The sequence below is a fragment of the Roseomonas sp. CECT 9278 genome (assembly GCF_918698155.1).
Taxonomy (GTDB): Bacteria; Pseudomonadota; Alphaproteobacteria; order Acetobacterales; family Acetobacteraceae; genus Neoroseomonas.
In genome coordinates, this window is the sequence record NZ_CAKKLX010000011.1 from 1 (window position 1) to 56090 (window position 56090).

Here is a 56090-nt window from a genome sequence, read left to right on the forward strand (position 1 = left end):
CCGCCGCACCGGAGCCCGCCGGGGCGGCGCGCGCCCCGGCCGGGCCGCGCCCCGCCCCCGCCGCCCATGGCCGCGTCATCCCGGACCTGCCCCTGCCGGCGGCCGCGGCGCGCGTCTATCGCGGGGAGCTCGCCGTCGCGGTCGACCATCTGATCGTCGGCGGCACGGATTGGCGGCAGGTGCGCGGCACGCTGGCGATGGCCGACGGCACGGCGCGGCTGCGCGGCTTCTCGGCGGTCACGCCGGGCGGGCCGGTGCGCGGGGAGGCGACGCTGAACGCCGCCGCCGATCCGCCGCGCGTCGCGCTGTCCCTGCGCAGCGAGGGGCGCGGGCTGGACCTGTCGGCGCTGCGCCGGGCGCGCGGCGAGGCCACCGGGATCGAGGGGCGCGCCGAGATCATCCTGAACTTCACCGGGCAGGGCGCGACCACGCGCGCCGTCGCGGCGACGCTGTCGGGGGAACTCGGCCTCGCCGTCGTGGAGGGCCGGCTGGCGCATGAGGGGCTGCTGCGGCTCGGGCCGGACCTGGTGCGGCTGCTGATGCCGGGCGCGCCGCGCGAAGGGCTGGCGCTGCGCTGCCTGGCGCTGCGCATGTCGGCCGAGGCCGGCATGGCGCGCAGCCAGGCGCTGCTGGTCGAGACCTCGGCCGGCAAGATCGACGGCGTGCTGGCGGTGAACCTGCGGACCGAGGCGCTGGCCGCGCGGCTGCTGCCCGACGTCACGCTGCTCGGCATCCGGGTGCGCGCGCCGGTGGGCATCGGCGGCACGCTGGCCACGCCGCGCGTGGGCGTGGAGCCCGGCCGCGCGCTGGGCCAGGTGATCGAGGACACGGTGGCGAACCGGCTGTGGCGCGACCCGACGGTGGAGTGGCTGCGCGGGCAGGTGGGCGGCGGCGCGCCGGCGGGGGATTGCGCGACGCAGCTGCGCCTCGCGCGGATGGGCGCCGACGGGCCGGTGCCGGCGGCCGAACGCTTCGTGCCCGGCGTGCCGCGCGAATTGCAGGGCACCACGCAGGAGGTGCTGCGGGGCTTGGGCGGCATCGGCGGGGCGCTCGGCGGCGCGGTGGGCGGGCTGCTGGGCGGTGGGCGGCGATGAAGCGGTTCTGGGACCACGCCGTCGCGGTGCGCCGGCCCGAGGGCGGCCACGCCGTGCTGCTCGACGGCAAGCCGCTGCGGCTGCCGGGCGGCGCGCCGCTGGCCACGCCATCCGCCCCGCTGGCCGAGGCGATCGCCGCCGAATGGGATGCCGCCGGCGGGCGGAAGGGCGGCGAGATGTCGATGGAGGCGGTGCCGCTGACCCGCCTGCTGGGCAGCGCGCAGGACCGCGTGGCGGCCAATCCCGGCGCCATGGTCGAGGGCTTGGTCAAATACGGCGAGACCGACCTGCTGTGCTACCGCGCCAGCGATCCCGCGCTGGCGGCCGAGCAGGCGCGGGACTGGCAGCCGCTGCTGGAGTGGGCGGCGGCGACGCATGGCGCGCCGCTTTCGGTGACCGAGGGGCTGATGCCGGTGGCCCAGCCGGCCGGGAGCCTGGCGGCCCTGCGCACCGCGGTCGCCGCGCATGGGGCCGAGGAACTCGCGGCGCTGGGCGTCGCGGTGCCGGCGCTGGGCAGCCTGGTGCTGGGGCTGGCGCTGTCGGCCGGTCGGGTCACGGCGGAGCGCGCCCATGCGCTGTCGGTGCTGGACGAGACGTTCCAGGAACGCCGCTGGGGCGAGGATTCCGAGGCCGCGATCCGCCGCGCGCGCGGTGCGGCGGATGTGGCGCTGGCGGGGCGGTTCCTGGCGTTGGTGCGGGCGTGAGGGCCCGCCACGTGGTGATCCGCGGCCGCGTGCAGGGCGTGGGCTATCGCGACTGGATGGTGCGGGAGGCGACGCGCCTGGGCGTGCAGGGCTGGGTCCGCAACCGCCCGGATGGCGCGGTCGAGGCGCTGGTGGATGGCGAGGAGGCCGCGGTGCAGGCGCTGCTGTCGGCCTGCCGGCGCGGGCCGCTGCTGGCGCGGGTCGACGACATCACGGAGGATTTCGCGGAAGCGCCGGAGGGGCCGGGCTTCACGCGGCGGTAGCTGCGGTCAGCCGCCGAACACCACCCGGTGCATCACCCGCCCCGGCGTCAGAGTCAGCGCGCCGGTGATCAACAGCGCGCCGAGATACAGCCCCAGCATCGTCGCGCGATGCCGCCGCACATGGCCACGCCGCGCCGCCAACACCGCCAGCGGCAGCAGCACCGCCACCAGCGCCACCAGGCCATGGATCCAGGACCACCGCCCCGCCCCGGCGCGCCCGGTGATGCCCAGCGCCGAGGCGGCCGTCACGCCCATCAGCACCACCCAGGCCCAGCCCAGCGCGCGGTGGCGCGGGTCGCCCTTGGGCAGCAGGAATTGCGCGGCGCCGAGCGGGATCGCCGCCATCGCGGTCGCGGCGTGCAGCCGCACCACCAGGGGCGCGGCAAGGAGCGGGTCGAGCGTCACGCCGCGACCCTATCGACGCCGCAGCGCGAATGCCAATGGCGGAATCGCGCGACGGCTTGACGGCGCCTGCCGCCGTGCGACAGGACATGGAAACGCCGGAAGGAAATGCCCATGACGCAGCGTCGCCGCGCCCTGCTCGCCGCCGCCGCCCTGCCTGTCGCCGCGCCGGCCCGCGCCCAGGCGCGCCAGGTCCGCATCGTGGTGCCCTTCGCCGCCGGCGGCGCCGTCGATTCCGCCGCGCGCGTGATCCTGCCGCGCAACGGCGTCCGTCCGGCGGCGGCGCTCGCGGCCGGGAAACGCGCCGGCGGGTCGGTCGGCGGGGCAGAGGCCATGCGCGCCGCCGATATCCGCATCGAATGAGGCCGCCCCCGGCGCCGCCGGGCGCCGCGCCACGCAAGGTGGCCGCCCGGTCATCCTACTCCGCCGCGACCGGCCCCGCCGCGGTCGCGGCAGGCCAGGACGACGGGACGCCGCCGGCGCTGCCGCCCGGCCAGCCGGAACGCCCTGCGGCGACCGCCGGCATCGGCCACCTGCCGGTGGTTGCCATGGCGCTGGCGGCGCTGGCGGGGCTGATGGTGGCGGGCGGCGCCGGCACGCTGCATGGCGGGCAGGTCGGCCTGCGGGAAGCGCGCCTGGTGCCGGCCATGCTGGGTTTCGTCGCGCTGCTGCTGCTGCGCGACAGGCTGCGCGGCTTCGGCCCGGCCGCCGGCTGGGTGGTGCTGGGGGCCGCGGCCGCGGCGGCGCTGGGCGTCGTGAGCGACGGCTTCGGCCGCTATGGCTGGCTGCCGGGCGTCGGCCCCACCACGGCCGAGCGCGACAACGAGGTGGTCTGGTGCTTCACCGTGGCACTGGTGGCCTGGCACCGCGCGGCCTGGCGCTGGGCGGGGCCCTTGCTGGCCGGCTGCGTGGCGACCACGCGCATCGGCGGCTACGGCCAGGTGCTGGTGCCGCTGGTCGACGAACCGGGGCTGTACGATGCGGTGGTGCTGGCGCTCAGCCTGGCGTCGGGCTTCGCGGCGGGGCTGCTGGTGGTGCTGGCGGTGGGGTGGGTGATCTTCGTGCTGTGCCGCGTGCCGGGGCGCCGCGTGGCGCCCGGACGGATGCTGGCGGTGCTGGCGGTGGCGGCCGGGATCGGGCACATGCTGCTGCCGTGACCATGCAGCATGAGCAACCCCGTGGCGGCCGGGCCCGGCGGCTGATCGCCCTGGGTGCCGCGCTGGCGGCGCTGGCCGGCGGCGCGGCGGCGCAGGAGGATATCCGCGCCGTGCTGGGCCAGCCGGTGCTGGCGCTGGCGCAGCGCGCCGAACTGACCACCGGCCTGCGCTTCAACAGCGGCGGGCATCGCGGCCCGCTGGCGGCGCGGTTGCGCGACCCCGGCCCGCCGGTGGCGCTGGCCGATGGCCGCTGGCTGTTCGGCTTCGGCTGCATGGCGCAGGGTTGCCGGGATGGCGGCGCCTTCCTGGCCTATGACACCCAGGACGAGCGGATGTTCCTGCTGCTGACCGACAACGGCGCGGTGCGGCTGTCCGTGCCGCCCGATCCGCGCGCCTGGCCCGAGGCGCTGCGCCCCGGGCTGCGGGACTTCGTGCCCGCGCTGGCGGAGGCGATGGGCCCGCGGCCCTGACGGGGCGGGCCGGACGGTCTGCCACCGCATCAATCTCTGGTTCATCCCCTGGCATGCATTGTCCCGCCGCTCAAAAGGTCCTTGGGGGGACGCATGCCGCCTGCCGCCACCGCCGATGTCGACGCGCATTTCGATGCGGCCGTGGCATCGCTGCGCAGCTTCGGCCTGCCGCCGACGCCGCAGAACTACGCCATCTGGTACGAATACCATGCCGGGCGGAACGACGCGCTGCGCCGCGCGCTGACCGTGGCGCTGACCAATCGCCGCAGCATCGACAGCCACATGATGGCGGAACTCCATGACCTGTTCTTCGCCGACACCGTCGAACGTCGCGTCGCGCGCGAAGCGCGCGCGACCCTGCGCGAGGCCGCCGGGCGCATCCTGGAGGCCGGGGTCGATGCCGAACGCTATGGCGAGACACTGAGCGAGGCCGCCGTCACCATCGACGGCGACAGCAGCGGCCTGGCGGCGATGATCGCCCGCCTGGCCGAGGAGACCACCGCGCTGTCCGCCCGGTCGGCGGAACTGGGCCAGGCGCTGCGGCAGTCGGGCGACCGCATCGCCGACCTCGAGAAGAAGCTGGCCGCGGCGCACGACGCCGCGCTGACCGATTCGCTGACCGCCCTGCCGAACCGCCGCGCCTTCGACGCGATGGTGCGCGAGCATGCCGGCCTGGCGATGAACACCGGGGAGGCGCTGTCGCTGCTGATGGTCGACATCGACCACTTCAAGCAGGTGAACGACGCCTGGGGCCATGCGGTGGGCGACGCGGTGCTGCGCCTGGTGGCCGCGACGCTCGACCAGCAGCGCCCGCCCACGGCGCGGGTGGCGCGCTATGGCGGGGAGGAATTCGCCATGCTGCTGCCCGCCACCCCCCTGCACGAGGCTGCGGGCCATGCGGAGCGGCTGCGCGGCACGCTGGCGGCGCGGCGGATCAGCCTGCGCGCCAATGCGGCCCCGATCGGCAGCGTGACCGTGTCGGTCGGCGCGGCGCGCTACGAACCGGCGGAGCCGATCAGCGTGTGGATCGAGCGCGCCGACGCCGCGCTGTACCGCGCCAAGCGCGAGGGACGGAACCGCGTGGTGGTGCTGGACGGCGCGGCCGCCGCTACAGGTTGATCCCGCGCGCGGCCAGCGCCTTCAGGAAGTTCGGCTCGGGGTTGGGCAGCGGCGGCAGGTCCCACGACCCGGTGCCGATCGGGCGGATATCGCGGTCCACCGGAACCTCGACCAGATAGGGGCAGTTGGCCTTGATCGCGGTCTGGATGGCGTCCTCCACCTCGCCGGCATGGGTCACGCGGTGGGACGGCACGCCGTAGGACTTCGCCATCATCGCGAAGTCGGGGCTGTAGAGCTCGCCGCTGCGCTGGACCTCGAAGGCGGTGGCCAGTTCGCGGCCGCCGAACATGCCGTGCTGGATGTCGCGGATCGAACAGAAGCCGTTGTTGTTCCACACCACCCAGACGACCGGGATGTCGTATTCGACGGCGGTGGCCAGCGCATGTGGCGTCATCAGGAAGGATCCGTCGCCCACGACCGCGACGCAGGGGCGGTCGGGTGCTGCCAGCTTTGCACCCAGGATGCCGGAGGTCGCGAAGCCCATCGCCGCGAAGCCCCAGGAATGGATCAGGTGGCGCGGGCGCAGCGTGTCCATCAGCTGGATGATCCAGTTGTGGTGCACGCCGACATCCGAGGCGACGACGGCGTTCTCCGGAATGGCACGCGAGAGCGCGCGCATCAGGCGTTCCGGGCGCAGCGGCATCTGGTCGGATTGCGCGAGGCCGTCCTGGTATTCGCGCCAGACGGTGCGGCCGCGGTCCAGGCGTTCGATCCAGGGCGCGATGCTGCGTCCTGCGTTCAGCCGCGGGCGTGCCGCCTCGGTCAGGAATTCCAGGCTGGCTTTCGCATCGCCCAGGATGCCGTATTCGGCCGGGTAGTTGCGGCCGATCTCGCTGGGGTCGATGTCGATCTGGATCAGGCGGGATGGTGGGATCGACAGCGTATAGCCATCGAGCCAGGCGGAGGTCGCGCGGTCGTCGAACGAAAAGCCGATGGCGAGGATGACATCGGCGTTGCGCGTCGCGTCGTTCGCCGCATAGGCGCCGTTGCGCCCGGTGGCGCCGAAGGCGAGCGCATGGCGGTCCGGGATCGCGCCCTTGCCGTTCGGGCTGGTGACGACAGGAATGCCGGTCAGTTCCGCGAAGGCCAGCAGCGTATCGCAGGCATGGCCGATGATGACCCCCTGCCCCGCGATGATGACCGGCTGCTTCGCGCCCAGCAGCAGGTCGAGCGCCGCGGAGAGCTCCGCCGGATTGCCCGGCGCGCCGTTGATCATGCGGCTCGGCGCATCCGACGGCGCGTAGGCCGTTTCCTCCACGAAGACATTCAGCGGCACATCCAGGTTCACCGGCCCTGGCCGCCCGGCGGTCAGCTGGTCCCAGGCCTGCGTGATCGCGAGCGGCACCATGTCGGCGCGCGTCGGCTGGTAGGACCGCTTCACATAGGGGCGCACCACCGAGGGGAAATCGCCCTGGAAATGCCGCCCCGTCTCCTGGAACGGCCCGCGGTTGAATTGCTGCGTCGGCACATTGCCGGTGATGGCCAGGAAGGCGCTGCTGTCCATCATCGCCGCCGCCAGTGCCACTACCATGTTCGCCGAACCAGGCCCGCAGGAGGTGAAGGTCGCGACAGGTTCCCCGCGCACCTTGTAGTAGGCATCCGCCATGTGCCCGGCGGTCTGCTCGTGGTGTGTGGAGACCGTGCGGATGCGGTTCTGCGCCTTGAAGGCCGCATCCATGAAGCCGGTGATGCCGTGCCCGCACAGGCCGAACAGGTAGGGCACCTTCCGCCGCACCAGGTGGTCCACGATGATGTCGGCGCCGTTCATCAGCGCCGCCTTGCTGCTGCCGTCCATGGTCGTCTTCCTGTGTTTCAGGCGGCCGCCACGGAGGGGCTGCCGAGCATGCGGGAGATGCGCGCGGCCGATGCCTTCACGCGCGGGATCAGCGCGGCGATGCGATCGGGATCCATGCGCGAGGCGGGCGCGGAAATCGCCACCGCCGCGGTCGGGCGTCCCGACCGGTCGGTGATGGGTGCCGAGAGGCAGCGCAGGCCGATCTCGATTTCCTCGGCATCGCGCGCGAAGCCGTCGAGGCGCACGCGGTGCAGCGCCTCGCGCAACGCACCGGCCTGGGTGATGGTGTTCGCCGTGAAACGCGGCAGGCCGTGCTGGGCGACGATGGCATCGACCTCGGCATCCGGCAGGTAGGCCATCAGCACCTTGCCCAGTGCGCTGGCATGGGCCGGGCTGCGCTTGCCGACCGCGGAGTGCATCCGCACCGCATGGGTGCCGTCCACGATCTGCACGGTGACGACCACGCCTTCGTGCAGGATGCCGACATGCACCGTCTCGCCGGTGGATTCCGCGAGATCCTGCAGGGGCGGCAGGGCCTGCCAGCGGAGCTGTTCGTTGCGCATCGCCGCCGCGCCCAGGGCTTGCAGGCGCAGCCCGAGCGCGTAGCGGCCCGTCGCTGCGTCCTTCACCAGGTAGCCGAAGCCTTCGAGCGTGTGCAGCACGCGGAACACCGTCGCCTTGTTCTGCGACAGGTGGGCCGCGAGGTCCGACAAGCTCCAGCTATCGCGTTCGGCGAAGCAGTCCAGCACCTCGAGCCCGCGATGCAGGGAGGCGAGCAGATAGGGGTCCTTCCCGCCGCGCGGGGGGGGATCGTCGGGCATCGGGCCTCCTGGCTTCTCGCCGCGTGAGCAGATCGCGGGGCGAAACGCATTCGGGTGCATTCTACACTTGACGGTCCATTCTGAAAAGCGTTTCGCTGGGCGCAACAGAAACGATCCGATCGGGAGGATAACGACATGAACCGCCTTCTCGCCGCCGCGGCGGCCTTGCTGCTGGCCTGCGCGGCGCTACCCGCCCGCGCGCAGGACTTCCCGGCACGGCAGATCACGATGATCGTCGTCTTCGCCCCCGGCGGCGCCACCGACGTGCTGGCGCGCATCGTCGCGGAACACATGACGCGCACGCTGGGCCGGCCGGTGGTGGTGGAGAATATCTCCGGCGCCGGCGGCACGATCGGCGGTGCTCGGGGCGCGCAGGCGGCGCCCGACGGCTACACGCTGACGGTCGGCAGCCTTGGCAGCCATTCGGCCGCGCCGTCGATCTATCGCTCGATCGCCTATGATCCGCGGGAACTGCAGCCGATCGGGCTGATCGCAGGCACACCGCTGTTCTTCGTGGTGCGCAACGGGCACCCGGCGCGCACGCTGCAGGATTTCCTGGCGATGGCGCGGGCCAATCCCGGCAGCGTCACCAACGGGCATGCCGGGATCGGGTCCACCAACCACCTGGCCTGCGCGCTGTTCCAGCACCTCGCGCGCGTCGAGTTGAACAACATCCCGTATCGCGGCGAAGGCCCCGCGCTGAACGACGTGGTGGCGCAGACGGTCGACAGCGCCTGCCTGCTGGCACCCGCCGCGGTGCCGCAGATCGCCGCCGGCACGATGCGGGGCCTGCTGACGGGTGCCGCCACGCGCAACCCGAATGCGCCGGGCGTGCCTTCGGCACCGGAAGCCGGCTTGCCGGACTACATCTTCCAGGGCTGGAACGCGGTATTCGCGCCGCGCGGCACGCCGGCACCGGTGGTGGCGCGGCTGGACCAGGCGCTGCGTGCAGCGCTGGCCGACCCCGTCATCATCCAGCGCATCCAGGCGCTGGGGTCGATCCCCGCGGCGCCCGAGGCGCAAGGGCCCGACGCGCTGGCGCGGTTGGTGCGCGCCGAAGTGGATCGCTGGGCGACCGTGGTGCGCGCGGCGGGCATTCAGCCGCAGTGACCGCTACATGGCGAGGTCGCTCGCCAGGTGGAACAGGCAATCCCCGCGCTTGGTGCGCGCGGGGATGCGCTTGCACATGACGATGCCGGCGGCCCTGAAGGCGATCTCGACCGGCGGCAGCCAGGGTGTCTCGGGGATGTGGATGCGCGCGGCCGGCGTGCCGGGCGTGACCGTGTCGCCGAGTTCGACCAGCGGTTCGAAGACGCCGTTCTCCGGCGCATAGACATACATCTCAGGACCGCGCACATCGAGGAAGCGTGTCGGCGCAGGCGGTTCGACGTGGTGTTCGCCACCCAGAATGCCCAGATGCGCGAGCAGGTTCCGCAACCCGCGCTCCGCGATGGCGAGGCCCGAGGCATTCACCGCACCCGCGCCGCCAAGCTCCGTGCCGAGCGAAATGCGCCCGCGCCGGTCCGCCCCGCTGCCGAGCGTCTGGTCCCCGCCCTGCCCCTGCGCGCCGCCCTGGATGTAGGTGTAGGGCGCGCCGAAGGCACGCAGCGCGGCGAGCTGCTTCTGGTACAGCGCCGGATCGGCCGACTGCTTCGCCAGCGCCGTCGGGATGTAGTTCAGCGACGAGCCGCCCGAATGCAGGTCGATCACCAGCTCCGCCAGCGGGATGAGTTCGCTGTCGATGTAATGCGCGATCTGCCGCGTGACCGTGCCGTCCGGGTCACCGGGGAAGATGCGGTTCATGTTGAGGTCGTCGATCGGCGAGACGCGACGCCCCGCCAGCGCCGCCGGGTAGTTCGCCATCGGCATCATGATGACGCGGCCGCGGATCTTCTCGGGCGTCAGCCACTTGATCAGGTTGGTGAGCGCCACCTGGCCTTCGTATTCGTCGCCATGATTGCCCGAGGTGAACAGCGCAGTCGGGCCCTCGCCGTTCTTCACCACCACGATCGGGATCGGCAGGAAGCCGTAGGCGCTGTCATGCGTCGAATGGAACAGGCGAATGAAGCCGGTCTGCTTGCCGTCCTTCCCGAAATCGACTTCGGGGATCAGGCGCGACTTGCGGGGTTCGGACATGGCGATCCTCAGGAACTGATCAGGTGGCAGGCGACCTGGTGGCCGGGCGCGGGTTCGACCAGCGGCGGCGCGCGTTCCCGGCAAACCGGCATGACGTGCGGGCAGCGCGTGTGGAAGCGGCAGCCAGCGGGCGGGTTGAGCGCGGAGGGAATGTCGCCGGCGATGCGCTGGCGCTTGCCGCGCGACCGCTGCGCCGGGTGCTGCGCCGGCACCGCGGCGATCAGCGCCTGGGTATAGGGATGCAGCGGCGCGGCGTAGATCGTGCGCTTGTCCGCGACCTCGACCACCTTGCCGAGATACATCACCGCCACGCGGTCGGAGATGTGGCGCACCACCGACAGGTCATGCGCGATGAACAGGTAGGTCAGGCCCATCTCGCGCTGCAGGTCCTGCAGCAGGTTGACGATCTGCGCCTGCACCGAGACGTCGAGCGCGGAGACCGCCTCGTCGCAGACGATCAGGCGCGGATGCAGCACCAGCGCGCGCGCTATGCCGATGCGCTGGCGCTGGCCGCCGGAGAATTCATGCGGGAAGCGATCCAGCGCGCGCGCAGGCAGGCCGACCTTCTCGAGCATCTGCGTGACCTTGCGGCGCGTGTCGGCACCTTGCTTCGCACCGTGGATCAGCAGCGGCTCGGCAATGATGTCCTCGACCGACATGCGCGGGTTGAGCGCGCCGTAGGGGTCCTGGAAGATGATCTGCATCGACCGGCGATGCGCGCGCATCTCCATCCGCTTCAGCGCGGTGATGTTGGTGCCGTCGAAGGTGATGCGCCCGGCGGTCGGTTCGATCAGCCGGATCAGCAGGCGGCCGAGGGTGGATTTCCCGCAGCCGGATTCGCCGACCAGGCCAAGCGTCTCGCCAGCGTTGATGATCAACGCCACGTCATCGACCGCGCGCAACAGCAGCGGCTTGCGCAGGCCGAAGAACCCGCCGCCGCCGACCTCGAAGGCCTTGGACAGGTTGGTGGCGCTGACCAGCGGGGCGGTCATGCCGGCGCCAGTTCCTTAGCGCGGAAGCAGGCGGCGGTATGGCCGGGTTCCAACAATTCGAGAGGCGGAACCGCCGCGGCGCAGGCCGGCTGCGCGTTCTGGCAGCGCGGGCCGAAGGCGCAGCCCGGCGGGCGGCGCGCCGGGTCGGGCAGCGTGCCGGGAATGGCGACCAGGCGCGCGCGGTCCTCGGTGAGGGACGGCACGCATTCCAGCAGCCCGCGCGTATAGGGATGCAACGGCCGGTCGAAGATGGTGGCGACCGGCGCTTCCTCGATGACGCGCCCGGCATACATGACCAGCACGCGGTCGGCGGTCTCGGCGATCACGCCCATGTTGTGCGTGATGATGATGATGGCCATGCCGAATTCGTCGCGCAGGTCCATGAGCAGGTCGAGGATCTGCGCCTGGATGGTGACATCCAGCGCCGTTGTCGGTTCGTCCGCGATCAGCAGCTTCGGGTTGCAGGCGAGCGCCATGGCGATCATCACACGCTGGCGCTGGCCGCCCGACATCTGATGCGGGTAGTCGTCCAGCCGCCGCGCGGCGGACGGAATGCCGACCTTGTCCAGCATGGTGATGGCGCGCTTGCGGAGGTCCGCCTGCGACAGGCGTTCATGCGCGGCGATGGTCTCCATGATCTGGTCGCCGATCGAGAAGACCGGGTTCAGCGAGGTCATCGGCTCCTGGAAGATCATGGCGATCCCCGGGCCGCGGATGCGCTGCATGTCGCGTTCGGCCATGCGCGTCAGCTTCTGGCCGTTGAAAGTGACTTCGCCCGCCGCAATTCGCGCCGGCGGGCGCGGCAGCAGGTCCATGATGGTCAGCGCGGTGACCGACTTGCCCGAGCCTGACTCGCCGACGATGCCGAGGATCTCGCCTTCCTTCAGCGAGAAGGACACGTCCTCGACGGCGTTGATCTCGCCGCGACCGGTCATGAAGGCGGTGGTGAGGCCGCGGACGTCGAGCAGCGTCACTGTTGTATCCTGAGCCGTGGGTCGAGCACGTCGCGCAGCCCGTCACCGAGCAGGTTCAGCCCCATCACCGTGATCATCAGCGCCACGCCGGGGATGGTGATGATCCAGGGCGCCTCGCGCATGAAGTCGCGGCCCTCGGCCATGATATTGCCCCAGGTCGGCGTGGGCGGCACGGCACCGACGCCGAGGAAGGACAGCGTGGCCTCGCTCAGCACCGCATAGGCGAACAGGAACGACAACTGCACGATCATCGGCGCCATGGCGTTGGGCAGGATGTGGTGGCGCAGGATACGCCAATGGCCCGCGCCGGCGGCGACGGCGGCCTGCACGTATTCCATCTCCCGCAGCACGATGACCGACGACCGCACGATGCGCGCGGTGCGCGGGATGTAGACGATGGAAAGCGCGAGGATGACGTTGAGCGTCGACGGCCCCAGCACCGAGGTCACGGCGATGGCGAGCAGGATCGCCGGGAAGGCCATCAGCGCGTCATTCACCCGCATCAGCGCGTTGTCGAGCCGCTTGAAGTAGCCCGCCGCCGCGCCGATCAGCGTGCCGAAGACCGCGTTCAGCGCGACGACCGAGGCGCCGATGATCATCGACAGTTGCGCCCCCCAGACCACGCGCGACCACAGCGACCGGCCGAAATTGTCGGTGCCGAACAGCCAATTGCTGTCGGGCGGCAGGAACTTGTTGCGCATCGACAGCCGCTGCGGATCGACGGCCGTGATCCAGGGCGCGGCCGCGGCGATGACAGCGATGATGCCGAACAGCACCAGCCCCGTGACGAACAGACGATGGCGGAGCAACCGCCGCAGCGTCGCGCGCGCGGGGTGCTCGCGGGTCTCGGCGATGTCTTCCGCGTCACTCATGACGCACCCGCGGGTCGAGCACGGCATAGAGCGTATCCACCGTGATGTTCACCAGCACCAGGAAGGTGGTCACCAGCAGCAGCCCGCCCTGCACCATCGGGTAGTCGCGGTTCAGCACCGCCTGGGTCAGCAGTTGGCCCATGCCGGGAATGGAGAACAGCGCCTCGGTCACCACGGCGCCGGACAGCAGCAGTGAGACAATGATGCCGACCACGGTGACGATGGGGATCAGCGCATTGGCCAGCGCGTGCTTCAGGATCACGCGCCGCTGCGGCAGGCCCTTGGCCTTGGCGGTGCGGATATAGTCCTGGCGCAGCACCTCCAGCATGGAGGACCGCGTGATGCGCGCGAGCAGCCCCGCCTGCAACAGCGCCAGCGAGAAGGCCGGCATGGTCATGCTGGCGAACCAGCCCGACGGGCTCTCGCGGAAGGCGACATAGCCGCCGGAGGGCAGCCAACCCAGATGCACCGCAAACAGGATGATCATCAGCAGGCCGAGGAAGAAGTTCGGCACGCTGATCCCGATCATGGCGAACATCATCGCCGCCTGGTCGATCCAGGTGTTCTGCTTCAGCGCCGCGATGATGCCGCTGGCGATGCCGATCAGCAGCGTGAAGACCAGCGCATAGAGCGACAAGGCGATGGTGACAGGCAAGCGCTCCATTGTGGCGGCAAACACGCCCTTGCCCAGCAGCAGCGACCGCCCGAGGTCACCGCGCGCCAGCCCCTCGTAGTAGTGCACCAGCTGCATCCAGATCGGCTCATCGAGGCCGAGGTCGCGGCGCAGTTGTTCGATCTGCGCCGGCGTGGCCGCGATGCCGGCGATGGCGGCAGCGGGGTCGCCCGGGATCAGCCGCATCAGCCCGAAGGTGATCAGGCTGACGATCAGCAGGACCGGCAGCGCGGAGAAGAGCCGCCGGACGAGAACGCCGAACACGCTAGCGCGTGATCCAGACGTTGGAGAAGCGCGGGATGCGGAAAGGCACGTAGCCCTGCACATTCGACCGCACCGCCTGCACCTTGGTCAGCGACCCGAAGGGATAGGCATAGGCGCGTTCCAGAACCAGGCGCTGCATGTCGGCAAACGCCTGCTGCCGCGCCGCCGGGTCACGCTCGTTGTTCATGCGGTTCCAGGCGGCGAGCACATCCGGGTCGTCCTTGTCGTCCCGCGGGCGGTAATTCGCACCCGGCGCGACCAGGAACTGCATCGTCGCCAGCGCACCCAGCGCCGGCTGCGTGCCCCAGCCCGAATGGAAGAAATGCCACTCGTCGCTGTTCACCCGCTGCGACATCTGCACCGAGGTCGGCCAATCCACGACGCGCAGATTGGCGTTGATGCCGATGGCGCGCAGCTGCTGCTGCATGACCAGCGCCGCGTTGTACATCGGCGGATAGTCGCGGTTGGTCAGGATGATGATGGGCTCGTTGCGATAACCGGATTCGCGCAGCAGCGTGCGCGCGCGCGCAGGGTCGTTGATGTTGTAGGTCTCGCGCCCCGCATCGGTGAAGGACGGCTGGTTCGGGTACTGGAAGCCGACGTTCAGGCGGTAATTGCCGTCCGTCGCCGCATCCATGATGTCTTCCATGCCGAGCGCGGCCTGCACGGCGCGGCGGAAGGCCAGGTTGGCGGTCGGCCCATGCGCGGTATTGGGCAGCGCGATCTGGATCCACCAGTTCTGCAGCGGCAGGATGGTGATGGCGCTGTTGCGGCGCAGCGTGTCGAGCGAGCGCGTCGGCACGTCCTCCACCGCCTGCAGCGCGCCCGTCTCCAGCCCGGCCACGCGCGCGCTGGCTTCCGTCACGATGCGGAAGGTCACGGTGTCCACGCAGGCCACGCGATAACCGCCGAAGCCGGTGCGCTGCTCGAAGGCGGTGTTAGGGCTGTAGGCGTCGAAACGGCCGAGCCGCGCATGGCTACCGGGCACGAATTCCAGCAGGCGGAAGGGGCCGGTACCGACGGCGCGCAGCTGCTGCCGGTCGTCGTTCTCGTGCTCGGACGGGATCACCACGATCGGCACGGAGAAGGAGGACAGCGCCTCGATGAAGGTCGGCTGCACCTGCTTCATGCGGATGACGAAGGTGCGCGGGTCGGGCGTGTCCCAGCCCGCCACGTTGTCGAGCGTGCTGCGCTGCAACCCGATGCGGTTGTAGCGGTTGAAGGACGCCGCGACATCGGCCGAGGTCAGCGGCTTGCCGTTGTGGAAGGTCACTCCCTGCCGCAGGCGAAAGGTGTAGGTCAGGCCGTCGCCCGATTCCTCCATGCTCTCCGCGAGTTCGAGGATGGGACGGTTGTTCTCGTCCCGCGTCATCAGCGATTCGTACATGTTCATCGCGATGTTGCGGGTCGAGATGGTGCTGGACGTCATCTGGTCCAGCGAGTTCACGTTGGCTTCCTGCCCGAACACGATGTCGCCGCCGCGCGACGGGCAGGTGAAGGGCGCGGCCATGGCGGGCAGCGCGACAGTCGCGGCGAAGGTGGACGCTAGCATCAGGCGCTTCATGGGCGTGGTCTCCCGGAAAGGCGTGGCGTCAGTCCAGGCCAAAGCCTCGCGCGCGGGCGGGGGCGCGTCAACACGCCTTCACGGGGCAGCGAAGCGGCGCAGCACATTCTCCATGATGCGGCTGACATCGCCCTGGAAGGCGCCGTCCTGCCACAGGCTGCCGCACCAGGTGATCGATCCGGTGGTAAAGACGGCGCCGCCGCCGGGTGTGTCGAAGTACACGACCTCGGCGCGCTTCAGCGCATCCGCCTTCTCGCCGCTGATGGTGGTGATATGGGAGAGCAGTTCCTCCGGCACGGTCACGAAGGAGGCCGGCGGGTCCTCCGATCGCGCCAGGATCGCCGTGCCGCCCGGCGTGCCGAGCGCGGGGTCGGCGCGGTCGAGCTCGAAGCCCGCGGCGCCGCCGCCGGACAGGCCATAGCCGCCGAAGATCTCGCCCGTCACGCCCCCGAAGATCCAGGCGTGGCGCGGGTCGCGCGCGGCGGGCAGCAGGCGATAATGCGTGCCCTCGAACAACCCCTGCCCCGAGAAGCCGACGCCCGCCAGCATCTGCGGCGGGCGCCGGTTGCGCCGCCACAGCCCGCCATAGGCGCCATCGGTCTGGTGCCAGTACTCGCCCGGTTCCGCCGCCCAGGCACGAATGCCGCCTTCCGACCGACGCAGCTCCATCACGCCCGGCAGCGTCTGCGTCACCGCGATGCGCCAATAGAAGCCGTTGCCACCGAGGTACATCAGCCGCCCGCGCCCGCGCGTATAGGCGGCCAGCGCATCGAGCGTCTGCAGCGTGTGGTACTCGGGATGCGAACCCGTCATCACCACCCGGTAGTTGTCCAGCAGCGCGACGCCTTCTTCGTGCAGGTCCTCGTCGGTGATGACGTCGAAGGCGATGCCCTTCGCCTCCAGCCAGGCGAGGATGTGCGTATCCGCCGGGTAGTGCCGCAGCCCGGAACCGCGCGCGTCGTTGAAGGTGAGGTAGCCCGGCCGCATCGTCAGGATCGGTCGCAGCCGCGAGGAGAAACCGATGCCGCTGCCATCCGGATGCTTGTTGTAGGTCGATCGCCCATAGATCGGGTAGTCGTCGGCATTGTGCGGATAGGCGCCCCAGGCCGCGACGCGCGCGCGATACGCCGCATCCGCATTGCCGCGCGCGTGGTTGGCGTAGGCCTGGTAGGTGAAGGTGGACGCCAGGAACGCGACCGGCGCGCTCGCCGTGCCGCGTGGCGGCAGCACATAGAGCGGCACCCGGTCCTCGCCGCCCTCGCATTTCAGGTGCAGCGCATAGGCGCCGCTGCGCAGATCCGCCGGCACCTCGAAGAAGAAGGTCGTGTGCCAGCCGCAATCGCCCAGGTCGTCGGCGTGGAAGTGGATGGCGGCGTAGTCCTCGGGCGCATGGCGCCAGCACATCTCGCGCCCCGACCAGCGGGCGCCCACCACGGCGCGCGTCGGGACATTCACCAGATGGCCGTCGCAGCCCTGCGGGCCGATGTCGAGGATGCGCTGGGTCGGGATGTCGCGCGCGAAATCCCAACGCGCGACCAGGTCGGCGTCGTCGTCGGTCCAGGATTCGCTGAAGCGCGCGTGCAGCGCCGGCGCCTCGGTCTTGCCCGTCAGGTGACCGCCGGCGGGCCGCGCGCCATTGGCCGCTATGGTGATGCGTCCGCTGCCATCGGGCAGGCGCAACCCGGCGATCATCCCGCGCACCACCGTGGCCGTGCCATCCAGCGGCTGCAGTCCCACCACCACGCATCCCGTCGCCGGATCGCCGCTGGTCCAGACGCGATGCCACTGCCGCAGCGCAGGAAGCCGGCCCGTAGCGACGACGATGCTGCCCGCCTCGCCGGTGAAGCTGGCCGCGAGGCCATCGGGACCGCATGACAGGGTAACGGTCGCGCCATCCTGCGTCTCCGCCAGCACGGTCGCGCCATCAGGGGGCTGCGCCGCGAGCCACACCAACGCCGACCAGGTGCAGGGCCCGCTGTCGCGGCGCGGCGCGCGCGGCACCACGGCGCAGGAGCCCGCATGGATCGGCTGGTGCTTCGCTTCGAAGGTGATGTCGAAGCGATGCGACAGGTCCTCGAAGCGCAGGCCCGGGCCGTGCGGGTTCGGATCGCCGCAGATCACGCGCACCAGGCGCGCCCGCGCGGTGCCGCCGTCGCGCATGCTGGCCTTGACGGCGAAACGTTCGCCCGGCCGGCGGGAGAACCGGTCGAGATACGCGGTGATCGGCAGTTCGGCGATCGGCGGCGACATGGCGATGCTCCTGCGGCAATCGCGGAGCCTCGGCCGTGGCGCCGGCGGCCGTCAATCCGCCGGTGGCGGGTCCGCGCGGATCGTGCCAGCCTTCATGTTGACCGATCAGCGAGGACAGCCATGGCGAACCTGGTCCAGACCCTCACCGACAGCCGCGCCGACGACCGCGAATGGGCGCTGCGCTGCGACATGGCGGCGGTGTTCCGCATCGGCGCGCGGCTCGGCTGGAACGAGCATATCGGCAACCACAATTCGCTGATGCTGCCGGACAGTGCCGAGCCGCTGTTCCTGATCAACCCGCGCGGCTACCTGTTCCAGGAACTGCGGGCGAGCGACCTGATCGTCTGCGACCTGGAGGGCCGCGTGGTGCGCGGCAAGGGAGAACTCCGCAAGGTCGCCTTCCACATCCATTGCCGCATCCACCTCGCGAACCCCGCCGCGGCCTGCGTGGTGCACGTCCATCCGCGCTGGCTGACGGCGCTGTCGATGCTGGAGGATGTCGAGTTCCCGCTGTCGCATCACAACTCGCTGCTGCTGAACGACCGCACGGTCTATGACGCTTCCGGCGACGCGCCGGTGCATTCGAACGACGAAGGCGACCGCATCGCGCGGCTGATGGGCGACAGGACCATCATGGTGATGCGTGGCCATGGCGTGACGGTGGTCGGCCCCACCGTGCACGACGCCTTCGACGAGACCTACATGGCCGAGCGCACCACCATGTACCAGATGACCGCGATGCAGACCGGGCGGAAGCTGCACGCGCTGCCGGATTCCGCGCGCCGCCATCATGCCGGGCCATGGGGGGAGAAGCTCGATGCGCGCCTGCACCTCGATGCCTGGCGCCGCGTGCTGGATCGCGAGGAAGCCGACTACGCGACGTAGCCGCTACAGCCCGAACAGCGCGCGGCCGGGGATGGCGTCGATCAGGCTGCGCGTATAGGCGCTTCGCGGATCGGCGAAGACAGCGCCGATCGGTCCGGCTTCCTCGACCACGCCGTTGCGCATCACCGCGACCTCGTCACACAGCTGCGCCGCCACGCGCAGGTCATGCGTGATGAACAGGATCGACAGGCCAAGCCGCGCCTGCAATTCCCGCAGCAGCGCCAGCACCTGCGCCTGCACGCTGACATCCAGCGCGCTGACAGGTTCATCGGCCACCAGCACCTGCGGCTTCATCGCCAGCGCACGCGCGATGCCGATGCGCTGGCGTTGCCCGCCGGAGAACTCATGCGGGTAGCGATCCACCGCATCGGGATCGAGGCCGACCAGCGCGAACAGGTCACGCGCCTCCCGCTGTGCCGCGACCGCCGGCGTGCCGGCCGCGATCGGCCCCTGCGCCACCTGCGCCCCGGCGCGCCGGCGGGGGTTCAATGACGCGTAGGGGTCCTGGAACACCATCTGCACAAGGCGTGCGGCATCGCGGCGGCGCTTGGGCAAGGGCGCGCCGCCGATCACCACCTGCCCGCCATCGTTGCCCAGCAGGCCCACCACGCAGCGTGCGAGCGTGGATTTGCCCGACCCGCTCTCCCCCACCACCGCCAGCGTGCTGCCACGCTTCAGCGTGACGGACACATCGTCCAGCGCGCGCACCGGCTTGCGGCGACGGAACAGCCCGCGCGAGACATAGGTCTTGGTCAGGCCGCGCACCTGCAATACCTCGTCGGACGACAGCGCGCGCGCCGTCGGCGCGTGCAGCCCCGGCACGGAGGCGAGCAGCGCCTTCGTGTAGTCGTGCCGCGGGTTGGTCAGCACCTCGCGCGCCGTGCCTTCCTCGACCACGCGGCCCAGGCGCATCACGGCGACGCGGTCGGCGATCTCCGCCACCACGCCGAAGTCATGCGTGATGAACATCACCGCCGTGCCGTGGCGGCGCTGGAGGTCCTTGATCAGCGCCAGCACCTGCGCCTGCGTCGTCACGTCCAGCGCGGTGGTAGGCTCGTCGCAGACCAGAACCTCGGGTTCGAGCGCGAGTGCCATGGCGATCATCACGCGCTGGCGCTGACCGCCGGAGAGCTCATGCGGGAAGGCACGCAGCGCGCCCTCGGGGTCGGGCAGGTTCACTTCGCGCAGCGCGGCCAGCGCCCGGCGCTCGGCCTCGCGCGCATCGAGGTTCATGTGGACTCGCCACATCTCGCCGATCTGCGCGCCCACGCTCATCAGCGGGTTCAGCGCGGTCATGGGTTCCTGGAACACCATCGCGATGCGGCGGCCGCGGATGGCGCGCCAGGCCTCGGGGGACTGTGCGCGGAGGTCCTCGCCCGACAAAGCCATGCGGCCGGCGGCGATGGACAGGCCCGGCGCCAGCAGCCCCATCACCGCCGATGCGGTGACCGACTTGCCCGACCCGCTCTCGCCCACAACGCACAGGATTTCTCCGGCCGCGACGGAGAGCGACACATCCTCGATGGCGTTGTCGCGATCGGCGCCACGCGGCAGGCGGATGGTCAGGCCCTCGACGACCAGGCGGCTCATCGCCCGCTCGCCAGGCGCGGGTTCAGCGCGTCGTTCAGCCCCTGCCCCACCAGAGAGACGCCGAGGATGGTCAGCAGGATCGCGACACCCGGGATGGCGGAGACGTACCATTCGGTGCGCAGCACGGATCGCCCCAAGCCGATCAGGTTGCCCCAGGAGGGCACGTTCGGGTCCGACAACTGCAGGAAGGCCAGCGCCGATTCCAGAAGAATCGCCACCGCCATCACGACCGAGGCATAGACGATCACCGGCGGCAGTGCATTCGGCAGCACCTCGCGCAGGATCAGGTGCGCATCGCCCAGCCCCTGCACGCGGCAGGCCTGCACGAAATCCCGCGTGCGCAGCGTAAGGAACTCGGCGCGCGTCAGCCGCGCGACCGGCGGCCAGGACACCAGGCCGATCGCGACCGTCACCGTGCCCATGGTGCTGCCGAACACCGCGACCAGTACCAGCAGGAGCAGGAAGTTGGGCAGGGTCTGGAAGGCCTCGGTCACGCGCATCAGCAGCGTGTCGACGATGCCGCCATAGAAGCCCGCCACCGCGCCGATGGCGATGCCGATCACCACCGCGATCGACGTGGCCACCACGCCGATCAGAAGCGATATCCGCGCGCCATGAAATAGCTGCGCCGCGATGTCGCGCCCCGACGGATCGGTGCCCAACGGAAAGCGCGGATTGGCGCCGGGCCATTGCAGCGGCCGTCCCGCCAGGCCCAGCGGATCGGCGGGATAGAACCACGACGCACCCAGGCCCATCACCAGTACCGCCAGCAGGATGACCGTGCCGATCAACGCCGCCTGGCTGCGCAGATACGCCTTGGCCGCGCGCATCAGGACCCGGACGCAATGCGCGGATCGAGCCGCGCATAGAGGATGTCCACGACGAAGTTGATGCTGATGACCAGCAGCGCCGAGACAAACACGATGCCGAGCAACGTGTTCAGGTCCCGCTGCACCACGGATTCATACGCGAGCCGCCCCAGGCCCGGCAGGGAGAATACGCTCTCCACCACCACCGATCCGCCCAGCATTGTACCGGCCTGCAAGCCGATCAGCGTGACCATCGGCAGCATCGCGTTGCGCAGCACATGCCGCGCCACCACGCGCGTCTCGGACAGCCCCTTGGCGCGCGCCGTCCGCACGAAATCCAGCGACAGCACTTCCAGCATCGAGGCCCGCATGATGCGCAGGTAGATCGCCAGAAAGATCAGCCCCAGCGTCAGCGTCGGCAGCACCAGGTGCCGTGCCGTGTCCAGCACCGCCGCGATGCCGGTGTAGGATTGCGTGATGTCGCCGAAACCGCCCGCCGGCAGCCATTGCAGGTACACGCTGGACACCACGATCGCCATCAGCCCGAACCAGAAGGATGGCGTCGCGTAGAAGATCAGCCCGAGCGTCGAGATCAGCGTATCCGGCCAGCGGTTCACGCGCCGTGCCGCCACCACCCCCAGCACCAGCCCGAAGAAGAAGGCGAAGGACAGCGCCGAGATCATCAGCAGGATGGTCGGCGGCAGCCTCTCCAGGATCACGGTGGCGACCGGCTTGCCATAGATGGCCGAAAAGCCGAGGTCGAGCGTCAGCAGCCGCAGCATGTAGCGCCCGAGCTGCGCCGCGATGCCAACGTCCAGCCCGTAGAAGCGGCGCAGTTCCTCGGCAAGCGCGGCGTCGCCGCCGCCCATCTGCGCCATCAGCGCATCGACCGTGTCGCCGGGTGCCAGTTGCAGCAGCAGGAACATCCCCGCCAGGATCAGCAGCAGCGTCGGCAGCGATGCCGCGAGCCGCCGCAGCGCGAGGCCAAGGACCCTCAAGACGCCAGCCAGGTATCGTGCCAGGAGGACGACGCCCAGCGCGGATTGTTCCCCGCATTGCGGATGCGCCGGTTGAACACCGAGACGAAGATCTGCTCGATCGGCATCCACAGCGGCAGCTCGGTCTGCACCGACCGCACGAAGTCGGCGTAGAGCGCCTTCCGCTTCTCCGGATCGACCTCGGTCGCCGCGTTGTCGATGATCCCGTCGATGGTGGGATCGGTCCAGCCCCACTGATTGGTCCAGGGTGCGCCGCGCGGGCTGCCCGAACGGTACCACACCGTCGTGCTCACCGCCGGGTCGGAACGGTACTGGTGCCAGCCCGATGCCAGGTCGAAGTTCCAGTCATTGTAGACCGTGCGCAGGAAGCCCGCGGCATCGAGGCGCACGACTTCCACGCGGATGCCGACCTGGCTCAGCGACTGCTGGATGAAGGTTGCCCACAACGCGATGTCTTCGCCCCACGGCGCAGGGTTCAGCCGCAGGTTGAAACGCACGCCGCCGGCGCCGCGGCGATGCCCGGCCTCGTCCAACAGGCGGTTCGCCAGCGCCACGTCGAAGCCGTATTGCGGCATGCCCGCGCCCGGATAGTAATCCGTGGACACGCTCGGGATCGGCCCCGTGCCCGGCTTCGCGAAGGGGCCGAGGAAGTTCTCGATGAAGAACGGCACGTTCAGCGAATGCGCGATCGCCTTCCGCACGCGAATGTCGGCCAGGATTGGATTGCGGAAGTTGAACTCCAGCGTGTTGGTGCGGACATTGCCTTCATTGCCGCGCGTCGTGCTCTCGAAACGCGGGTCTCGCCCGAGCCGCTGCATGTCGGCGATCGACAGCGCCGAATACGGACTGAACAGCAACTGCCCGGATTCCATCTGCGCCGCCGCCGCCGCGCGATCCCCCACCACGCGCCACACGATGCGATCCAAATACGGCATGTTGTTGCGCCAGTAATTGGGATTGCGCTCGGCGATGATGTGCTGGCCGCGTTCGTACTGCACGAACTTGAAAGGCCCGGTGCCGATCGGCGCGGTGTTGGCCGGGTTCTGCCGGATGTCGCCGGTCTCGAACACATGCTTGGGCGAGATGTACCCGAGGTCCGGCATGGCACGCAGCAGCAGCCCCTGCGGCATCGGGCGGGAATACCGGAACACTGCGGTATGCGCGTCGGGCGTCTCCACCGCTTCCAGGAACTGCTGCAGCGTGGTGCCGTAGTTGAGGATCTTCTTCCACATCTCCATCGCGGTGAACTGCACGTCGGCGGAGGTGAAGGGCTTGCCGTCATGCCAGGTCACGCCGCGGCGCAGGCGGAAGGTATGCGTCAGCCCGTCCGGCGCGCTCTCCCAGCTCTCGGCCAGCACGCCCACCGGATTTCCCTGCGCGTCCAGGTCCAGCAGCGCCTCCTGGATCTTGCCACCCACGATGTAGACGCCGGTCGAGGCCTGCAGCGACGGGTTCAGGATCCGTTGCTCGGTGGCGAAATGCACCGTCAACACGCCGCCGCGCCGCGGCGTCTCCTGCGCCATGGCGGTCGCGGGGATCATCGTGGCGGCGCCGAGCAGGAAGGTCTCGCGGCGGGTCGGTCCGGTCATGGGTGCGTTCTCCTGTCGCGGGATCAGTTGGCTTCGAAGATCACGGCGACGCCCGTGGCGAAGCCCGGCGCGCGCGGCGTTGCGGTGCCGAGCACCATCGCCGCACCGCCCTCGCGCGGCAGCACGGCCGCGTCGCACTGCGCCAGGCGCGCGATCACATCGCGCGGCGCGAAGGCCACCGCGCCGCGGGTGGGCGCGGTCGCGACCACATGGAAATGGCCATCCTGCACCGCCGCCGCGTCGATCGCCGCGGCCAGGGCAGCCGCGCTGCCGGCAGGATCGTCGGTCGCGACCAGCACGCGCCGGATGCGCGTCGCGCCATTGGCGTGCGCCTGCAGGGACGGCACCCACACCGCATCGCGCGTGTGGTGCTGGCAGGCGAAGATGCCGAGGCCACCCACGCGCGCGGCCACCGGCCAGCGGAACACGCTGAAGCGCGCCTCCGCCTCATTGCCATCGGGCAGCGGCACCGGCCGGCTGAAATGCACCGGCCCCACCGCATCGACGCCCCGCGCGCGCAGCGCGTCCGCGCCCACGCCAGCATCCGTCGTGGTGAAGGCCGCGCGATCCAGCCCTTCGCGCGCATCCACGAAATCGCGCAGCGCCTGGTTGTGCGGCGTCGGCGTCACCACGCCGAGCAGTTCGAGGTAATCCTCCCCGAACATCATCGTGTAGTTGGCGCTGCCGATATGCGCGCTGTGCAGCCCGCGCGGCGAAAGCGTGAAGCCCAGCGCCGCCCACTGAGCCGCCGCGGCATCAAGGTCGCGCACGGCAACGACAAGGTGATCGAGCCCGGTCAAGGTCGGCAGCATGCCCGTCTCCCAGTTTGGCAGGGATACTAGGCATTCCCCGTGATGCGCCGCAACACGCGCGGGTTCAATGCAGCTTGACGCGCGGTTCCGTCCGCCGCGTCAGTGTGCGCGCCAGGGATGACAGCGCGGTCTTGACGGTGCCGTGCAGCGCGCGCTCGTGCATCTTGTACAAGGACCGGTACATCAGCCGCGCGAACAGCCCCTCGACCCACATGCTGCGCCCCGCCAGGAAGCCCATCAGGCTGCCCACAGTGGAGTATTCGCCGAGCGACACCAGCGATCCGAAATCCCGGTAGACGAAGGGCTTCAAGGGTTCGCCCGCGAGCCGACGGCGGATCTGCGCGAGCATGTGCGATGCCTGCTGGTGCGCCGCCTGCGCGCGCGGTGGCACCGGGCGATCGCTGCCCGGCATCACGCACCAGGCGCAATCGCCGATCGCGAAGATGTCCGCATCGCGCGTGGTCTGCAGCGTCGGCAGCACGACCAGCTGGTTGCTGCGGCTGGTCTCAAGGCCCGCCAGGTCGCGCAGCACCTCCGGCCCCTTCACCCCGGCGGCCCAGACGACCAGCTGGCTGTCGATGACGCGCCCGTCCTTCAGCTCGACGCCGTGCGCCGTCACGCGGGTGACCGGCACGCCGGTGCTGACCGTGACGCCGAGCCCCTCCAGCAGCCCCTTCGCCGCTTCCGAGATGCGTTCCGGCAGCCCCGGCAGGATGCGCGGCGCCGCTTCCACCAGGGTGATGCGGATGTCCTTCTCGGCATCGATGCGGTCGAGCCCGTAGGCAACCACCGCGCGCGCCGTGTGGTGCAGCTCCGCCGCCAGCTCCGTGCCCGTCGCGCCGGCGCCGATGATCACCACATGCAATTGCCCCGGCTGCACCGGCCCCTCCTGCGCGTGCGCGCGGATGCAGGCATTGACCAGGCGGCGATTGAAGCGCACGGCCTGCTGCGGCGTCTCCAGCGCGATTGCGTGGTCGCGCACGCCGGGCGTGCCGAAGTCGTTCGTCGTGCTGCCGATGGCCACCACCAGCGTGTCGTAGGGCAGCGCGCTGCCCTGCGTGATGGCGCGGCCTTCGTCATCCTGCGTCGGGCCAAGCATCACTGTCTTCGCCGCGCGGTCCAGCCCGACCATCTCCCCGTAGCGGTAGCGGAAATGATGCCAATGCGCCTGCGCCAGGTAGTCGAGCTCGTGCTCGTCCACATCCATGCTGCCGGCCGCGACCTCGTGCAGCAGCGGCTTCCACAGGTGCCCGCGGTCGCGATCGACCAGCGTGACGACCGCCTGGCCGCGCTTGCCCAGGCTGTCGCCCAGCCGCGTCGCGAGTTCGAGCCCGGCCGCGCCGCCACCGACGACGACGATGCGATGCGGCGCTGCGCCGTGGGGGATGTCGGGCATGGCGGGGCTCCTGCTGCGGGCAGCATGCTGGTCCCGCCGCGCCGCCACAAGCGCGGTGTGCGGGCTCCTATCCCAGGAACGACCCGCCATTCACATGGATGGTCTGACCGGTCACGTAGCCGCCCTCCGGCCCCGCCAGCATCCGCACCACCGCGGCGATCTCGTCGATGGTCGCCTTGCGGCGCATCGGGATGCCCTGCTCGCGCCCCAGCCCCTGCGGCATGGCGCCGGCGCTGGCACCGCGGGCGGTGTCGACCGCGCCGGGGGCGACGCAATTCGCGCGGATGCCCTGCGGCGCGAATTCCACCGCGATGGCGCGCATCAGCCCTTCGAGACCCGCCTTCGACGCCGAGACATGCGCGCGGTTCGGCGTGCCCACATGCGTCGAGATCCCCGACAGCGCGACGATCGACCCGCCGCCGCGCGCCACCATCCCCGGCAGCACGGCGCGCGACAGGATGAAGGCGCCATCCAGCGCGACCGACAGGATCTCCCGCCATTCGGCCAGCGACATCTCGAGGAACGGCGTCTGCCGCCGCAGACCGGCATTGCACACCAGGATGTCCACCGGGCCGCTCTGTGCCACCAGCCGCGCCACCGCATCGGGGTCGGACACATCGGCCAGCACCGCCTCGGCGCTGCCGCCGGCGGCGCGGATCTCCGCCGCCACGGCTTCGATCGCGGCGGCGTCGGAGCGGCCATTGACCACCACCTTCGCGCCGTCGCGCGCCAGGCTCAGCGCAATCGCGCGCCCGATATTCTTCCCCGCGCCGGTGACCAGCGCGACCTTGCCTGCAAGCATGTCCAACCCTCGATCCGCTTCAAGCCGCGCCGATACCACGCGCTCCGCCGCGCCCCCAGGGGGTCAGTGGAAGTAGCGGCCGGCGTCGATCACCACGGTCTGGCCGGTCATGGTCTCGGTGCGGCACATGGTGACCACCATCTCGGCGCAATCATCCTTGTCCGCCGCCTTCTTCAGCAGCGATGTCGCGGCGGACCGCTCGACCTGCTCCGGCCGCAGGTTCGCCGTGGCGCGCGTGCCTTCCAGCAGCCCGGGCGCGACGCAGTTCACCAGCGTCGCCGGCGCCAGCGCCACCGCCATGCACTTGGTCAGGTGGATCAGCCCCGCCTTCGACACGGCATAGGCGATCGACGATCCCGTCGGCCCCAGCCCCGCCACCGAGGCGATGTTCACGATCCGCCCGCGTCCCTGCGCCTTCATCACCGGCGCCACCGCCTTGGTCAGGCGCATCGGGCCGGTCAGGTTCACCGCCATGATCTTCTCCCACACCTCCTCGGTCAGGCTGTCGAGGTCCGGGAAGGGGATCGCCTTGTTGTAGGCGGCGTCGTTCACCAGGATATCCAGCCGCCCGAAGCGCGCCGTCACATCCGCCACCAGCTTCGTCACCGCCGCGCCATCGGTGATGTCGCAGCCGAAGGCGGCGGCCTGCACCTGGTGGCGGTCGGCGATCTCGCGCGCCACGCCCTCGGCCTGGTCGCGGCTCTGCGCGTACATCACCGCCAGGTTCACGCCCTCGCGCGCCAGCGCATGGCAGATCCGCTGGCCGAGCCCGCCATTGCCGCCGGTCACCAGCGCGACCGCACCCTTGAGTTCCATGCGCTTCCTCCGCTTGTGCGCGCACAGTGGAGCGCGGAACCGGCCCGGGGCAACCCACCCCTCGACCGCGCGCGCCGCACGGGCTATGCGCCCGCCCATGATCCGCCTTGATTCCATCAGCAAGCAGAACGGCCAGCAATTGCTGTTCATCGAGGCCTCGGCCGCCCTCCAGAGGGGCGAGAAGACCGGCCTGGTCGGCCCCAATGGCGCCGGCAAGACCACGCTGTTCCGCATGATCACCGGCCAGGAACCCCCGGATGAGGGCCTGGTCATCATGGAACGCGGCGTCACGATCGGCTTCTTCAGCCAGGATGTCGGCGAAATGGCCGGCCGCTCCGCGGTGGCCGAGGTGATGGACGGCGCCGGCGATGTCAGCACCGTCGCCGCCGAACTGCGTAGCCTCGAAGCCGCCATGGCCGACCCCGACCAGGCCGACGACCTCGACGCCATCATCGAGCGCTTCGGCGAGGTGCAGGCCCGCTTCGACGACCTCGGCGGCTATGCGCTGGAGGGCCGCGCGCGGGAGGTGCTGGACGGCCTGGGCTTCAGCCAGGAGATGATGGACGGCGATGTCGGCAAACTGTCCGGCGGCTGGAAGATGCGCGTGGCCCTCGCCCGCATCCTGCTGATGCGCCCCGACGTGATGCTGCTCGACGAACCGAGCAACCACCTCGACCTCGAAAGCCTGATCTGGCTCGAACAGTTCCTGGCCGGCTACGAGGGCGCGTTGCTGATGACCTCGCACGACCGCGAATTCATGAACCGCGTCGTCAACCGCATCATCGAGATCGATGGCGGCAGCCTCACCACCTATGCTGGCGACTACGCCTTCTACGAACAGCAGCGCGCACTGATGGAGAAGCAGCAGCAGGCGCAGTTCGAACGCCAGCAGGCGATGCTGGCCAAGGAGATCAAGTTCATCGAGCGCTTCAAGGCGCGCGCCTCCCACGCGGCCCAGGTGCAGTCGCGCGTCAAGAAGCTCGACAAGATCGACCGCGTCGAACCCCCGCGCCGCCGCCAGACCGTGGCCTTCGACTTCCTGCCCGCGCCGCGGTCGGGCGACGACGTGGTGAACCTGCGCCGCGTCCACAAGCGCTACGGCCAACGCGTGATCTATGACGGCTTCGACCTGCTGGTGCGCCGGCGCGAACGCTGCTGTGTGCTCGGCATGAACGGCGCCGGCAAGTCCACGCTGCTTAAGCTGGTGGCCGGTGCGACCACGCCGGATGACGGCACCGTCTCGCTCGGCGCCAGCGTGAAGATGGGCTATTTCGCGCAGCACGCGTTGGAACTCATCGACGGCGACCACACCGTGTTCGAGGCGCTGGAACACGCCTTCCCGCGCGCCGGCCAGGGGTCACTGCGCGCCCTCGCCGGCTGCTTCGGCTTCCCCGGCGACGATGTGGAAAAGCGCTGCCGCGTGCTCTCGGGCGGCGAGAAGGCACGCCTGGTCATGGCGCAGATGCTGTTCGACCCGCCGAACTTCCTGGTGCTCGACGAACCGACCAACCACCTGGACATGGCGACCAAGGAAATGCTGATCGCCGCGCTGGCGCAGTACGAAGGCACCATGCTCTTCGTCTCGCACGACCGGCACTTCCTGGCGGCGCTGTCGAACCGCGTGCTGGAGATCACGCCCGAGGGCGTGCACCAGTATGATGGCGGCTACAGCGAATACGTCGCGCGCACCGGCCACGAGGCCCCGGGCCTACGCAGCTGATCCGTCGCCCGCCGCCACCGCCACCAGCCCGCTGACCACCACCAGCGTTGCCACCGGCCACAGCCACAGCCACCAGCCCAGGCCCAGCATCGCGAAGCCCTGCGCGATCATGCGGCCCCAGCTGCCGGCCTCCGGGTCGCCCAGGCCGACGAAGGCGAGCGCCGCCTCGGCCAGCACCGCGCCGCCGAAGACGATGCCCGCGCCGGCCAGCAGCGGCGCCGCCAGGCAGGGCAGCAGGTGCCGCCGCGCGACCTGCCAGGGCGTCGCGCCCAGCGCCCAGGCCGCGCGCAGGAATTCCCGCGCGAGCAGCGCCTGCGTCTCGGCACGCAGGATGCGCGCGACCATGGGCCAGCGCGTGAACCCCAGCACCAGCGCCAGGTGCCAGCCCGATCCGCCGAACAGCGCTGCGACCAGCACCGCCGCCAGCAGCGCCGGCAGGCTCGACACGATTTCGGCCAGGCGCATCAGCGCCTGGTCCAGCAGCGGCGGGCCGATGCCCGCGGCCAGCCCGGCCGCCAGGCCCAGCAGCAGCGCCAGCACGGTCGCCACCGCGGCCACCAGCAGCGACCCGCGCCCCGCCTGCAGGATCGCCGCCAGCATGTCGCGCCCCAGGTCATCGGTCCCGAGCGGATGCGCGATCGACGGCGGCTGCAGCGCCGCATGCCCCGGCAACGCGCCGGCCGGCCCGAACACCAGGCAGGCCCCGTAGAAAGCCACCAGCACCGCCGCCGCCGCGCCGCGCGCCGTCATCGCGCGCGCAGCCGCGGGTCGGCCAGCCCCGCCGCCAGGTCGGCCGCCAGGTTCGCCATCCACGCGATGGCGCAGGCCACCACCACGGCGCCGATCACCACCGGATGGTCGCGCGCCAGCGCCGCCGTCACCGCCAGGCGGCCGAGCCCCGGCAGCGCAAAGGCCACCTCGATCACCAGCGCCCCGCCCAGCAACGCGCCGACGCGCATGGCAGTCAGGTTGGCCACCGGCAGCAGCGCATTCGGCAAGGCATGGCGCCAGCGCGCGCCACGGCGCGACCGGCCGCGCGCCATGGCGGCGGTGACATAGGGCAGTGCAAGCTGCCCGGCCACGCCGGCCCGCACCAGCAGCGCGACGAAACAAAGCTGGTGCAGCGCCAGCGCCATCACCGGCAGCACCAGGTGGCGGGTCCGCTCCAGCAGCAGCGCGACACCGCCCGCGGCCGGGTCGCGCGCATCCGCGATCCCCTGCACCGGCAGCACGCTCAGCCCCAGTGCGAAGACCAGCACCAGCCCCTGCGCGACGACGTAGCCCGGCACCGCATGCAGCGCGGCGAACAGCGCGACCGGCCAGCGCGCCGCGCGCGCCGCCACGACGGTGCCGCACACGATGCCCACCAGCGCCGCCAGCGCCGCCGCCGAAACGCTCAGCGCCAGCGTCAGCGGCAGCCTTTCGCGGATCAACGCCGCCACCGGCTGCTGCTCGCGCCACGACATGCCGAGGTCGCCGCGCAGCAGGCGCCCCATCCAGGCGAGCCAGGCCTGGTGCCAGGGGCGATCGATGCCGTGGCGCGCGGCGATCTCCTCGACCTGGCCCGGTGCGACGCTGTCGCCGGCGAGCGCGACCACCGGCCCGCCCGGCGCGTTCCAGGCCAGCACGAAGGCCAGGCTGGCTGCCACGAGCACGGCGAGCACGCCGAAGCCCGCGCGCAGCACCAGCGGACCCGCGAGGCGCCACGCCCGGCGCATCATCGGCGCGAACCGCCGCGGCAGCGGGGCGCGGTCCGGGAGATGCCGCGTGCCAGGACGCGGGGATCGACGCCGCCGCCGCGCGCCGCGGCGCACCACCCCGCAGCCACGCCGTTGCCTTTGCCCACGCCATCGCTCCCGCGCGTCCCGGCGATGCCCCGGCGCAGATCCCGACGAGAGTCGTTGCAGCGATCCACGGCTCGCGGAGGCGGGTCTACCGGCTGCGCCAGGCGCGCTCGGCCACCTGCCCCGTCCAGGGTGCGAAATCGGCGAAGCTGTCGCGCCAGGCGGCGGTGAAGTCGGTCTCGACCAGCCACAGATACGGCAGGTCGCGCGCCAGGATCGCCTGTGCCGCGCGATAGGCGTCGCCGCGCGCGGCATCCTCCGGCAACGACGCCGCGCGGTCGAACAGCGCATCGACTTCGGCATTGCGATACCCGGCGGCGTTCGAGAATGGCACCGGCCCGATCGCCGCCGAATGCACCATGCGGCGCACGCCGATCTCGGGATCCGTCCCGTTGCAATAGGAGATCAGCGCCAGGTCGAAGTCGCGCCGCGCGAAGACCGCCTGCGCCAGCGCCGCCGGGTCCAACATGCGCACGCGCAACGCGATGCCGAGGGGGGCGAGCTGCTGGCGCAGCATCTCGGACCAGCGGGCGAAGGCCGGGAAGTGCAGGATGTCGAGGCTCGCGCGCAGCCCGTCAGGCCCGCGCCGCAGTCCCGCCGCATCGAGCCGCCGGTTCGCCTCCGCCGCATCCGGCGCCCAGGCCGCGAGCGCCCCCGCCCGGTGCGCCCAGGCGATGCCCGAGGCGATCGGTGCATCCGCCACGCGGCCCTGCCCGAAGGCGACCTGGTCGACCATCCGCTGCCGGTCGATGCCGAGCGCCAGCGCCTCGCGCAGCGCGATGTTGCCCGGCAGCGCGCGGTCGAGGTTGAAGCCCAGCGTCATCACGCAATTGGACCCGCCGGCGGCGGCGCGCGTCTCGGTCAGTGTCACGCCGCGCCCGCGCAGCCGCGCCGCATCGGGCGGCGCGACACGGGCCAGCATGTCGACCTCGTTCGCCAGCAGCGCGTTCACCTGCGTGTTGGCGTCCGGGATGATGCGGAACACCAGGCGGTCGAGCCGCGGCAGGCCGGGGCGGAAGTAGTCCGGGTTGCGCAGCAGCACCACCTGGTCGTCGCGGCGGTGGCTGTCGAAGCGGAAGGGTCCGGTGCCGACCGGGCGCAGGTTGGCCGGGTTGGTCGCGGGATCGGTGCCGGCGAACAGATGCGCGGGCAGGATCGGCGCCTCCGTGACGTCGAGCTGCCGCAGCAGCGCGGGATGCGGGCGGTGCAGGCGGAAGGTGACGCCGAGCGCGCCATCCGTGTCGATCCCGGCGATGGCGGGCGCGAGCCCGGCGCGGGCGCGCGCATGGAAGCGCAGCAGGATGTGCTCGAAGCCGACCTTCACGTCCTCGGCGGTGAAGAGGTGGCCGTCATGCCAGCGAACGCCGGTGCGCAGGCGGAAGGCAACCGACAGGCCGTCGGGCGCGACGGTCCAGGACTCTGCCAGGTCGGGCTGCGGCATGCCGGCCTCGTCCAGCGCGACCAGGCCGTTGAACAGCGATGCGGCGACGGCGTGCAGCGGGCCTGCGGTGGAGATGGCGGGGTTCAGGTGGCCCGGGTCGCCGGCCACCGCGATCACCGCCGCGCCGCCGCGCGGCTGGGCGGCGGCGGGGGCAGCGAGCAGGGCGACGACCAGCAGGACCGCGAGGCGGCGAGGTGACATGGGGGGGGGCTCCGGCGGATCGTGGCGAGGCTATCGTCGTGTATGACGAATGCCAATGATCTGCATACGCCGTGCCAGGCGCCGCGACGTGGCGTAGAGCAGATCGCCGCGGAGGGCGCCATGCAACGACTGACCATCAGCCTGGATGACGAGACGGCCGAGGGGCTCGATGCCTTCATGGCCGGGCGCGGCTACGCCAACCGGTCCGAGGCGATGCGCGACCTGCTGCGCGGCGCGTTGCGCGATGCCGGCGCGGCGGAGGCGCCGGCGGGCCCCTGCATGGCCGTGGTGTCCTACGTCTACGATCATCACGAGCGCGACCTGGGGCGGCGCCTGATGCGCGTGCAGCATGACCATCACGCGCTGGGCGTCGCGACGCTGCACACGCATCTGGACCACGACAATTGCCTGGAGGTGGTGGTGCTGCGGGGCACGGCGGACAGCGTGCGCGGCTTCGCGCAGGCGCTGGTCAGCGAGCGCGGCGTGCGGCTGGGGGGAATGAACCTGCTGCCGCTGCCGCCGGGCGCGGGCGAAGCGCCCGCGGCGGGGCATGGGCAGGCTGCGCGCAAAGCGGGCACGCGGCGCGGGCGAAAGCACGCCGCATAGCGGCACGGACGGGGACACGGCCCCCCGGCATCCGCGCCCTGGTGTTCCGGCCGCGCCCGCGCCCAGGCACGGCGAAGCGCGCCGCGTCCGGCCGTGCCAGCGCCGCGCGGAACGTCCGGAGACGCGTCCAGAAGTTGGTCGTGACATGACGCGCCATCCGTCGTGGCGCCGCGCCCGGAATGGCGTCACCCCCATCCGATGGCCGTGGCCGGACAGGCCCTCCCGCCCAACGATCGAAGGCTTCGCACCGCCCCCGCCACGTCCGCGCGGCTACCGGTCGATGAGCGTCCGCCAGGCCACGATCCGCGCTGCCGCGTCCTGGCGAGTCCTACGCCGCCACCGGCGCCTGCAGCGCGACGATCGATTCCGTCAGGCGCTCGAGCGACAGCTCGGCCTCGACCGCGCCATTCTGCATGGCCGCCTTCGGCATGCCGTAGATGAGGCAACTCGCCTCGTTCTGGCCCAGCGTCCGGCTGCCCGCCTTGCGCATCTCCAGCAGGCCCTCGGCGCCGTCGCGCCCCATGCCGGTCAGGATGATGCCGAACCCGCTCGCGCCCAGCGTCGCGGCCACGGAGCGGAACAGCACGTCCACCGACGGCCGATGCCCCGATACCGGAGGACCGTCAGTCACGCGGCATTCGTAATGCGCCCCGCTGCGGCGAAGCTCCAGGTGGCGCGCGCCAGGTGCGATATAGGCATGGCCAGGCAGGACACGCCGGCCATCCGTCGCCTCGAGCACGGTGATGGCGCACTGGTCGTTGAGCCTGCGCGCGAAGGCGGTCGTGAAGCCCGGCGGCATGTGCTGGGTGATCAGCAGCGCCGGACTGGTCGGGGGCAGGCGGGTGAGCATCCGCTGCAGCGCCTCGACGCCGCCGGTGGAGGCGCCGATGGCGACGATGCGGCCCGCCGTGGAGAGCGTCGGGTCCGCCACCAGCATCGCCGGGGGCGCCGCCTGCGCGTGGCGCACCCGCGGCCTGGCCAGCGCCGCCGCCCGCACCTTCGCGACGATCTCGGCGCCGAGCGCGGCCATGCCGTCGGCGATCCCGATCAGCGGCTTCGGCACGTAGTCCACGGCGCCGAGCTCCATGGCGCGGATCGCCGCCTCCGCCCCCTTCTGCGTGAGGGTCGAGATGACGAGCACCGGCATCGGCCGCAGCGCCATCACCTTGGACAGGAAGGTGAGCCCGTCCATCCGCGGCATCTCGATGTCGAGCGTCAGCACATCGGGGTTCAGCGCGCGGATCTTCTCGCGGGCCACGATCGGGTCCGGCGCCGTGCCGACCACCGTGATGCCCGGCGCGGCCGACAGCATCTCGGTCAGGATCTGCCGGATGAGCGCTGAATCGTCGACGATGAGAACCCGGATCGACATGGCTGCGCTTCCTTGCGGCTCAGTCAGAAGAACTCGACGGTGCCGGCGACGGCTTCCCGCGGCAGGCGCATCGCATAGGCTGCCTCGCTGGCGATGATCGCCGGCGGGGGCATGGTGATGTCCTGCACGAAGGCACTGCCGCAGGCCGGTCGGTAGAGCAGTCGTCGCGCGACGCGCCCGCGCAGGTCCCGCGCGAGCACGCGCATGCCTTCCTGCGCGAAGTAGCGTTCGGCGTAGTCGGCATTGCGCTGCCCGATGGCGAAGGGGTCCGTCCCGATCGACCCGCCGCCGAAGATCTTGACCTCGAGCCGATGGCGCTCGCCGCCGCGCTTGAGGATGTCGTTCATCAGGCGCTCCATCGCCAGGTTGCCGAACCGCATCGCCGCGGATGCGCCGCTCCAGCGGCCATCGTCGCTGTGCGGAAGCATGAAGTGGTTCATGCCGCCGACCTCGTGGGCCGGATCGCGCACGCAGGCGGACACACAGGAGCCGAGGATGGTCGAGATGACCTCCTGCCGACGGCCCGTGACGTAGTATTCGCCGGGGCCGAGCTTGACCACGCTATGCCCCTGGAACGGCGCCGCGGTCCTGACCGAGGAGGCCGCGGGCATCACGCGATACGCCGGTAGATGGTCTCGCCCATGTGTTGGAACCGCTGGCTCGTGCGGTGCAGCGTCTCGGAATGCCCGACATACAGCGTGCCGTTCGGCTGCAGCATGTCCGCGAACCGGTCGACCAGCGCCCTCTGGGTGTCCTTGTCGAAGTAGATCATCACGTTGCGGCAGAAGATCACGTCGAAGGGGCCCCGCATCGGCCACGGGTCGAGCAGGTTCAGCGGCAGGAACGAGATGACGTCGCGCAGCGCCGGCAGCATCTCGATCGTGCCATCGGTCAGGCGCCGCGTGTGACGCATCCGCAGCGGCGCGGGGACGTCGTCGGCGCGGGCCGCATCGTAACGGCCCTCGGCGCCGCGGCGCACCATGGCGGTATCGATGTCGGTGGCAAGGACCCGCATGTCGAGCGTCGCCGCCTCGCCGAGCGCATCGAGCAGGACCATCGCGATCGAATAGGGTTCCTCGCCCGAGGAGCAGCCAGCGGACCAGATCCGCAACCGCTTCTGGCTGGGCGGAAGGGTGCGCAGCACGACCGACCCCAGGTGGTCGAAGTGATGCTTCTCCCTGAAGAAATGCGTGAGGTTGGTGGTGATCGCGTTGATCATCTCCACGCGCTCGGCCTTGCCCGACGGCCCATCGACCAGGGCAAGGTAGTCGGCGAAGTCCGTCAGGCCATGCGCCCGCAGCCGCCGGCGGAGCCGGCCAACGACCATGTCGCGCTTGCCGGGGCCGAGCACGATGCCGGCCGCGTTGCGCACCGTCTCGCAGATCCGGCGGAACTCCGGCTCGGCGATGGCGAGGTCCGGCAGGCCGGCCTGCATCTGCAAGCCCGACACGGCGCTCAGAACGCCTTCCAGTCGGCTTCCGTGGTGCCTGCCGGAAGGCGCTGATCGGCGGCGCGCTCAAGCGTCCTGGCGGGCGTGGGCGCAGGCGCGGCCGCGCCGGGCGTCGCGCGCGGCGCCGCGGGCGCGCCCGCGGCCGATCCACCCACCAGGACGAAGCCGGCGACCATGTCGTTCAGCGCGACCGTCTGCTCCTCCATGGCCTTCGCCGCGGCCGATGCCTCCTCCACGAGCGCGGCGTTCTGCTGCGTCATCTTGTCCATCTGGGCGACGGTCCCGGCGACCTGCTCGATCCCGCTCGACTGTTCCTGCGAGGCGGCGGAGATCTCCGCCATGATGTCCGTCACGCGCTTCACCGATGAGACGATGTCGTCCATCGTCGCGCCGGCGGTGTCGACCAGGCGGGATCCGACATCGACCTTCTGGACGCTGTCGGAGATCAGCGCCTTGATCTCCTTGGCGGCATTGGCGCTGCGCTGCGCCAGGTTGCGGACCTCGGCCGCGACCACGGCGAAGCCGCGGCCCTGCTCGCCGGCGCGGGCCGCTTCCACGGCGGCATTGAGCGCAAGGATGTTGGTCTGGAAAGCGATCTCGTCGATCACGCCGATGATGTCGCTGATCTTGCGGCTGGCCTCGTTGATCGACTGCATGGTCTGGACAACCTCGCTCACGACCATCCCGCCGCGGGTCGCGGTCTCGGAGGCCGAGACAGCCAGCTTGTTCGCCTGCTGGGCGTTGTCGGCGTTCTGGCGCACCGTCCCCGACAGTTCCTCGATGCTCGCGGATGTCTCCTCCAGCGACGAGGCCTGTTCCTCGGTGCGCTGCGACAGGTCGCTGTTGCCCATCGCGATCTCGCGCGATGCCGTGGAGATCATGCCGCTGGCATCGGCGATGCCGCGGATCACCTCGGCCATGGTGTCGAGCATCCCATTGATGCCCGCGCAGAGGTCGCCGATCTCGCCGGTCTTGCCGTCCAGCGGGATCCGCTGCGACAGGTCGTTGGCGCGCGCCGCGGCGACCACGCTCTCGGTCTCGGCGACGGCGCGCTTGAGCGTCTCGGCCATCGCGATCTGCGCCTCGGCGGCATCCAGCATGCTGTTGATGCCGGCGCAGAGCTGCGCGACCTCGGGCGTCTTGTCGTCCACGCGGATGCGCTGCGAATGGTCGTTCACCTGGGTCGCGGCAACCACGGTGGCGGTCTCGGCGACGGTGCGCGACATCGCCTCCGCCGCGAGGACCTCGGCCGTCACGTCGGTGGCGTACTTCACGACCTTGTAGGGCTTGCCGCTGAGGTCGAAGATCGGGTTGTAGCTGGCCTGGATCCAGATGATCCGGCCATCCTTCGTCACGCGCGGGTAGCGGCTCCGGTCGAATTCACCGCGCGCGAGCCGTTCCCAGAACGCCCGGTACTCCGCGCCCTCGCAGTAGGTCTTGTCGACGAAGGTCGAGTGGTGCCGGCCCACCACCTCCTCCGCGGCATAGCCGAGCGCCGCGAGGAAGTTCGCGTTGGCACGCAGGATCCGTCCATCCAGGCTGAACTCGATGACCGCCTGGGAGCGGTCGATCGCCGCGATCTGCCCTTCGAGATCAGCCGCCGCGATGCGCTGGGCGGTGATGTCGGTGGCGAACTTCACCACGCGCCGCACGCGGCCCTGCCCATCCAGCACCGGGTTGTAGGTGGCCTGCAGCCAGATCTCGCGCCCGCCCTTGGCGATGCGCCGGTACACCCCGGCATCGAAGGTGCCACCGTTGAGCTTCGCCCAGAAGGCGCGATAGGCATCGGAACCGCGATCCGCCGGATCGAGGAACATCGAGTGATGCTGGCCGCGGATCTCGTCGATGCCATAGCCGATGACATCGAGGAAGTTCCGGTTGGCCTCCAGCACGCGCCCGTCCGGCCCGAACTCGATCATCGCCTGCGAGCGGTCGATGGCGGTGGTCCGGCCCGCCTGCAGCACCGCGTCGGTCACGTCGGCGAGGTGCGCCATGATGCAGCGCGGCGCATCGCCTTCCGCCTCGACGCAGGCCAGGGTGACGTCGAACGCCAGGTCCCGGCCGTCGCCGCCGATCACCGCGAGGCGCTCGCGGCCGCTGCCGGCGCGCACGATGCGCGCCATCATCTCGCGCGATGCGCCCGGATCGCTTGCCGCGCCGGCAAGGAGATCGACCAGCGGGCGCCCGCGCAGGCTCTCGGTCCTGGTGCCCAGCAATGCGGCCGCGCCCTGCGTGATGTCGAGGATGACGCCGGACTCGTTCAGCACCATCAGCGGCAGGGCGGATTCGAGGGCGATGAGGCGCGCCTCCATCTGCCGGACCGCGGCACGGCGGTCGCGCTGCGCGCGGCGGTCGAAGAAGCCGGCCGGCGTGGACGGCCTGTCGGTGGGGCTGATGAACATGCTCGTTCTCCGCAGCGATGTCAGGAAATCGGCAGGGACGGGGCGGTGTCGGCCTCGTCGAATGCCAGCAGGGTGTCCAGGCTGACGAGCGAGACCATCCCGCGTTCGAGCGGCACGAGCCCCGACAGCAGGCGCTCGGGTGCCGCGGCGCCGATCTCGGGGACCGGACGGATGCGCCCGGCCTCGACCGTCACGATGTCGGAGACGGCGTCGACCAGCAGGCCGGCCGTGCGCGCGCCGTTCTGGATGATCACGACGACATGCATCGCGCCCGGTTCGGTCGGCCCGAAGCCGAAGCGCGCACGCAGGTCGACGATGGGCACGATCGTGCCGCGCAGGTTGGTGACGCCCCGCATCCATGCCGCCGCATGCGGGATCGCCGTGGGCGGGGTCCAGCCGCGGATCTCGTGCACCGCCATGATGTCGATGCCGAATTCGGCATCGTCCAGCGTGCAGGTGATGTACTGCGCCGAGGCGCCCGCCGCGCCCGCGAGGGGAGCGGGCGCGTCGGCCATGGCCGCGCTTGGATGCTGCATCGCGGGTATCCTCAGTGCAGGTGAAGGTGGGCGCGCGGCGGCGCGGCGGGGATGGCGACGGCGGGCAAGGCGGCGAGGCCCGCGACATCAAGGATCAGCGCGACACGGCCATCGCCGAGGATCGTGGCGCCGCCGATCCCATCGACGCGTCGCCAGTTCGCCTCAAGGCTTTTCACGACGACCTGCTGTTGCCCGACCAGGTCGTCCACCAGGAGCCCGATCTGGCCGGAATGGTCCGTCTCGACGATGACGACGATGCCGCGCGTGTAGTCATTGACGGCCCCCGCCACGCCGAAGCGCGTATGCAGCGGCACGAGCGGGACGTAGCTGCCCCGGATCGCGATGACCTGGCCGTGGCCGACCACGTCGCGGACATCCTCGCGTCGCGGGCGCAGGCTCTCGACGATGGCTGCGATCGGCAGGATGTAGGCGTCGCGCCCCACCGACACGACCAGCCCGTCGAGCACGGCAAGCGTCAGCGGCAGGGTCAGGGTGAAGCGCGACCCATGCCCCAGGCGGGATTCGAGCCGGATCCGCCCGCCGAGCGCCTCGATGTTCCGGCGCACGACATCCATGCCGACGCCGCGGCCCGAGACCGCCGAGACCGTCTCCGCCGTCGAGAAGCCCGGCAGGAAGATCAGTTCGTCGATCTCGCTCTCGCTCAGTGTCGCCTCGGCCGATACCAGGCCGCGTTCGCGCGCGCGGGCCAGCACGCGCGCCCGGTCGATGCCGCGTCCGTCATCGGTGATCTCGATGATGATCCGCCCGCCGCGTTGTTCGGCACTGAGCTGGATGATGCCCTGGCGCGGCTTGCCGAGCGCCTCGCGCGCATCGGGCGGCTCGATCCCATGGTCGAGCGCGTTGCGCAGCAGATGCGTCAGCGGGTCGGCCAGTTGCTCGACCACCGTCTTGTCGATCTCGGTACCCTCGCCCGTGACGACCAGGCGGACATCCTTGCCCAACATCCCCGCCACTTCGCGCACCAGGCGCGGCATGCGGGAGAACACCGTGCGGACCGGCTGGGTGCGGATCGCCATGACGCCGTCCTGCAATTCACGCAGGTGCTGCGACAGGGTTTCGAGGCCACGGGTGAGGCCCGGGCACAGGTCCGGCGGCAGCGTCGCCTCGTGCTGCGCCAGCATCGCCTGGGTGATGACCAGCTCGCCCACGAGGTTCACCAGCCGGTCGATCTTGGCCACGTCGACGCGCACCGACTGCGCCAGCGGCGAAGCATTCGGCGCCGCGGCGATGTCCGGCGGGGCCGGCTCTGCCGTGGGTGTCGCCACGGGGCGCTCCGCCATCGTCGCCGCGGGCTCGGTGGCGTCGTCCAGCGCATCGATGGACAGGTCGCAATCGTCGATGACGAATTCGAACACGTCCTGCACCTGCGCGCGCGCCACGGCGGCGCGCAGCGTCACCGTCCAGGACAGATAGGCTTCCTCGGGGTCGATGCGGTTGATCCCGGGCAGGCGGGACGGGTCGGCCACGACCTCGACCGGCCCCAGCCCCGCGAGTTCGCGCAGGATATGGAGCGGCTCGTTGGCGCTCCTGAACAGCCCGGGATGCGGGCGGAATTCAATCCGCCACCCGTCGGCGATCGCCGCCGCGGCCTGGACCGGGGCCGCCTGCTCCCTGGCGATGTGGTCGATCTTCGCGGCGCTTTCGAGCGCATCGAGGATGCCGGCCTCGACCCCCGGCGTCGCCGCCACGCCGTCGCGCTCCGCCGCTAGGAGATCCGCCAGCATGTCGGTGCCGCGCAACAGCAGCGCGAGCAGGTCCGGCGCGACCGTGATCCGGTCCTCGCGAACCAGGTCAAGCAGCGTCTCCATGACATGCGCGAGCCCGACCGGCCGCGTGAAGCCGAAGGCGCCGCCGCCGCCCTTGATGGAGTGATAGGCGCGAAACAGCGCATGCACGGTATCCTCGCCGGCGCGCCCTTCCGACAGCGCCGCGAGTTCCGCATAGGCGCGTTCGAGAAGCTCCGCGGCTTCCTCGAAATAGGTCGCGCGGAGATGGTCGAGCGTAACCACCTGTCAGCCTGCCACGCGCTTGACGACGTCGATCAGCTTCGCCGGATCGAAGGGCTTCACCAGCCAGCCGGTGGCGCCGGCGCCCTTGCCCTCGGCCTTCTTCGCGGCGTCGCCCTCGGTGGTGAGCATGAGGATCGGCACCGAGCGGTAGCGGGGCTCGGCGCGCAGCTGGCGGATCAGCGTGACGCCGTCCATGTTGGGCATGTTGAGGTCGGTGATGACGACGTCCACCGGCGCCGCCTTCAGCGCCGCGAGTGCCTTCACGCCATCCTCCGCCTCGCTCACCTCGTAGCCGGCCTGGCGCAGGGTGAACGCGACCATTTCGCGCATCGTCCTGCTGTCGTCGACGGTCATTACCCGCTTGGCCATCTCAGCGCTCCAGGGGGATCAGGCCGGACAGGCCGAGTTCAGCGACAGCGGTGCACAGGGCCTCGCTGGGGGCGGTGATCCGGAACTGCGCGCCACGCCCGGCCGCGCTGGTCGCCGCGGACAGCAGAAGCTGCAGGCAGGGCGTGGCGACGCGCTCCACGGCGGCGCCATCGAATTCGATGTCGTCAAGCGCCAGCGCCTCGCGCAGCGACTGGCACAAGGCGTCGGCGGCTTCGAGATCAAGAAGGGCTGGAAGCTGCGTCCGCGATGCGGGCCCGTGGCCCGATCCTGCGATGGTCATCTCTCGTCCTCATCTGGCGACGGCCGGTCGCCCCGCTGCGCGTGCTGCCTATTGGACATGCTGCGCGCTAACGCGCCGCTACCCCGGCGCCCGGCCCTAGAAGAGCTCGACGTCGCCGGCGCTGGTCGGCAGGTCCTCAGAGTGCGATTCCTGGCCGTTCAGGCGCGCCAGGAAGTGCCTCTGGACGGATGAGAGGGTCTGCTGGTTGAGGATCTGGCGCAGAAGATCCTGGTCGATGATCTCGCGGCCGCCCATGTCGGGACATGCCGCGACGGTCTCGTCCTGCAGGGACTGGATGGCCGCGCCCAGCGTCTCGATCGCCCCGACGACATGCTGGAGGTGCTGCGTGCAGCGATCCTGGAACTGCGTCGTGGTCACCAGGCGGCCCACAAGGCCACTCACCCGGTCGCTGGCGGCCGTCGCTTCGTCCGTGATGGCGGCCAGCGCTTCGCTCTGCGCCGAGATGCCGGCAAGGACGTCGCGCAGCCGCTCGCGCGTCGCGCGCTGGTCGTCGCCGTCGGTGTCGGCCAGGCCCGCCAGGTCCGCCTGCGCCGCCTGCATGCCGGCCGCGAGTGCCGCGATCCGCTCGCGCACCAGCTTCGCCGTGCCGTCGGTGTCGTGGGCGAGGTCGCGGACTTCCTGCGCGATCACCATGAAGGTGCCGCCACCACCGGAGTCGCTGCCGCGCTGTGCCTCGATCGCGGCATTGAGCGCGACGTAGCGGGCCTGGCGGTTGATCCGTTCGATCCGTGCGACGCAGTCCTCGACGCCGCGCAGCTCGGCTTCCATGCTGGACAAGGCGCTGGTCATGCGCGCGGATCGCGCCGCGATGGCATCCAGCGCCTCGCTGGCCTGGCCGATCGCCTGGGCGACGAAGCGGGTCGCCTCGGACATCGGCACATCGGCACCCGAGACCCGGATGCTGCGGGCGATCTCGGCGGTGGCCGTGACGCGCCGGGTCTGCTCGGAGGCGGCCGTGGCGAGGTCGCGGAAGCCGGCCGACAGGTCCAGCGTGCTGCGCTCGATCAGCGTATTCGCCCCGTGCAGGTCCTCGATGGTGGCGATGAAGGCCCGGCGCTCGAGCTCGCCCAGGGCGAACCAGCGCTCCAGCAGGTCGGACAGCCCGCCGGTGTCGCGCGGCGATGCCGGCCGGAGGGGAGCCAGGGAGAGACTGTCGGGCATGGCGGACCTAACCGGGATTGCCCGCGAGAAAAGCAAGTCGAGCCGAAGGTTTGGTTAAGCGCGGCGCGGCGGGCCTCGTCCGCATGCGACCTGCCGGGGGATGCGACCGACACGCGCCGCCGTCGGCTTCCCGGCACGGACCCCGCGGGAGCGAGGTGTCGCCCCGGCTGGCATGCGCTGTCAGGTTGCCGCCCGGTTCGCCGCATCCGCGCTCAGCCCCACGAAGACCCGGACGGCCGGCAGATCGAGCGATTCCGGCAGCGCGACCGCGTAGACGCCGCCCTCGATCGGCTCACCCAGGATCGGCACCGCCCGCAGCCGCTGGTCCTGCCATGCCTCGCCATCCAGGACGACGCTGATGCCGATACCCGCCGCCACGGCCTCCCTGGCGGCCTCGCGGCTGCCGACCTCAAGGGCGATGCGACCCGACAGGCCATGCGCCGCGAAGGCCGCTTCCATCATGGCGCGCGTCATCGAACCCGGCTCCCGCAACACCAAGGGCCCCGCGGCCAGGTCCTCCAGGCTAATGCCGGCGCGTGGCGCCGAGGCCGGCACGCAGGCGATCAGGCGCTGCGTGACCAGCAGCGTGCAGGACATGCCCTCCACCGGCTTGGTCAAGGTCATGATCGCCACCTCGACCTCGCAGGCGGAGAGCGCCTCCAGCAGGCCGTTGGTATTGCCGAGCCTGGTGCGCACGCGCAGCTCGGGATGGGCCGCCATCAGGGCCGCGATGCACGGCATGGCGTGGGCCGGCGTCGAGAGGCCGATGGCGATGCTGCCGCGGCGCAGGTCGCGCGACTGGCGCATCGTCTCCTCCAGCTCATCCATCCGGCCCAGCACGAGCCGCGCGCGCGCCAGCAGGTCCTGCCCCGCATCGGTGAGCGCGAGGCGGGGGCGGCGATGCAGCAGCAGGGTGCCGCAGGCGCGCTCCAGCCCGGTGAGCGTGACTGAGACGGTTGGCTGGCTGAGGCCGAGGATCTCGGCGGCACGCGACACGCTGCCGCCTTCCACCGCGGCGGCGAAGCAGCGCAGCGCGGCCAGGCTGATCGCACCCTCCCGCCGGCCGCGGCGCGCGTCATTTGTCACGGCGAAGGCCCCGCACCGTCATCGAAGCGTCATCTCCATATCTTAGTATCAAGGCAATCAGACGATGCAATCTATAGCATAATTCTATGGAGGTGACCATGCGCGATCTTGCCCGCCGCCCCCTGCTCGGCGCCGGCGCCGCCCTGCTGGCCGCGCTCGATTCGACGCTGGCGCAGGCCCAGCAGCCAGCCCCGCGGCGCGGCGGCGCCCTGGTCTATGCGCAGCTCTCGGGCAACCGCCGTGGCGGCGATGCGACCAATTCCCGCCATCCCTACTTCATGGTCGATCTGATCACCCGCTCCGCCTACAACACGCTGGCCTGGGTGGATGAGGAGCTGAAACTCCAGCTCGAACTGGCCACGCGCATCGAGCCCGCGGATGAATCGCTGAAGGTCTGGGAAGCGACGATCCGCGAGGGCGTGCGCTTCCACGATGGCCGCGTGATGACCGCGGCCGATGTCGCGTCTTCCTTCGAACTCCACCGCCAGCGCAACTTCGCCTCCCGCCAGATCCAGCGCACCGAGGTGGTGAATCCCACCACGATCCGCTTCCACCTGGATGCCGGGAATTCCGAATTCCCCTTCGTGCTCGCCGAATATGATTGCGTCGTGATGCCGGCGAACCCGGATATCGAGCGCATCGGCCTGGAGGGCATCGGCACCGGCCCGTTCCGCATCACCGGCTCCGACCCGCAGCGCCGCATGACCTTCGAGCGCTTCGACGGCTATTGGCGCCAGGGCTTCCCCTACTTGGACCGGCTGGAGGTGGTGAACCGCGAAGGCCAGACCGAAGCCGCGCTGGCCGGCTACCGCGCGCGCCAGTTCGACGCCATGCTGAACATCGACCCGCGCCTGATCCGCCAGATGGAGCGCGAGCCGCAGACCGACCTGGTGCCCGCCGCCTCCGGCGACCAGGCAGTGATCATCCTGCCCAAGCATCCGGGATCGGCCTTCAACGATGTCCGCATCCGCCGTGCGCTGTCGGCCGCGATCGACCGCGAGGGGCTGGTGCGGATCGTCTATGGCGGCGCGCGCTGGGGCTGGGTCGGCAATGACAGCCACCTGGCCGCGGCCGACCCGATGTTCGTGGCCCCCGAACGCCCGCGCGACCTGGCTTTGGCGCGGCGCCTGCTGGCCGAGGCCGGGCATGCCGGCGGCATCACCCTGCCCACGCTGTACTACGCGCCGCAATGGCCGGAGATGGCGCGCTACTTCCAGTTCATCCAGGAGAGCGTGCGCGAGGCCGGCATCACCCTGCCGATCGAGGAACGCCCCAATGACGGCTACCTGCGCTTCCGCCAGGGCGACCCCGACGTCACCAAGGGCAATTGGCACCGCTTCGCCTATACCGCCGTCGGCCCGCGCAACCCGGGCATCAGCCTGTTCCGCATGCGCCCGGCGAACAACGAGAGCGGCTATTGGTCCGGCCCCGCCGCCGACCGCTACATGGCGCTCTATGCCCGCGCGATGCTGACGCCCGACGCCGCGGCGCGCCGCGCGATCTATGCGGACATGCAGGCGATCCTGCGCGAGGAGGTGCCCGCGCTGCTGCCCGCCGGGCGCAACAACGTGCTGATCAAGCGCAACACCGTGCAGAACCTGAAGAACCATCCGCAGCACTGGTCGGTGCGCTGGGATGACGTCTGGCGCTCGGCCTGAGGAGCAGCACGACATGACCATCACCCGCCGCACCGCGCTTGCCGCGGCCGCCGCCAGCCCGTTGCTCGGCATCGATGCCGTGGCGCAGCCCAGCACGCCGGTACGCGGCGGCACGCTGAACATCGCGCAGTGCTCGGCCAATCGCCGTTCGGCCAGCCCGCAGAATGCGCGCCACCCCTACTTCCTGGTCGATGCCACCACGCGCCTGCCCTATGGCTGCCTGGTGTGGGTCAACCGCGCGCTCCAGCTGGAGCCGGAACTCGCCGAACGCTGGGGCCCGGCGGACGAGAGCATGGCGGTGTGGGACATCACGCTGCGCGATGGCCTGCTGTTCCATGACGGCACGCCGGTGACGGCGCGCGACGTGGTCGCGAGCTTCGAGTTCCACCGCACCCGCTCCCCCTTCGCCCGCCAGATCGAGCGGATCGAGGCGGTGGACCGCCTGACCGCGCGCTTCTTCCTCGATGCCGGCAATGCCGAATTCCCCTTCGTGTTGGGCGAATACGACAGCGTCATCATGCCCGCGGCGCCGCCGGAGACGATCGGCCTGTCGGGCATCGGCTGCGGCCCCTATCGCATCGTCTCGACCGACCCGAACCGGTCCATCGTGTATGAGCGCTTCGACCGCTACTGGCGCGCGGGACTGCCGCTGCTGGACCGCATCACGCTGCACAACCGCGAAGGCCAGCAGGACAGCGCCATCGCCGGGCTGCGCTCGGGCCAGTTCGACGTGGTGATGACCATCGACCCGACCGCGGCGCGGCAGATCGGGCGCGACCAGGATTACGTCGTCGAGACCGGCGGCGGCGGCTACCACTACGTGGTGCAGTTGCCGCAGCATCCGGGCTCGCCCTTCCTGGACAAGCGCGTGCGCCAGGCGTTGGCCTATGCGGTGGACCGCGAGGCGATCGTGCGGCTGGTCTATGGCGCGCAGAATGGCTGGGTCGGCAATGACAGCCACCTGGTCGCGGCGGACCCGAACTTCCTGCCGCGTCCGGCGCTGCCCCGCGCCCAGGCGGTGGCCCGCGCCCGTGCCCTGCTGGCGGAAGCCGGCCACCCCAACGGCATCAACCTCGGCACCCTGTACTGGAGCCCGCAGACCCCCGAGGCCGGCCGCTACTTCCAGGTCCTGCAGGAGACGGTGCGTGAAGCCGGCATCACCATCGCGCTCGACCAGCGCCCGAATGACGGCTACGTCCAGTTCCGCACCGGCGACAACGACTTCGCGCAGGGCCGGTTCCACCGCTTCGCCATGACCGCGGTCGGCCCGCGCAACCCGGGCATCAGCCTGTTCCGCATGCGCGGCGCCAATGTCGAATCCGGCCATTGGCGTGGCCCCGAGCAGGACCGCTACATGGCGCTGTACCGCCAGGCGATGGCGACGCGCGAGGACGCCGCCCGGCGCGCCATGTTCCACGACATGCAGCGCATCCTGCACGAGGAAGTGCCCGCGCTGCTGCCCGCCGGCGCCATGACCTTCGCCGTGCGCCGGCGCAACGTGCAGGGCTTCGCCTTCCATCCGCAGATCTGGTCGGTGCGCTTCGACGAGGTGTGGCGCAGTTGATCGTGCTGGTCCTGCGGCGCGGCGCGCTGTCGCTCGTCACGCTGTTCCTGCTCGCGACCTTCGTCTTCTTCGCCACCGAGGTGCTGCCGGGCGATGCACTGGACGTGTCGCTCTCGGCCGACGAGATGGCGATGATGCCGCCCGAGGTGCTGGCGCGGCGCCGCGCCGAGCTTGGGCTCGATCGGCCGGTGCTGGAACGCTATCTCGGCTTTCTGGGCGGGCTGCTGAACGGCGATCTGGGGCGGACCATCATCACCCGCGCGCCGGTGGCCGATATCGTGGCGATGCCGCTGCGCAACTCCATCGCACTGGCGGGCGTGACGCTGCTGCTGGCGCTGCCGGTGGCGCTTGCCATCGCGATGGCCGCGGCGCAGGCCAAGGGGCGGGCGCTGGACAATGCGGTTTCGGGTGCTGCGATCATTGGCTACTCGATTCCAGAATTCGTCACGGGCCTGCTGCTGATCGCGGTGTTCGCGGTGTGGTGGCCGGTCTTTCCCGCCACCATTACGGCCAGCACCGATGATCCGCTCGGCGTGCTGCTGGCGGCCGCGCCGCTGGCGATCGCCACCACCATCATCGGCTCCATCGCCTATCTGGGGCGCATCCTGCGGGTCGGGCTGATCGAGGTGATGGCGGCGGATTTCGTGGAGCGGCTGCATCTCTCGGGCATTCCGCGCTGGCGGATTCTCTGGCTGCACGCGCTGCCGGCGGCGATGATCCCGGGGCTTTCGGCGGCCGCGCTCTATGCCGCGTCGCTGGTCTCGGGCGTGGTGGTGGTGGAGCTGGTCTTCGCCTATCCGGGCATCGGCGCCGAGCTGGTGCGCGCAGTGACGCGGCGCGAGGTGCATGTGGTGCAGGCCATCGCGCTGGCCGCTGCCGTCTGCGTGGTGCTGTTCAACCTGCTGGCGGACCTCGGTATCGCGGCACTCGACCCACGGACCCGGCGCGCATGACCGTGCTGCTGCGCCGCCCCGCCGCATTGCTCGGGCTTCTGCTGGTGGCGCTGCACCTGGCGGTCGCCATCGCCGCCCCCTGGATCGCGCCCTTCGCGCCGACCTCCCTGCTCGATGCACCGCTGGAGCCGCCCGGCGCCACCTATTGGCTCGGCACCGATGATCTGGGCCGCGATGCCTTCTCGCGCCTGCTCTGGGGTGGGCGGGTTGCCATGTTGGTCGCCTTCGCGGCCGGTGCGGTCGCGGTGCTGGGCGGCGCGTTGCTGGGCCTCGCCGCCGCGTACCGGCGCGGGAGCTTCGACGACGTGCTGATGCGCCTGGTCGAGATGAAGCTCGCGGTGCCGACCATCCTCTTCGTGGCCATCTTCGTCACCGGCTTCGGGCAATCCGTGCCGGTGCTGATCGTGGCGGTCGGCATCATCCAGATGATGGGCGTTGTGCGCACCACCCGCGCCGCCGGCATCGTGCTGATGGAACAGGGCTATGTGCGCGCCGCCCAGCTGAATGGCGAAGGCGGGGCCACCATCATCCTGCGCGAATTGCTGCCCAACGTGGCCGACCTGATGGCGGTGGAATTCGCGCTGCGCGCCTCCTCCGCGCTGCTGCTGGTCTCGGCGCTGTCCTTTCTCGGCCTGGGCATTTCCCCGCCCACGCCCGATTGGGGCTTGATGGTCGAGGACGGTATGGCCCTGCTGGAAAGCGAGCCCGCCCTGGTGCTGGCCCCCGCGCTGTGCATCGCGACGCTGGTGCTGGGCATCAACCTTGCGGCCGAAGGGCTTTCCGATGCGCTCGGCCTGGATGCGGCGCGAGGTGGGGGTGGCTGATCCGGTGCTCCAGGTCCGTGACCTGTCCATCGCCTGGCGCGGCGCCGATGGCCGCGCGAACCGCGTGGTGGACGGCGTGTCCTTCGACCTTGCCGCCGGTGGCACGCTGGGTATCGCCGGTGAGAGCGGCAGCGGCAAATCGACCCTGGCGCGCGCACTGCTGGGCCATTGCCGTGCCGGCAGCGCGATCACCGGCGGCAGCATCCGCCTGGATGGCGACGACCTGGCCGCGCTGTCCGAACCCGGCCTGGCGCGCCGGCGCGGCCGCGTGATGGCGATGGTGCCGCAGAACCCGCTGGCCTCGCTGACCTTCCATCTTCGCGTGGGGCGCCAGCTTGAGGAGGTGCTGCGATGGCGCGCCGGGCTGTCGGCCGACGCCGCCCGGCTTCGCGCCATCGAGCTGTTCGGCCAGATGGGCCTGCCCGACCCGGAGCGCCTGGCCCGGCGCTATCCGCACCAGCTCTCCGGCGGGCAACGCCAGCGCGTGGTGCTGGCCTGCGCCATCGCCTGCGACCCCTTGCTGCTGGTGCTGGATGAACCGACCACGGCGCTCGACAAGACCACCGAGGCGCAGGTGCTGGACCTGATCCGCCGCCTGCGCACGGCGCGCCAGGGGGCCATGGTCATCGTCACGCATGACCTGAATGTCGTGGCCGATATCTGCGACCGGGTGCTGGTGATGCAGCACGGCCGGATCGTCGAGCAGGGACCGGTCGGCCAAGTCTTCGCCACCCCGCGCGAAGCCTATACGCGCGTGCTGCTCGGCGCCGCCTTGCGCGTCGAGAACGCCAGCCGCGCCCGCCCCGCCGCGCCAGGCCTACCGCTGCTGGAGGTCACGGGGCTGGGCTTCCGCTATGCGCGGCCCTCGCTGCTGCGCCGCGCGCCGCCCGGGCCGCCCATCCTCGATGACATCGGCCTGACACTGGCGCGGGGCGAGGTGCTGGGGGTCATCGGCGAATCCGGTTCGGGCAAGACGACGCTGGGGGGCATCGTCACCGGCCTGCTCGCCGCGGATCGCGGCCGCCTGGCCTTCGACGGCACGGAGCTTACCGCGCGGCGCACGCGCGAGCAGCGCCGGCGCATCCAGATGGTGTTCCAGGACCCGCTGTCGTCGCTCAACCCGCGCCGTCGCGTGGGCGATGCGGTGATGCGCCCGCTGCGGCTGTTCCACGGGCTGGACCAGCGCGACGCCGCCCGGCGCGCGGCGCGGCTGTTCGAGGAGCTGGGGCTGGAGCCCGCGTTGCTCGCGCGCTTCCCGCGCCAGCTCTCGGGCGGCCAGCAGCAGCGCGTGGCGATCGCCCGCGCCTTCGCGGCCGAGCCCGACCTGCTGATCTGCGACGAGATCACCTCGGCGCTGGATGCCTCGGTCCAGGCACAGGTGCTGGATCACCTGGCGGCGATGCAGCGCCGGCAGGGCACGGCGATGCTGCTGATCACGCACGACCTGTCCGTGGTGTGGCGCATGGCGCGGCGGGTGGCCGTGATGCAGGGCGGGCGTATCCTGGAGACCGGCGAGACCGAGGCGATTTTCCGCAAACCCGCCAACCCCTATACCGCAGCGCTGCTGGGGGCGGCGACGCGGGCCGCCCGCGCCGGCCAGCCCGAACTCGTGGACGCGACTGGATAGAAAACGATGCCGCAAGACCCCGCCTTCGCCGCGCCCGGCCGCTTCTGGAAGGGCAACATCCACACGCATTCCAACGCCTCCGACGGCGTCCGCACGCCCGAGGAGGTCTGCACGACCTATCGCGAGGCCGGCTACGACTTCCTGGCCCTGACCGATCATTTCCTGGCGAAGTACAACTTCCCGGTGGTCGACACGCGGACCTTCCGTACGCCCGGCTTCACCACGATCCTGGGCGCCGAATTGCACGCGCCGGCGACAGCGCTGGGCGAGATGTGGCACATCCTGGCGGTGGGATTGCCCGGCGATTTCGCGCCGACGGCCGCCGGCGAGACCGGCCCGCAGCTGGCGGCGCGCGCCATCGCCGCCGGCGCTTTCGTCGCCATCCCGCATCCAGGCTGGTACGCGCTGAGCGCGGCGGATGCGAACACGCTGGAAGGCGCGCATGCGGTGGAAGTCTACAACCACACATCGCAACTGCGGACCGAGCGCGGCGATGGCGTCTATCTCGCCGACCAGCTGCTGGCCGAAGGGCGCCGCGTCACCCTCATCGCGGTGGATGATGCGCATTTCGCCTGCCCCGATGCCTTCGGCGGCTGGGTCATGGTGAAGGCCGCGGCGAATGAACCCGGCGCACTTCTGGCCGCGCTGAAGGCCGGGCAGTTCTACGCGACGCAGGGGCCGGCCATCCACGACATCACCTGGGCGGAGGATTCGGTGGAGATCACCTGCTCGCCCGCCGCCAGCATCATGGTCCTCGGGCGCGGTTCACGCGCGGCACAGTCGGTGGCGCCCTTGCAGACCCGGGCGCGCCTGCCCATCGCCGCGTTGCGCGCGGGCGGTTTCGCGCGCGTCGTCGTGGCGGATGCGCAAGGCCGCCGCGCCTGGTCGAACCCCATCCATTTCCCGAGCTGACGGAGAGCATCATGCGTGCCGCTATCGTGTCCGAGATCCAGGCCCTGCTGGAAGGCAAGGCGGAGGGCCGCTACGGCCTGACCCTCATCAACCAGCAGCAGCATGCCCTGCAGGCCGCGTGGCTTGCCGAGCAGGAGGGCCATGGCGACGCGCTGGTGACGGCCTCCCTGCTGCACGACATCGGCCACCTCGTGCACGACCTTGGCGCCAACCCCGCCGATGCCGGCATCGATGACCGGCATGAGGAGGTGGGCCATGCCTGGCTGGTCAACCATTTCGGACCGGCGGTGACCGAGCCGGTGCGCCTGCATGTCGCGGCCAAGCGATATCTCTGCGCCGTCGAGCCCGACTACTTCGCCAGGCTCTCACCCGACAGCGTGAAGAGCCTCGCGCTGCAGGGCGGCCCGATGTCGGCGGAGGAGGCCAAGGCCTTCGAGGCCCTGTCCCACAGCGCCGAGGCGGTTCAGCTGAGGCGCTATGACGAACGCGCCAAGGTGAAGGGGCTGGAGACGCCCGCCGTCGCGCACTTCATGCCCGCGGTGGCGCGCAGCCTGAAGTGATGGGGCGTGGGGGTGGGAAGCCCGGTTTGGCGGAGAGCGAGGCGCCTGTGAATCGGCGTGGAAGCAGGACCCCCTGGGAGAGGTGATCGGCGTCCAAAAGGGACCCCTCTGCTGAAGGGGTTCACGTTGGCTCTCGGTGATGTCGGGGGTCATGATTGGGATGCCGGTGGTGGAGACGATCGGGAAGATCCATCGGCTGCATGAGATCGAGGGTCTGCCGATCAAGGCGATCTGTCGCCGGCTTGGCGTGTCGCGGAAGGTGGTGCGCAAGGTCCTGCGCTCGGGTGCCACGGAGTTCCGCTACGAACGCGGCGAGCAGCCGCTTGGCGCTTGGCGCGGCGAGCTGGATCGCCTGCTGACAGAGAATTCGGGTCGGGCAAGCCGTGAACGGCTGACGCTGATGCGCGTGTTCGAGGCGCTGCGCGGCCTTGGCTATGGCGGTGGCTACGACGCGGTGCGTCGGTACGCGCGCGGCTGGCAGCGTGCTCGGGCGGCGGTGTCGGCGGCGGCCTATGTGCCGCTGAGCTTTGCGCCGGGGGAGGCGCACCAGTTCGACTGGAGCCACGAGATGGTGGTGATGGCGGGTGCGGCGATGGTGGTGAAGGTCGCGCATGTCCGCCTGTGCCACAGCCGGATGATGTTCGTGCGTGCCTATCCGCGCGAGACGCAGGAGATGGTGTTCGACGCGCACGACCGGGCGTTTGCGTTCTTTCGCGGGGCCTGCATGCGCGGGATCTGCGACACCATGAAAACCGCGGTGGAGGCGATCCTGGTCGGGCGGGATCGGACCCGCAACCGACGTCTCCTGCAGGTGTGCAGCCACCACCTGGTGGGTCCCGTGGCGTGCGCGCCCTCGTCAGGCTGGGAGAAAGGCCAGGTCGAGAACCAGGTGGGCGTGGTGCGCGAGAGGTTCTTTTCGCCGCGGCTGCGGGTGACGAATTTCGAGGAGCCGAACGCGCTGCTGCTGGAACGCTGTGTCGCCTCTACGCGCATCCAGCCGATGCCCACGAAGGCCCCACCCGCGCAGCGGCGCCATGTTCGTCTTGATCCGGGTCTCGTCGACGAGGACCAGGCCGCGCGGGTCGATCCTGCCCTGGTGGGCTTTCCAGCGGGCGCGCTTGACTGCGATGTCAGGGCGCGACTGCTCGGCGGGCAGCAGGGTTTTCTCTGAAGCTCAGCCCCTCGGCGTGCAGGAACACCCACACCGCTCGCCGGTCTGTCTTGATGCCGCGCGCCGCCAGTTCGGCCGTCAGTCCGCGTGTGGTGAACGCGCCCTCGGCAACCCGCCCGCGCAGCCACTCGGCGTGCTCGCCAACAAGGGTGCGCGGCTTGTGCCCGCCCACCCGGTCGGGCGCCGGCGAGCCCGTCTCCCGCTGGCGCTTGCGCCACTTCGGCACACAGGACGGGCTGATCCGCAACGCCGCTGCAATCTCCCGGATCGTCTCGCCTTCCTGCGCCCGCTGCACCGCGCGCTCACGCAGATCCTCAGAGTATGCGCGCATCCAGGCTGGCCTCCATCGCCCGGCCCAGAGCTCGGATCAGATCTCAGCCCGTTCCGGAATCCCGATTCCGCACAAACACAGCGTACTCTAGCCAGCTTCCGGCCGTCGGTCCGCCCAGGGACGCGCGCGTTCCAACAAGGCCCCAAGCCGCAGCACATCCGCCTCCGCGCCCCAGCGACCGACAACCTGCACCGCGGTGGGCAACCCATCCGCGCCGAGGCCGGACGGTAGCGACACCGCGGGATGGCCTGTCAGGTTGAAGGGATATTGCGGCGAGGTCCAACCCTGCCGCGTGATGCCGCAGGCCTCGCCATCGACCATCACCTGGTCGTTCGCCGCGTCGAAGGCGACGGGCAGCGCGGTGCGCGTCATGGTCGGCATCACCAGCATGTCATGGCGGTCGAACAGCGACTGCATCGCGCGGAACAGACGTGTGCGCGCGAACTGCGCGTTGCGGAAGTCGGCCAGCGAGAACTGCGCGCCGCGTTCCATGAAGGCGAGTGTGACCGGATCCATGCGGTCCTTCCATTCCGGCAGGAAGGGCGCGCAGAACACCGCGAAATTCGCCTGGTACAGCACGCGGCCTTCGTATTCGATCCAGTCGATCGGCGTGTCCACCTCCTCCACCACGGCGCCCATCGCCGCCCAGGCATCCAGTGCACTGCGCGTATTCGCCGCGACATCCGCCGCGACACGCGGATTGGCGCAGCGCGGCACATAGCCGATGCGCAGGCCCGACAGATCCTCGCCCACCAGAGACACGCAGGCCGGCCGCGCGGCGGCGCCGATGCTCCAGGGATCCAGCGGGATCGGGCCAGCCAGCACGGCATGCATCATCGCGGCATCCGTCACGGTACGCGCCAGCGGGCCGGCATAGGTGTTGTTGCCGAAGGCGTCGCGCGCCGTATCGGCCGGAACGGCGCCGAGCGTCGGCTTCAGCCCGACCAGGCCGCAGCAGGCCGCGGGTCCACGGATCGACCCCGCGCCATCGGTCCCGAGGCCGAGCGGACCGAGCCCGGCCGCCACCGCCGCCGCCGCACCGCCCGACGACCCGCCCGGCGTGCGCTCCAGGTTCCACGGATTGCGCGTGGCGCCGAAGGATGGCCCGTCGGTCAGGCCCTTCACGCCGAATTCCGGCGTCGTGGTCTTGCCGACGATGATCGCGCCCGCCGCGCGCAGTCGCGCGACCAGCACGTCGTCCCTCGTGGCCGGAGCCGATTGCGCATGGATCGCGGAACCATGCGTGGTGCGCATCCCCGCGACATCCAGCAGGTCCTTGATGTGCACCGGAACGCCGTGCAGCGGGCCGAGCGGTGCGCCCGCCATCACGGCGCGCTCGGCCGTGGCGGCGTCTGCGCGGGCCTTCTCCTCGGCGACCGTGACGAAGCAGTTCAGCCGCGGCTGGGTGCGCGCGACCGCGGCCAGGACCGCATCCACGTATTCGACCGGCGACAGGCGGCGGCGTCTGATCAGCGCGGCGGCGCGCGCGGCGGGCATGAACAGCAGGTCGTCGTCGGTGGACATCGCTCTCTCCGCTGCGCCGGCACGACGTGGCGCTTCAATCCGCATGGCAGTAGAAGCAGGCATTCAGACAGCGAGACCCGCAATGCCGCAAGACCGCGCCAACAGCATCGACGCCGCGCTGCGCGGGCGCGCCCTTCGCGTCATCCCCGGCGGGCTGTGGGGGCACCTCAACGCCGCGAACCTGCCGGAGGGCTATCCGCAATTCTTCCAGGCCGCCGAGGGCTGTCGCCTGCGCGACGCCGATGGGCGGGAATTCGTCGACCTGATGTGCGCCTGGGGCCCGATGGTGGTCGGCTATCGGCATCCGGCCGTCGAGGAGGCCGCACGCCGCCAGGCCGAGCAGGGCGACGCGATGAACGGCCCCGCGCCGGTGCTGGTCGAGCTCGCCGAAACACTGGTCGACATGATCCCGCACGCGGATTGGTGCCTGTTCGAGAAGAACGGCACGGATGCCACCACCGCCTGCGTGACCATCGCGCGCGCCGGCACCGGGCGGCGCAAGGTGCTGGTGGCGCGCGGGTCCTATCACGGCGCCGCGCCGTGGTGCACGCCGTCGCTGGCGGGCGTTACCGCCGAGGACCGCGCGCACATCCTGCACTTCGACTACAACGACGCGGCGTCCTTGCACGCAGCAGCGGAGGAAGCCAAGGGCGACCTTGCGGCGGTGATCGTCACCGCCTTTCGGCACGACATGGGTCGCGACCTGGAACTGCCCGATTCCGCTTTCGCACGGGCGGCGCGGGCGATCTGCGACGCGGCAGGTGCCGCGCTGGTGCTCGATGACGTGCGCGCCGGCTTCCGGCTGCACCTCGGCGGGTCGTGGGAGACGATCGGCGTGCGCCCGGATCTCGCTGCCTACAGCAAGGCGATCGCCAATGGGCATGCGCTGTCGGCCGTGACGGGCAACGACGCCTTCCGCGACGCGGCGACGCGCATCTACACCACGGGGTCCTTCTGGTGCGCGGCGGTGCCGATGGCGGCGGCAGTGGCGACACTGGCGGAGTTGCGACGCGTCGATGGGCCCGCGCAGATGCGCGCGATGGGCGATCGGCTGCGCGCGGGCCTGGACGCGCTTGCGGCGCGGCACGGCGTGGGCATCCGCCAGAGCGGCCCGCCGCAAATGCCGCTGCTGCTGTTCGCGGAGGACCACGACGGCCGGCTCGGCCAGGCCTTCTGCGC

Annotated in this window: 51 protein-coding genes and 3 pseudogenes (1 of these 54 running past the window's edge); 20 read left to right on the forward strand and 34 right to left on the reverse strand. The window is 70.9% G+C overall.

All coding sequences use genetic code 11. The features are described 5' to 3' along the window. The 3 genes from LQ222_RS09445 to LQ222_RS09455 form a co-directional block, all read left to right on the forward strand. The coding region (locus LQ222_RS09445; RefSeq protein WP_230166024.1) for an AsmA-like C-terminal region-containing protein at positions 1-1094 on the forward strand (1094 nt) is incomplete at its 5' end. Next, positions 1091-1798, forward strand: a complete 708-nt coding sequence (locus tag LQ222_RS09450; protein ID WP_230166025.1) for an ATP12 family chaperone protein — start codon at positions 1091-1093, stop codon at positions 1796-1798. The genes LQ222_RS09445 and LQ222_RS09450, both read left to right, overlap by 4 nt. Further along, positions 1795-2061 carry an acylphosphatase gene (locus tag LQ222_RS09455; RefSeq protein ID WP_230166026.1) on the forward strand — a complete coding sequence of 89 codons (267 nt, stop codon included), beginning with the start codon at positions 1795-1797 and terminating at the stop codon, positions 2059-2061. The genes LQ222_RS09450 and LQ222_RS09455 overlap by 4 nt, the downstream gene beginning before the upstream one ends. Before the next feature lie 6 nt (positions 2062-2067). On the opposite strand, the gene LQ222_RS09460 is transcribed toward LQ222_RS09455, so the two are convergent. Beyond that, entirely contained in the window at positions 2068-2466 is a 399-nt protein-coding gene (locus LQ222_RS09460; RefSeq protein ID WP_230166027.1) for a DUF2306 domain-containing protein, read from the reverse strand. A gap of 111 nt (positions 2467-2577) precedes the next feature. Here LQ222_RS09460 and LQ222_RS09465 point away from each other — a divergent pair, with 111 nt between their 5' ends. The 4 genes from LQ222_RS09465 to LQ222_RS09480 all read left to right on the forward strand — a co-directional run bounded on the left by LQ222_RS09465 (position 2578) and on the right by LQ222_RS09480 (position 5209). After that, positions 2578-2826 (forward strand): hypothetical protein, encoded by a 249-nt coding sequence (locus tag LQ222_RS09465; protein ID WP_230166028.1) that lies wholly within the window; start codon positions 2578-2580, stop codon positions 2824-2826. After that, positions 2823-3620, forward strand: coding sequence for a hypothetical protein (locus LQ222_RS09470; protein WP_230166029.1), 798 nt, complete (start codon positions 2823-2825; stop codon positions 3618-3620). Before LQ222_RS09465 ends, LQ222_RS09470 begins: the two co-directional genes overlap by 4 nt. Then, positions 3617-4090: a hypothetical protein gene (locus LQ222_RS09475; protein WP_230166030.1), complete on the forward strand. Its 474-nt coding sequence runs from the start codon at positions 3617-3619 to the stop codon at positions 4088-4090. Before LQ222_RS09470 ends, LQ222_RS09475 begins: the two co-directional genes overlap by 4 nt. 93 nt (positions 4091-4183) lie before the next feature. Continuing rightward, complete coding sequence (locus LQ222_RS09480; RefSeq protein WP_230166032.1) at positions 4184-5209, forward strand: diguanylate cyclase; 1026 nt, start codon at positions 4184-4186, stop codon at positions 5207-5209. Here LQ222_RS09480 and LQ222_RS09485 read toward each other — a convergent pair. Together LQ222_RS09485 and LQ222_RS09490 are read right to left on the reverse strand one after the other, a co-directional pair. After that, a complete protein-coding gene (locus LQ222_RS09485; RefSeq protein WP_230166033.1) occupies positions 5199-7004 on the reverse strand; it encodes a thiamine pyrophosphate-binding protein in 1806 nt (601 codons plus the stop codon). The genes LQ222_RS09480 and LQ222_RS09485 overlap by 11 nt on opposite strands. A 17-nt stretch (positions 7005-7021) precedes the next feature. After that, positions 7022-7825 carry an IclR family transcriptional regulator gene (locus LQ222_RS09490; protein ID WP_230166034.1) on the reverse strand — a complete coding sequence of 268 codons (804 nt, stop codon included), beginning with the start codon at positions 7823-7825 and terminating at the stop codon, positions 7022-7024. A gap of 135 nt (positions 7826-7960) precedes the next feature. Here LQ222_RS09490 and LQ222_RS09495 point away from each other — a divergent pair, with 135 nt between their 5' ends. After that, on the forward strand, positions 7961-8935 hold the full coding sequence (locus LQ222_RS09495) for a tripartite tricarboxylate transporter substrate binding protein (protein WP_230166035.1): 975 nt from the start codon (positions 7961-7963) through the stop codon (positions 8933-8935). A gap of 3 nt (positions 8936-8938) precedes the next feature. Here LQ222_RS09495 and LQ222_RS09500 read toward each other — a convergent pair whose 3' ends face one another. From LQ222_RS09500 to LQ222_RS09530, 7 genes are all read right to left on the reverse strand, one after another. Then, positions 8939-9961, reverse strand: coding sequence for a succinylglutamate desuccinylase/aspartoacylase family protein (locus LQ222_RS09500; protein ID WP_230166036.1), 1023 nt, complete (start codon positions 9959-9961; stop codon positions 8939-8941). 8 nt (positions 9962-9969) lie between these two features. Continuing rightward, the gene (locus LQ222_RS09505) at positions 9970-10953 is read right to left on the reverse strand and encodes an ABC transporter ATP-binding protein (protein ID WP_230166037.1); all 984 of its coding nucleotides are present in this window, start codon (positions 10951-10953) and stop codon (positions 9970-9972) included. Next, entirely contained in the window at positions 10950-11888 is a 939-nt protein-coding gene (locus tag LQ222_RS09510) for an ABC transporter ATP-binding protein (RefSeq protein ID WP_230166175.1), read from the reverse strand. The genes LQ222_RS09505 and LQ222_RS09510 overlap by 4 nt, the downstream gene beginning before the upstream one ends. Positions 11889-11923: 35 nt before the next feature. Further along, complete coding sequence (locus LQ222_RS09515; protein ID WP_230166038.1) at positions 11924-12799, reverse strand: ABC transporter permease; 876 nt, start codon at positions 12797-12799, stop codon at positions 11924-11926. Further along, positions 12792-13736 carry an ABC transporter permease gene (locus tag LQ222_RS09520; RefSeq protein ID WP_230166039.1) on the reverse strand — a complete coding sequence of 315 codons (945 nt, stop codon included), beginning with the start codon at positions 13734-13736 and terminating at the stop codon, positions 12792-12794. The genes LQ222_RS09515 and LQ222_RS09520 overlap by 8 nt, the downstream gene beginning before the upstream one ends. A 1-nt stretch (position 13737) precedes the next feature. Next, positions 13738-15300 (reverse strand): ABC transporter substrate-binding protein, encoded by a 1563-nt coding sequence (locus LQ222_RS09525; RefSeq protein ID WP_230166041.1) that lies wholly within the window; start codon positions 15298-15300, stop codon positions 13738-13740. A 78-nt stretch (positions 15301-15378) separates the two neighbouring features. After that, the gene (locus LQ222_RS09530) at positions 15379-17550 is read right to left on the reverse strand and encodes a N,N-dimethylformamidase beta subunit family domain-containing protein (protein WP_230166042.1); all 2172 of its coding nucleotides are present in this window, start codon (positions 17548-17550) and stop codon (positions 15379-15381) included. 120 nt (positions 17551-17670) lie between these two features. Here LQ222_RS09530 and LQ222_RS09535 point away from each other — a divergent pair, with 120 nt between their 5' ends. Beyond that, a complete protein-coding gene (locus tag LQ222_RS09535; RefSeq protein WP_230166044.1) occupies positions 17671-18435 on the forward strand; it encodes a class II aldolase/adducin family protein in 765 nt (254 codons plus the stop codon). 3 nt (positions 18436-18438) lie between these two features. Here LQ222_RS09535 and LQ222_RS09540 read toward each other — a convergent pair whose 3' ends face one another. From LQ222_RS09540 to LQ222_RS09575, 8 genes are all read right to left on the reverse strand, one after another. Further along, a complete protein-coding gene (locus LQ222_RS09540) occupies positions 18439-20025 on the reverse strand; it encodes an ABC transporter ATP-binding protein (protein WP_230166046.1) in 1587 nt (528 codons plus the stop codon). Beyond that, on the reverse strand, positions 20022-20855 hold the full coding sequence (locus LQ222_RS09545; protein WP_230166047.1) for an ABC transporter permease: 834 nt from the start codon (positions 20853-20855) through the stop codon (positions 20022-20024). Before LQ222_RS09545 ends, LQ222_RS09540 begins: the two co-directional genes overlap by 4 nt. Next, on the reverse strand, positions 20855-21832 hold the full coding sequence (locus LQ222_RS09550) for an ABC transporter permease (RefSeq protein WP_230166048.1): 978 nt from the start codon (positions 21830-21832) through the stop codon (positions 20855-20857). The genes LQ222_RS09545 and LQ222_RS09550 overlap by 1 nt, the downstream gene beginning before the upstream one ends. Next, positions 21829-23421 carry an ABC transporter substrate-binding protein gene (locus LQ222_RS09555; RefSeq protein WP_230166049.1) on the reverse strand — a complete coding sequence of 531 codons (1593 nt, stop codon included), beginning with the start codon at positions 23419-23421 and terminating at the stop codon, positions 21829-21831. Before LQ222_RS09555 ends, LQ222_RS09550 begins: the two co-directional genes overlap by 4 nt. 23 nt (positions 23422-23444) lie before the next feature. Then, positions 23445-24233 carry a VOC family protein gene (locus LQ222_RS09560; RefSeq protein ID WP_230166050.1) on the reverse strand — a complete coding sequence of 263 codons (789 nt, stop codon included), beginning with the start codon at positions 24231-24233 and terminating at the stop codon, positions 23445-23447. Between the two features lie 64 nt (positions 24234-24297). Further along, entirely contained in the window at positions 24298-25629 is a 1332-nt protein-coding gene (locus LQ222_RS09565) for an NAD(P)/FAD-dependent oxidoreductase (RefSeq protein WP_230166051.1), read from the reverse strand. A gap of 67 nt (positions 25630-25696) precedes the next feature. Continuing rightward, positions 25697-26431: an SDR family NAD(P)-dependent oxidoreductase gene (locus LQ222_RS09570; RefSeq protein ID WP_230166176.1), complete on the reverse strand. Its 735-nt coding sequence runs from the start codon at positions 26429-26431 to the stop codon at positions 25697-25699. Between the two features lie 63 nt (positions 26432-26494). Continuing rightward, a complete protein-coding gene (locus tag LQ222_RS09575) occupies positions 26495-27247 on the reverse strand; it encodes an SDR family NAD(P)-dependent oxidoreductase (RefSeq protein WP_230166052.1) in 753 nt (250 codons plus the stop codon). 97 nt (positions 27248-27344) lie between these two features. On the opposite strand from LQ222_RS09575, the gene abc-f reads away from it, so the two are divergent. Beyond that, positions 27345-28967 (forward strand): ribosomal protection-like ABC-F family protein, encoded by a 1623-nt coding sequence (gene abc-f / locus LQ222_RS09580; protein ID WP_230166053.1) that lies wholly within the window; start codon positions 27345-27347, stop codon positions 28965-28967. Here abc-f and LQ222_RS09585 read toward each other — a convergent pair. The 3 genes from LQ222_RS09585 to LQ222_RS09595 form a co-directional block, all read right to left on the reverse strand. Next, the gene (locus tag LQ222_RS09585) at positions 28956-29717 is read right to left on the reverse strand and encodes an ABC transporter permease (protein ID WP_230166054.1); all 762 of its coding nucleotides are present in this window, start codon (positions 29715-29717) and stop codon (positions 28956-28958) included. The two genes, abc-f and LQ222_RS09585, sit on opposite strands and share 12 nt — an antisense overlap. Next, the gene (locus LQ222_RS09590) at positions 29714-30688 is read right to left on the reverse strand and encodes an ABC transporter permease (RefSeq protein WP_230166055.1); all 975 of its coding nucleotides are present in this window, start codon (positions 30686-30688) and stop codon (positions 29714-29716) included. Before LQ222_RS09590 ends, LQ222_RS09585 begins: the two co-directional genes overlap by 4 nt. Before the next feature lie 211 nt (positions 30689-30899). Next, the gene (locus LQ222_RS09595; protein ID WP_230166056.1) at positions 30900-32453 is read right to left on the reverse strand and encodes an ABC transporter substrate-binding protein; all 1554 of its coding nucleotides are present in this window, start codon (positions 32451-32453) and stop codon (positions 30900-30902) included. A gap of 120 nt (positions 32454-32573) precedes the next feature. Between LQ222_RS09595 and nikR the strand changes: the two genes are divergently transcribed. Beyond that, positions 32574-33059: a nickel-responsive transcriptional regulator NikR gene (gene nikR, locus LQ222_RS09600; protein ID WP_230166057.1), complete on the forward strand. Its 486-nt coding sequence runs from the start codon at positions 32574-32576 to the stop codon at positions 33057-33059. 328 nt (positions 33060-33387) lie between these two features. Here nikR and LQ222_RS09605 read toward each other — a convergent pair whose 3' ends face one another. The 10 genes from LQ222_RS09605 to LQ222_RS09655 form a co-directional block, all read right to left on the reverse strand. Next, complete coding sequence (locus tag LQ222_RS09605) at positions 33388-34431, reverse strand: chemotaxis response regulator protein-glutamate methylesterase (protein WP_230166058.1); 1044 nt, start codon at positions 34429-34431, stop codon at positions 33388-33390. Positions 34432-34454: 23 nt separating this feature from the next. Then, positions 34455-35042 carry a hypothetical protein gene (locus LQ222_RS09610; RefSeq protein ID WP_230166059.1) on the reverse strand — a complete coding sequence of 196 codons (588 nt, stop codon included), beginning with the start codon at positions 35040-35042 and terminating at the stop codon, positions 34455-34457. Further along, positions 35042-35881, reverse strand: a complete 840-nt coding sequence (locus LQ222_RS09615) for a protein-glutamate O-methyltransferase CheR (RefSeq protein ID WP_230166060.1) — start codon at positions 35879-35881, stop codon at positions 35042-35044. The genes LQ222_RS09610 and LQ222_RS09615 overlap by 1 nt, the downstream gene beginning before the upstream one ends. A gap of 5 nt (positions 35882-35886) precedes the next feature. After that, on the reverse strand, positions 35887-38283 hold the full coding sequence (locus LQ222_RS26280; protein ID WP_305800010.1) for a methyl-accepting chemotaxis protein: 2397 nt from the start codon (positions 38281-38283) through the stop codon (positions 35887-35889). A gap of 20 nt (positions 38284-38303) precedes the next feature. Then, positions 38304-38819, reverse strand: coding sequence for a chemotaxis protein CheW (locus LQ222_RS09630; RefSeq protein WP_230166062.1), 516 nt, complete (start codon positions 38817-38819; stop codon positions 38304-38306). A gap of 11 nt (positions 38820-38830) precedes the next feature. Beyond that, complete coding sequence (locus LQ222_RS09635) at positions 38831-40849, reverse strand: chemotaxis protein CheA (RefSeq protein ID WP_230166063.1); 2019 nt, start codon at positions 40847-40849, stop codon at positions 38831-38833. A gap of 3 nt (positions 40850-40852) precedes the next feature. Then, the gene (locus LQ222_RS09640) at positions 40853-41218 is read right to left on the reverse strand and encodes a response regulator (RefSeq protein WP_230166064.1); all 366 of its coding nucleotides are present in this window, start codon (positions 41216-41218) and stop codon (positions 40853-40855) included. Position 41219: 1 nt separating this feature from the next. Further along, positions 41220-41519: a lipid asymmetry maintenance protein MlaB gene (locus tag LQ222_RS09645; RefSeq protein WP_230166065.1), complete on the reverse strand. Its 300-nt coding sequence runs from the start codon at positions 41517-41519 to the stop codon at positions 41220-41222. Between the two features lie 96 nt (positions 41520-41615). Next, positions 41616-42701: a methyl-accepting chemotaxis protein gene (locus tag LQ222_RS09650; RefSeq protein WP_230166066.1), complete on the reverse strand. Its 1086-nt coding sequence runs from the start codon at positions 42699-42701 to the stop codon at positions 41616-41618. Between the two features lie 180 nt (positions 42702-42881). Then, the gene (locus tag LQ222_RS09655) at positions 42882-43787 is read right to left on the reverse strand and encodes a LysR substrate-binding domain-containing protein (RefSeq protein ID WP_230166067.1); all 906 of its coding nucleotides are present in this window, start codon (positions 43785-43787) and stop codon (positions 42882-42884) included. Positions 43788-43885: 98 nt separating this feature from the next. On the opposite strand from LQ222_RS09655, the gene LQ222_RS09660 reads away from it, so the two are divergent. From LQ222_RS09660 to istA, 8 genes and pseudogenes are all read left to right on the forward strand, one after another. Continuing rightward, on the forward strand, positions 43886-45445 hold the full coding sequence (locus LQ222_RS09660) for an ABC transporter substrate-binding protein (protein ID WP_230166068.1): 1560 nt from the start codon (positions 43886-43888) through the stop codon (positions 45443-45445). 13 nt (positions 45446-45458) lie between these two features. Next, on the forward strand, positions 45459-47009 hold the full coding sequence (locus LQ222_RS09665; RefSeq protein ID WP_230166069.1) for an ABC transporter substrate-binding protein: 1551 nt from the start codon (positions 45459-45461) through the stop codon (positions 47007-47009). Positions 47010-47011: 2 nt separating this feature from the next. Continuing rightward, positions 47012-47962, forward strand: a complete 951-nt coding sequence (locus tag LQ222_RS09670; RefSeq protein WP_230166177.1) for an ABC transporter permease — start codon at positions 47012-47014, stop codon at positions 47960-47962. Further along, a complete protein-coding gene (locus LQ222_RS09675) occupies positions 47959-48786 on the forward strand; it encodes an ABC transporter permease (protein WP_230166070.1) in 828 nt (275 codons plus the stop codon). The genes LQ222_RS09670 and LQ222_RS09675 overlap by 4 nt, the downstream gene beginning before the upstream one ends. Further along, positions 48746-50413 (forward strand): ABC transporter ATP-binding protein, encoded by a 1668-nt coding sequence (locus tag LQ222_RS09680; protein ID WP_230166072.1) that lies wholly within the window; start codon positions 48746-48748, stop codon positions 50411-50413. The genes LQ222_RS09675 and LQ222_RS09680 overlap by 41 nt, the downstream gene beginning before the upstream one ends. 6 nt (positions 50414-50419) lie before the next feature. Beyond that, a complete protein-coding gene (locus LQ222_RS09685; RefSeq protein WP_230166074.1) occupies positions 50420-51325 on the forward strand; it encodes a PHP domain-containing protein in 906 nt (301 codons plus the stop codon). Between the two features lie 11 nt (positions 51326-51336). Then, the gene (locus tag LQ222_RS09690; protein WP_230166075.1) at positions 51337-51885 is read left to right on the forward strand and encodes a phosphonate degradation HD-domain oxygenase; all 549 of its coding nucleotides are present in this window, start codon (positions 51337-51339) and stop codon (positions 51883-51885) included. 160 nt (positions 51886-52045) lie between these two features. Further along, a pseudogene (istA, locus tag LQ222_RS09695) lies at positions 52046-52891 on the forward strand (IS21 family transposase); the annotation flags it as partial. Here istA and LQ222_RS26355 read toward each other — a convergent pair. The 3 genes and pseudogenes from LQ222_RS26355 to LQ222_RS09705 all read right to left on the reverse strand — a co-directional run. Next, positions 52871-53258, reverse strand: a pseudogene (locus LQ222_RS26355) (IS630 family transposase); the annotation flags it as partial. The pseudogenes istA and LQ222_RS26355 sit on opposite strands and share 21 nt — an antisense overlap. A gap of 3 nt (positions 53259-53261) precedes the next feature. Then, a pseudogene (locus tag LQ222_RS26360) lies at positions 53262-53387 on the reverse strand (helix-turn-helix domain-containing protein); the annotation flags it as partial. An 87-nt stretch (positions 53388-53474) separates the two neighbouring features. Next, a complete protein-coding gene (locus LQ222_RS09705; RefSeq protein ID WP_230166077.1) occupies positions 53475-54911 on the reverse strand; it encodes an amidase in 1437 nt (478 codons plus the stop codon). Positions 54912-54993: 82 nt separating this feature from the next. Here LQ222_RS09705 and LQ222_RS09710 point away from each other — a divergent pair, with 82 nt between their 5' ends. After that, a protein-coding gene (locus LQ222_RS09710) for an aminotransferase class III-fold pyridoxal phosphate-dependent enzyme (RefSeq protein WP_230166078.1) crosses the window boundary here: on the forward strand, positions 54994-56090 show its 5' portion. Its footprint extends 136 nt past the window's final position; only the first 1097 of its 1233 coding nucleotides appear in the window; the start codon lies at positions 54994-54996; its stop codon lies beyond the right edge, outside the window.

Excerpts from the sequence above, each read along its gene's own strand:
- LQ222_RS09450 (WP_230166025.1), top strand. The coding sequence starts at position 1,091 with ATGAAGCGGTTCTGGGACCACGCCGTCGCGGTGCGCCGGCCCGAGGGC.
- LQ222_RS09465 (WP_230166028.1), top strand. The coding sequence starts at position 2,578 with ATGACGCAGCGTCGCCGCGCCCTGCTCGCCGCCGCCGCCCTGCCTGTC.
- LQ222_RS09470 (WP_230166029.1), top strand. The coding sequence starts at position 2,823 with ATGAGGCCGCCCCCGGCGCCGCCGGGCGCCGCGCCACGCAAGGTGGCC.
- LQ222_RS09480 (WP_230166032.1), top strand. The coding sequence starts at position 4,184 with ATGCCGCCTGCCGCCACCGCCGATGTCGACGCGCATTTCGATGCGGCC.
- LQ222_RS09485 (WP_230166033.1), bottom strand. The coding sequence starts at position 7,004 with ATGGACGGCAGCAGCAAGGCGGCGCTGATGAACGGCGCCGACATCATC.
- LQ222_RS09490 (WP_230166034.1), bottom strand. The coding sequence starts at position 7,825 with ATGCCCGACGATCCCCCCCCGCGCGGCGGGAAGGACCCCTATCTGCTC.
- LQ222_RS09495 (WP_230166035.1), top strand. The coding sequence starts at position 7,961 with ATGAACCGCCTTCTCGCCGCCGCGGCGGCCTTGCTGCTGGCCTGCGCG.
- LQ222_RS09500 (WP_230166036.1), bottom strand. The coding sequence starts at position 9,961 with ATGTCCGAACCCCGCAAGTCGCGCCTGATCCCCGAAGTCGATTTCGGG.
- LQ222_RS09505 (WP_230166037.1), bottom strand. The coding sequence starts at position 10,953 with ATGACCGCCCCGCTGGTCAGCGCCACCAACCTGTCCAAGGCCTTCGAG.
- LQ222_RS09510 (WP_230166175.1), bottom strand. The coding sequence starts at position 11,888 with ATGACCGGTCGCGGCGAGATCAACGCCGTCGAGGACGTGTCCTTCTCG.
- LQ222_RS09515 (WP_230166038.1), bottom strand. The coding sequence starts at position 12,799 with ATGAGTGACGCGGAAGACATCGCCGAGACCCGCGAGCACCCCGCGCGC.
- LQ222_RS09525 (WP_230166041.1), bottom strand. The coding sequence starts at position 15,300 with ATGAAGCGCCTGATGCTAGCGTCCACCTTCGCCGCGACTGTCGCGCTG.
- LQ222_RS09530 (WP_230166042.1), bottom strand. The coding sequence starts at position 17,550 with ATGTCGCCGCCGATCGCCGAACTGCCGATCACCGCGTATCTCGACCGG.
- LQ222_RS09535 (WP_230166044.1), top strand. The coding sequence starts at position 17,671 with ATGGCGAACCTGGTCCAGACCCTCACCGACAGCCGCGCCGACGACCGC.
- LQ222_RS09540 (WP_230166046.1), bottom strand. The coding sequence starts at position 20,025 with ATGAGCCGCCTGGTCGTCGAGGGCCTGACCATCCGCCTGCCGCGTGGC.
- LQ222_RS09545 (WP_230166047.1), bottom strand. The coding sequence starts at position 20,855 with ATGCGCGCGGCCAAGGCGTATCTGCGCAGCCAGGCGGCGTTGATCGGC.
- LQ222_RS09555 (WP_230166049.1), bottom strand. The coding sequence starts at position 23,421 with ATGACCGGACCGACCCGCCGCGAGACCTTCCTGCTCGGCGCCGCCACG.
- LQ222_RS09560 (WP_230166050.1), bottom strand. The coding sequence starts at position 24,233 with ATGCTGCCGACCTTGACCGGGCTCGATCACCTTGTCGTTGCCGTGCGC.
- LQ222_RS09565 (WP_230166051.1), bottom strand. The coding sequence starts at position 25,629 with ATGCCCGACATCCCCCACGGCGCAGCGCCGCATCGCATCGTCGTCGTC.
- LQ222_RS09570 (WP_230166176.1), bottom strand. The coding sequence starts at position 26,431 with ATGCTTGCAGGCAAGGTCGCGCTGGTCACCGGCGCGGGGAAGAATATC.
- LQ222_RS09575 (WP_230166052.1), bottom strand. The coding sequence starts at position 27,247 with ATGGAACTCAAGGGTGCGGTCGCGCTGGTGACCGGCGGCAATGGCGGG.
- abc-f (WP_230166053.1), top strand. The coding sequence starts at position 27,345 with ATGATCCGCCTTGATTCCATCAGCAAGCAGAACGGCCAGCAATTGCTG.
- LQ222_RS09585 (WP_230166054.1), bottom strand. The coding sequence starts at position 29,717 with ATGACGGCGCGCGGCGCGGCGGCGGCGGTGCTGGTGGCTTTCTACGGG.
- LQ222_RS09590 (WP_230166055.1), bottom strand. The coding sequence starts at position 30,688 with ATGATGCGCCGGGCGTGGCGCCTCGCGGGTCCGCTGGTGCTGCGCGCG.
- LQ222_RS09595 (WP_230166056.1), bottom strand. The coding sequence starts at position 32,453 with ATGTCACCTCGCCGCCTCGCGGTCCTGCTGGTCGTCGCCCTGCTCGCT.
- nikR (WP_230166057.1), top strand. The coding sequence starts at position 32,574 with ATGCAACGACTGACCATCAGCCTGGATGACGAGACGGCCGAGGGGCTC.
- LQ222_RS09605 (WP_230166058.1), bottom strand. The coding sequence starts at position 34,431 with ATGTCGATCCGGGTTCTCATCGTCGACGATTCAGCGCTCATCCGGCAG.
- LQ222_RS09610 (WP_230166059.1), bottom strand. The coding sequence starts at position 35,042 with ATGCCCGCGGCCTCCTCGGTCAGGACCGCGGCGCCGTTCCAGGGGCAT.
- LQ222_RS26280 (WP_305800010.1), bottom strand. The coding sequence starts at position 38,283 with ATGTTCATCAGCCCCACCGACAGGCCGTCCACGCCGGCCGGCTTCTTC.
- LQ222_RS09630 (WP_230166062.1), bottom strand. The coding sequence starts at position 38,819 with ATGCAGCATCCAAGCGCGGCCATGGCCGACGCGCCCGCTCCCCTCGCG.
- LQ222_RS09640 (WP_230166064.1), bottom strand. The coding sequence starts at position 41,218 with ATGGCCAAGCGGGTAATGACCGTCGACGACAGCAGGACGATGCGCGAA.
- LQ222_RS09645 (WP_230166065.1), bottom strand. The coding sequence starts at position 41,519 with ATGACCATCGCAGGATCGGGCCACGGGCCCGCATCGCGGACGCAGCTT.
- LQ222_RS09650 (WP_230166066.1), bottom strand. The coding sequence starts at position 42,701 with ATGCCCGACAGTCTCTCCCTGGCTCCCCTCCGGCCGGCATCGCCGCGC.
- LQ222_RS09660 (WP_230166068.1), top strand. The coding sequence starts at position 43,886 with ATGCGCGATCTTGCCCGCCGCCCCCTGCTCGGCGCCGGCGCCGCCCTG.
- LQ222_RS09665 (WP_230166069.1), top strand. The coding sequence starts at position 45,459 with ATGACCATCACCCGCCGCACCGCGCTTGCCGCGGCCGCCGCCAGCCCG.
- LQ222_RS09675 (WP_230166070.1), top strand. The coding sequence starts at position 47,959 with ATGACCGTGCTGCTGCGCCGCCCCGCCGCATTGCTCGGGCTTCTGCTG.
- LQ222_RS09680 (WP_230166072.1), top strand. The coding sequence starts at position 48,746 with ATGCGCTCGGCCTGGATGCGGCGCGAGGTGGGGGTGGCTGATCCGGTG.
- LQ222_RS09685 (WP_230166074.1), top strand. The coding sequence starts at position 50,420 with ATGCCGCAAGACCCCGCCTTCGCCGCGCCCGGCCGCTTCTGGAAGGGC.
- LQ222_RS09690 (WP_230166075.1), top strand. The coding sequence starts at position 51,337 with ATGCGTGCCGCTATCGTGTCCGAGATCCAGGCCCTGCTGGAAGGCAAG.
- LQ222_RS09705 (WP_230166077.1), bottom strand. The coding sequence starts at position 54,911 with ATGTCCACCGACGACGACCTGCTGTTCATGCCCGCCGCGCGCGCCGCC.